The organism is Klebsiella sp. K5-204 (assembly GCF_030128585.1).
Classification (GTDB): Bacteria; Pseudomonadota; Gammaproteobacteria; order Enterobacterales; family Enterobacteriaceae; genus Klebsiella; species Klebsiella quasipneumoniae.
The window spans coordinates 56093-111493 of the sequence record NZ_JAKUZS010000010.1; the positions used below are offsets into that span (position 1 = coordinate 56093).

Sequence of the window (55401 nt, forward strand, 5' to 3'; positions counted from 1 at the left end):
TTTGTGCGGAATGAGGGGTGCTGAATGGTATTTCATAACACTATCCTTTCAGGGTTTATAATCGGTGAGTTGCTGGGTATCAGTTATAAATATTTGATAATAATGTCTTTAATTAATGATTATTGTTTATTTTGAATAAAAGTATCACAAAATGATCTGGTTTTTGCGTAGTTTTCCACTGTTTTTTGCACTTGTAAATGGTTAACTTGTCGGTATGTCGAAAGGGAGTAATTGCTATGAAAGTTGACTGGCTTTTCAAAAACGTCACGGTGATCGACGGGAGCGGCGGGCCGCAATACCGTGCCGATGTGGCGGTGAAGGGCGACCGAATAATGGCTATCGCTCCGGCGCTTGACGTCGCGGCGGAGCAGGAGATAGATGGTCAAGGGCGGGTGCTGGCGCCTGGCTTTATCGATGTTCACACCCATGACGATATCAACGTCATCCGCATGCCGGAGTATCTGCCTAAGCTCAGCCAGGGGGTGACAACCGTGATCGTCGGCAACTGTGGGATCAGCGCGGCAACCGCCACCATGCGCGGCGAGGTGCCAGACCCGATGAATCTTCTCGGCGAACGACAGCACTTCATCTATCCCACCGTCGAAGCCTACGCCCATGCGGTAGAGGCGGCGCGACCATCGCTTAACGTCGGGACGCTGATTGGGCACACCGCGCTGCGCAATAACCATATGGATGACCTGTTCCGCCCGGCGAGCGAGACGGAAATCGCCGGCATGCGCATACAGTTGCGCGATGCGCTGCGCCAGGGCGCTTTAGGACTGAGCACGGGCCTTGCCTACGCCAGCGCCTTCCAGTCGACCACCGAAGAAGTGATGGCGCTCGCTGAGGAGTTGACGGCAGAGGGGGGAATTTACACCACCCACCTGCGTTCGGAGTTCGAGCCGATTCTGGAGGCGCTCGACGAGGCGTTCCGCATTGGTCGCCACGGCAACGTGCCGGTGGTGGTCTCGCACCATAAGTGCGCCGGCGCGAAAAACTGGGGTCGCACGAAGGAGACGCTGGCTTTCTTCGATGAGATGCGCCAGCGCCAGGAGATCGCCTGTGACTGTTACCCCTATTCCGCCAGCTCGTCGACGCTGGATATGAAGCAGGTCACCGATGAGTTCGATATCGTCATCACCTGGTCGGAAGCACAGCCCGAGCAGGCCGGAAAAACGCTGCAGCAGATCGCCGATGAATGGCAGGTGAGCCTGCACGACGCCGCGGCGCGGCTGATGCCGGCAGGCGCTATTTATTACAACATGGACGAGCAGGACGTACGGCGGGTGCTGGGTTATCCGGTGACCATGATTGGCTCCGACGGGCTGCCGAACGACCCGATGCCGCATCCGCGGCTGTGGGGCGCGTTTCCGCGGGTCCTGGGCCACTACTGCCGCGATGAACGGCTGTTTCCGCTGACTACCGCGATCCACAAAATGACCGGGCTGTCGTCGGCGCGCTTCCAGCTGGCGGATCGTGGGCTGGTAAAAGTGGGCTATTACGCCGACCTGGTGCTGTTTGACCCGCTGACGGTGCGCGATGTCGCCAGTTTCTCCGACCCGAAACGTCCGGCGGACGGTATTGAGGCGGTGATGGTTAACGGCGTGATGAGCTACGGCAGCGACAAAAAGATTATCGGGCGCGCGGGGCGTTTCCTGCGCCGCCGAATGAACTGAGGAGTGAAAAATGAGTATTAAACGTTATGGCGTAGAGGGCGGTACCGGTACCGGCGGGCAGCACCTGCCGTTCGCGCGGGCGGTGGAAGCGGGAGGCTGGCTGTACGTCTCCGGCCAGACGCCGATGAAGGACGGGGAAGTGGTGGAAGGCGGGATTGTCGACCAGTCGCGTCTGGCGATTCAGAACTGCGTAGATATCATGACCGAAGCGGGCTACACCCTGGCCGACGTGGTGCATGTTAAAGTGATCCTCACCGATGCGCGCTATTTTCAGTCTTTCAATAAAGTCTTCCGCGAGTTCTTTGGCGACAACCCGCCTGCCCGCATCTGCTGCGTAGCGGACCTGGTGGTGGATTGTAAAGTCGAAGTGGATGTGACCTGTTATAACGCTTCTCGCGCATAAAAAGTTAGTAACCAGAAATATAAACAGTCATTTTGAGCGCTGAAATAATTCAGCGCTTCGTAGCCTTTTACCTTTACAAAATTAACTGGCAGGATGTGAATTATGAATAGTCATGTCTTTTTAGTCGGCTTTATTATTTACGCGTTGGCCATGATTTGGCTTGGCTGGTACGTGTCCCGTCATCAAAAAAGCGGTGAGGATTTTTTACTCGGCGGCCGTTCTTTGCCGCTGTTCCTGACGCTGGGGTCTACCGTGGCGACTATGGTGGGAACCGGTTCAAGCATGGGCGCTGTCGGCTTCGGCTACAGCAATGGATGGGCCGGGATGCTCTACGGCGTGGGCGGCGCCATCGGTATTTTACTGGTGGCCTGGCTGTTTGCGCCGGTGCGAAAGCTGCGCTTTATGACCATGAGCGAAGAGCTTTCTTATTACACTGGTGGCAGCCATTTAATTAAAAACCTCGTCGGGATAATGATATTTATTGCCTCAATTGGCTGGCTGGGGGCGCATATTCTTGGCGGGAGTATGTATTTAGCCTGGGCGACAGGAATTAATCTGACGGTGGCAAAAATTATTATTGCCATGGCGTTTGCGATTTACGTCATTATCGGCGGTTATTCTGCTGTGGTGTGGACAGACACCATTCAGGCATTAATTCTGTTTTTCGGTTTTATCCTGATGGCGATTCTGGCGGTGGTTCACGTCGGGGGATGGGATGCCATCGTTCAGGCAATGGATCCCAAGGCGATGAGCCTGTTTGCGGTCGATAAGTTGGGGACCATTCCGGCGCTATCGCTGGCGATGGTCATCGGCGTCGGCGTGCTGGCGACCCCTTCCTATCGCCAGCGTATTTACTCGGGAAAAGACGTCTCTTCGGTGCGGCGCTCGTTTGTCTATACCGGCGTGCTGTATCTGTTTTTCTCGGTGCTGCCGGCGATCATCGGCATGGCGGCCTGGACGATGAACCCCAATCTTGAGAACAGTAACTACGCCTTCCTGTTCGCCACCAGCTTCTTACCGGCGATCCTCGGGCTGGTGGTCCTGATTGCCGGACTTTCCGCCACCATGTCTTCGGCCAGCTCCGATGCGATAGCCGCCGTGGCCATCATGATGCGGGATGTCTATACCCTCGTTACCGGAAAAATGCCGCCGGCGCATAAGGCGATAACGCTCTCTCGCTGGATGCTGGCGTTCGTCATCGGCCTGGCGATGATCTTCGCCCTGACCTCGAACGATATCATCAGCTATATCACCAAAATGATCTCCATGCTGATGTCCGGGCTCTTCGTCTGTTCCATTCTCGGCCGCTTCTGGCTGCGCTTTAACTGGCAGGGTGCGCTCACCGCGCTGCTGAGCGGCATGCTGGTGTCTATTGTGGTTCTGGTTAAGGCCGACTGGCTGGCTTACTGGGGCAATCCGTGCATTCCGTCGGTCGTTGGCAGCTTTGTTTCCGCTATTTTTGTCACCGTCATGACGCCAGCCAGCAAAATCAGCCGTCAGCAGGCGCTGGAAATGATTACCCAGGAGCGGGAAGGGGAGGCGATCCCGGCGAAGACGGCGGTGCAGGTCTCAGGAGAAGCACAATGAAGGATTATATTGCCGTCGACTGGGGCTCTACCCAGCTGCGCGGCTGGCTGATTCGCAACGGCCAGTGCGTCGAAACGAAGCAGCTGCCGCTGGGTATTACCCGCCTGAACGGACGATCGCCTGCCGATGTATTCGCGGAGCATTTGGCCCCCTGGCGCGGCTCACAGGCGCTGCCGGTGCTGATGGCCGGGATGATCGGCAGCGACGCGGGCTGGCAGGCGGTGCCGTATCTGGACTGTCCGGCGGCGATCGACGCGCCCGGGCGGCAGCTATGCGCCGTTGCTGAAGGCGTGTGGATTATTCCCGGCCTCAAGATTGAACAGGACCGGGATTTCAACGTGATGCGCGGCGAAGAGACGCAGCTGCTGGGGGCCTGCCAGCTGGCGCCGGCGGAGTGTTACGTGCTGCCGGGCACCCACTGCAAATGGGTCCAGGTGGCGGGCGGCGCGGTGCGTTATTTTGCCACGGCGATGACCGGCGAACTGCATCATCTGCTGATGACGCAATCGCTGATCGGCAAAGGGCTGCCTGCCCAGCAGCCGGACGAGGCGGCGTTTGAACGGGGGCTGGAAAAAGGGCTGGCGCAGCCGTCGCTGATTAGCGAACTGTTTGTCGCCAGGGCCGCCCGGGTGCTGGGCGGTCTGGCGGCGAGCTCGGTCAGCGATTACCTCTCCGGGCTGCTGATTGGCGCGGAGGTGGCGACCCTGGGGCAGCGTTTCCGTGCTTCTGCCGTCACGCTGGTTGGCGACCCGGCGCTGAATGCCCGCTACGGTCGGGCGATGAAGGCGCGCGGAATGACGGTTAACAGCTGCAGTGGCGATGAGGCATTGCTGGCTGGCATGGCGAGGATAATGCATGAACAAGATTAAGCTGGTGGCGATTTTACGCGGCATTCAACCCGCTGAGGCGGCAGATCATATTGAGACGCTAATCAATGCAGGCTTTCGCTATATCGAAATCCCGCTCAATTCGCCAGACTGGCAGCAGAGTATTCCGCAGATGGTTGCGCGGTTTGGCGAGCAGGCGATGATAGGCGCGGGAACGGTACTGCGCGTGGAACAGGTCGATTTTCTCGCTGAGGCCGGGGCGAAGCTTATCGTGACGCCGAATACCCAGCCTGCGGTGATCCGTCAGGCAGTGGCGCACGGAATGCAGGTTTGTGCCGGATGCGCCACCGCGACTGAGGCGTTTAACGCGCTGGATGCCGGGGCGCAGTGGCTGAAGATATTTCCGTCTTCTGCTTTCGGTCCGGACTACATTCGGGCGCTGAAAGCGGTGCTGCCGTCGGAGGTGCCGGTGCTGGCGGTGGGCGGCGTGACGCCGGAGAATCTGGCAACCTGGATGCGGGCTGGGTGCGCCGGAGCCGGCCTGGGCAGCGATCTGTATCGCGCCGGACAGGCCGTGGAACGTACCCGCCTGCAGGCGGAGAGGTTTATCGCCGCTGCCGGTGGCTAGTCGCCAAGAGGCTGGCGATCGACGCCGCCGCGGTGGCTGTCGAGGGCCAGCTTAATACGACGTAATTTGCCTTTTGCCTGAGTTTTGTTGGCCATCGCCAGTTCGGTGGCCAGCACATCGACCATCGCCAGCATCGCATAACGCGAAGTGCTGGGCTTGAAGATATAGTCGTTTTCCCGCACCAGCAGCGGCAGCACCAGATCCGCCTGCTCAGCCAGCGGCGTCCCGGCGGGGGTAATCGCAATGACCTTCGCGCCGTACTGGCTGGCAATCGCCGCGCTCTCGATGATCTCCGGGGTATAGCCGCCCAGAGACAGCACAATCACCACATCCTGCGGCGTCACCGCCGAGCTCATCATGCGTACCAGCAGACCGTCGCTCTGACTGACGACCGGAAGACCAAGACGAAACAGGCGATATTGAATCTCCTGAGCGCAGATGGTTGACCCGCCGCCCATTCCAAGGGCGAGGATCTGCCGCGCTGCACTCAACCAGCTCACCGCACGCTTCAACGCCTCGATATCCAGCGCCCGGCGATTGGTCTCCAGCACGCTGATGATTGACTCATAGATCCCCTGTACGCCTTCGAGGTCCGGAACATCGAGGATAAACCGCTGGCCGACCGCAAGGGATTGCGCAAGCTTCATCTTCAGCTCACGGACGTCTTTACAGCCGAGCGCCCGGGCAAAACGGGTGACCGACGCCTGGCTGGTCTGAGTCAGACGCGCTATCTCGGCGATGGGTAGCTCCGCCGCCGCCGCGACATCATCGAGAATAAACTGCGCGATGCGCTTTTCGGTCGCCGTGAGTTCCACAAAGCGATCGGTAATGCAGGAAATGATATCGATTGACCAGGACATACGGGTATCAACGGGTAAGTTGTGAATGGTACTTTGTACCATATTCCGCCGCTGAAATCAGCGCCGGAGGCTACAGCGCTAAGCGCATGGCGCAGCGCGTTTCCGGCGGCAGGCCATGTTCCGTTTCCAGCTCCCTTTTCGCCGCCAGCCCGGCGGGCAGGGTCAGCTCATCGAGTATGGCGAATCCCAGGCGGGTATAAAACGGCGCATTCCACGGCACTTCGCGGAAGGTGGTGAGGGTCACCGCCGGGTAAGCCATTTGCCGGGCGCGCTCGATAACCTGCTCCAGCAGCATCCGCCCGATGCCCTGATGCTGCCAGGCCTGGTGGACGGCGATTTCGGCGATAAATAAGGCATCGTCGAGCGGTTCGGTAAGAATAAAACCAACCGGCTGCCCGGCGGCCACCGCCAGCAGACTATGTTCCGTTTCCAGATAATCATGATGGCGCGCAACGCTAATCACCTCGCTGTCCGCCAGCCAGGCGAGAGCGGGGATCTGACGAAATGCCTGAGCGGCGGAACGTTCAATGGCCGGCAGAAGGGCGATATCACTCTCCTCGGTCAGGCGTAATCCGGCGCCGGCAGTTATAGTGTTAGTTTTCATCACCTGAGCATAGCAGCCTTCGGGAGAAAAATATGGATCTGACCGCCGTTCCCGCCACGCAGTTCAGCAGCGTGCAGTTAACGGATATTCTTAACGCCTGTTTTGAAGCCTATCTGGTACCGGTGACCCAGTCGGTGGAGGGATTTGTTCAGCGCTTTAGCGCCGAGGGGATGAGCCTGATCGATTCCCGCGTCTGGCTGGCCGGAGATGAACCGGCGGCGATCGCGATCGTCGCGCGTCGGGGGAATATGGCTCGCCTGGCGGCCTTTGCCCTGCGCCCGGCCTGGCGGCCTTTGCCCTGCGCCCGGCCTGGCGCGGCAAAGGTCTTGGGCGGAAATTGATGCAGGAGCTGCTGACGTTTCTGCAGCAGCAGGAGATCGAGACGGTTTCCCTGGAGGTGATCCGCGATAACCACGCGGCCGTCGCGCTGTATCAGTCGTTAGGCTTTACGCGGCGCTATGGGCTCTGCGGCTACCTGAGCGCAGAGCCTCTGGCTGCGGCGCCTGGCGTGTTACAGCCTTATCCGATCCTGGCACTGCTTCGACGCGCCGTTGAGGAGAGTAACAGTCAGCTCCCCTGGCTGATGGATCCGCTTACCTTCGCCACCCTGCCATGCCGCGTCGTGACCCTGGAACAGCGCGCCTTCGCGGTACTGAGCACCTCGGGCTCACGGCCTGTACTGCAGTTTTTATGGGTGGAACCCGCCGCCCGTCGCCAGGGGCTGGCGCAGGCGCTGCTGATGGCGCTGGCGCAGCAGTTCCCGGGGATCGGCACGTCGGTGACGGTCCCGGAAACCTTTACGCCGCTGTTTGCCGCGGCGGGGTATGCGCCGCTATCGCTGCAGCAGTATGAAATGACGATGGAGTGTGCGGCAGCGAAGTCCGCTTAGGCGGGAGTGTGCGCTGGGCCGCAAAAAACAGCACGGGGCGTCGATAAGCCTCTCTTTTGCCGCATCATATCTCTTCGTAATGGCGACGAGGGGGATGTAATGCGTAAAACGGAACTGTTGGCTTTTTTGCAAAATCAGACCGATTTTTTCGATCCGGATAACCTGAGCGACGTTTTTACCGCCAGCTGGCTGGCTCAGCGTTTCGCGATGCAAAGAAATACCGCCAGCCACTATCTCAATCAGCTGGTCGCCCAGGACGTGCTGGTGAAGATCAACACCCGGCCGGTCTATTTTCTGCATAAAAAAGCCTTCTGCCAGCAGTTCTTCCCCCTTTCCCGCAGCGAGTACGCCAGCATGGCGGAGCTGCTCGCGGAGAGTGACCGCCAGCCGGAACAGGCGGACCATTTTTCGTTGCTGACCGGGCATGACGGCAGCCTGCGTAAACCGATTGAGCAGATGAAAACCGCGCTGTTTTATCCCAACGGCGGCCTGCCGTTACTGATCGTCGGCGACAGCGGAACCGGCAAAAGCTATATGGCGGAGCTGATGCACGAGTTCGCGATCGCCCAGGGCCTGCTGGCGCCCGATGCGCCCTTTGTCAGCTTCAACTGCGCGCAATATGCCAGTAACCCGGAGCTGCTGGCCGCCAACCTGTTTGGCTATGTCAAAGGCGCGTTTACCGGCGCGCAGAGCGATAAAGCCGGGGCGTTCGAGGCGGCAAACGGCGGGATGCTGTTTCTCGACGAGGTCCATCGACTGGATGCTCAGGGGCAGGAGAAGCTCTTCACCTGGCTGGACCGCAAGGAGATCTACCGGGTGGGAGAGACCGCCCATGGCCTGCCGATTTCCCTGCGGCTGGTGTTTGCCACTACCGAAGATATTCACAGCACGTTTCTGACCACCTTTCTTCGTCGTATTCCGATCCTGGTCAGCTTGCCCGATCTTCAACAGCGTAGCCGCGAGGAGAAGGAGGCGCTAACGCTGCAGTTTTTCTGGCAGGAGGCGCGGACGCTTGCCGCCAGGCTGCAGCTCACGCCGCGGCTTTTGCAGGTTCTGACGCAGTACGTTTATCGAGGCAACGTCGGCGAGCTGAAGAATGTGGTGAAGTACGCCGTTGCATCGGCCTGGGCCAGGTCTCCGGGCAGCGAGATGCTGACCGTGACGCTGCACGATCTGCCGGAAAATATCATGGCGGCGACGCCGGCGCTCAGTGAAGCCATGGGCCAGAAGGAGCCGCTGCTTATCGAGCCGCAGACCAGCCTGGTCTGGCTGCTGCGGGCGCGCGATCCGGTTCAGGGGCTGATCCATGACGTTCAGTGTCGGATTCTGGCGCTGTATGAAGCAGTGCTAAATAAAAAAACGGTCTGGGAAGAGGCGCAAAGAAGCATGGGGGAGGAGATTGAAACCCTCTTCGATCGGCTGATCTTTGATAACCAGGATGCCAGTAGCTCGCAGATGTTGCTGCTGATCGCCCATCAGGTGCGGGAGGAGTATTATCGCCTGGAAAAACGCTTCAATATCCAGTTTAACGGCAACTGTCTCTACGCCCTGAGCCACTACCTGATCCATCGCTCCCGTCAGGCGGCGTCCACGATGAGCAATGAGAAAATCCGTCTGCTGGCGGATTTTCTGGCAAACAAATTCCCGCTGCTGTATCGCTTTTGCGAAGCGATCCTCGACGCGCTGGCGCTGAAGCTGGATATTGAGCCCCGGCGTATTGACCTGCTGTTGCTGGTGCTGTGGTTCCAGAAAAACGGCGCTATCAGCCAGCAGCAGGTGACCCGCGCGATTATTCTCGCTCACGGTTACGCCACCGCCAGCAGCATCGCCAGCGTGGCGAACCGCTTGCTGAAAAGCCCGCTGTTTGAGTCATTCGACATGCCGCTCGACGTGACGCCGGAGGCTATCGCTAATCAGGTGATGGCGTATATTGAGCGCCACGCGCTGGCGTCAGGGCTGATCATTCTGGTCGATATGGGATCGCTGAACGCTATTCACAGCCATTTTAATCGTCGCCTGAATACGCCGGTGGCGATTATTAACAATGTCTCCACCGGCATGGCGATGTACGTCGGGGAGCGGATTTTACACGGCGATATGCTGGAAGATATCGTCCGCGAGATCGGCGACGATCTGGCGGTTGAGCACCAGCTCTATTACCCGCAGACCGATAAACCGCGGGCGATTTTGACCACCTGCGCCACCGGTCTGGGCGCTGCGGCGAACCTGTCGGCGCTGTTAAAAGCCAGCATCCCTGAAGCGCTCGGCGTTGATATTGTAGCCTGCGATATGGAGACCCTGGCCGACCCCGCGCGGCGGGAGCCGATGCTCAGCCGCTACGACGTGCTGGCGATCGTCGGCACCCTCGATCCGCATCTTGCCGATCTCCCGTGGATCTCGCTGGATTCGCTGATCTCGGGGGAGGGAAGTCGCCCGCTAATGCGTATCTTCGGCGAACTGGCGACAGCGGAGCAGGTCAGCGAGATCAACAACCTGATCCTGAAAAACTTCTCGCTGCGGCGGGTGATCGAGTCGGTGACGATCCTCGATACCGCGAAGGTGATCAACCAGGTTGAGCAGTTTTTGCTGCGCTATGAGCATTTGGCCGGGTACGAGGTGCCCAACGAACGTAAGGTGGCGCTGTATGTGCATATCAGCTGTCTGATAGAGCGGTTAATTCGCCACGCTTCCCCAACCCATTATGCGGGAAGGCAGTGTCCGGAGCGCGAGCTGGCGACGCTGCGCGAGGCCTTTAGTGTCATAGAGAGCGGATATAGTGTCAAAATCCCCGCCGTAGAACTGTACTACATTCACGATATTCTGACGCGCGAAACGGAATTTATTCAGGAAGATCAAGAGTTTTAACGCTTCTCTCCCTTTTGTCCTTACGTTAGCCGACGCGCCACTGTTTCTGGCACGTCGGTTGCAATTAAGAAAGCAGTGGAATGCGCTTTCGAGGTAAGGATGAAACGACACTATATTTTTGCCAGCCACGGCACCTTTGCTAACGGTTTGTTGAACTCTGTGGAGCTGATCCTCGGTAAACAGCCGGATATTCATACTCTGTGCGCCTATGTAGAAGAGGAGGTCGATCTGACGCAGCAGGTGGAGGCGCTGCTGGCGCGTTTCCCGGCGCAGGATGAGCTGATAGTGATTACGGATATTTTCGCCGGTAGCGTGAATAATGAGTTTGTGCGTTTTTTATCGCGCCCGCACTTCCATTTATTGTCCGGGTTAAATCTACCATTAATTATTGATCTGCTTATTTCTGCAGCGGAAGATAATACCGAAAAATTAATTTCTGAAGCATTAATCAACGCCAAAGAGAGCATTCAGTACTGCAATCAGACTATTGCCGGGGCGATGACTATGGATAAAGACTTCTGAAATGAGGATGCATGATGATTACGTTATTAAGGGTTGACCATCGATTACTTCACGGCCAGGTAGCCTTTTCCTGGACCCAATATGTCGGCGCCGATTGTATTTTAATCGCCAACGACAGTGTCCCTGAGGATGAACTGCGGAAAACCACCATTAAGCTAGCTAAACCACCCTCGGTGAAGCTGGTGATTAAAAATATAAATGATTCTATTGAGGCGATAAAAAGCGGGGTTACCGATAAATATAATTTATTTATTGTTGTGGAATCGGTCAATGACGCCTGGCGTATTGCCAGCGCTGTTGAGGACATAAAAAGTATTAATCTCGGCGGGATTAAAGCCAAAGAGGGCAGTAAAAATATCTCTAAGGCGATTAATTTATTGCCGGAGGAAATAGAGCAGTTGCAACAACTGGTGGGCAAAGGCGTCGAGGTGGAGATTCGCCAGGTCCCGAACGATCGCAAACAGCTTTTTACGGAATGCGTGTGATTCCGGAGGACAGATTATGGTAGAGGCTCTCTTACTGGGTCTGGTGGCGTTTATCGCGCAATCGGAATATGCCTTAGGGACGTCGCTGATTTCCCGGCCTATCGTCACCGGGCTACTGACCGGTCTGGTGCTGGGGGATGTGCAGACCGGCGTCATTATGGGCGCGACGCTGGAGCTGGCGTTTATCGGTTCGTTCTCCGTTGGCGCCTCGATCCCGCCCGACGTGGTGACCGGCGGTATTCTCGGCGTGGCGTTCGCCATCACCTCCGGCGCGGGCACGGAAACGGCGCTGTTACTCGGCCTGCCTATCGCCACCCTGACCCTGATCCTGAAAAACGTTTATCTGGGGATGTTTATACCGCTGCTCAGCCAGAAAGCGGACGGCTATGCGGAACGGGCGGATACGCGCGGCATTGAGCGGATGCATCTGATTGCCGGATTCGGCCTGTCGCTGATGCTTGCCACGGTGGTGACCGTCTCATTCCTGGTGGGCAGCAACGCGGTGAAATCCCTGCTCGATACGATCCCGGAATTTATTAAACACGGACTCAGCGTGGCCACCGGGATCATTCCGGCTCTCGGCTTCGCGATGCTCGCCAGGTTGCTGATTAACAAGAAGGTGGCGCCGTACTTTTTCCTCGGCTTTGTACTGATGGCCTATTTGAAAATCCCGGTGACCGGTATCGCCATTCTCGGCGCCATCGTGGCGGTGGTGATGGTTAATGTCACCGCATTGAGCGCACCTCGTACCACGACAGAACAAGGAGTCAGCGATGACGACGAAGATGATTTCTGAAGAGACCCTGCAGCCGCAGGAGCAGGAAGAAGCGCGAATTACGCCGCGTGATTTACGCCGGGTGTTCTGGCGCTCCTTCCAGATGGAGTTCTCGTGGAACTATGAGCGACAGATGAATCTCGCCTTTGTTTACGCGCTGATCCCGGTGCTGAAGAAGCTCTATCCGCGCAAAGAGGAGCTGGCCGGGGCGCTGAAACGCCATCTGGTGTTCTTCAATACCACGCCGCATATCGTCACCCTGCTGCTGGGGATCACGACGGCGATGGAGGAGAAAAACAGCCAGCAGAAAAATATGGATGCCAACGCGATTGATAACGTCAAAGCCTCGCTGATGGGTCCGCTGGCCGGGCTGGGAGACTCCTTCTTCTGGGGAACGCTGCGCCTGATCGCCACCGGCATCGGCACCAGTCTGGCGCTAAAGGGCAATATTCTCGGGCCGATCCTGTTTCTGCTGGTGTTTAACGTGCCGCACATTCTGGTGCGCTGGTGCTTTACCCGCTGGGGCTACGTGCTGGGCACTGGGGTGCTGCAGCGGATCCAGAAGAGCGGAATGATGGAGAGCCTGACCTACGGGGCGTCGATTATCGGCCTGATGGTGGTCGGGGCGATGACCGCCTCAATGATCGATATCACCATCCCTGTCTCCTTCGGGGCCGGGGAGGCCAAAACTCAGGTGCAGGACATCATCAACGACATTCTGCCCTGCATGCTGCCGCTGGTGAGTTTCGGCATCGTCTACTGGCTGCTGGGGCGGAAGGTTAAACCGCTCTCTATTATCGGCGGAATGGCGCTGGTGGGCATTCTGGGTTCGTGGATCGGATTGTTTTAACGGGAGTGAGCTATGCGACCAACAATGATGACCTATATCAGCGAAGAGCCGGCCTGTCTGGCGCAGATCCTACGCGACTACCGGCACAAGCTGGCGGCGATTGAGACCTTCGCCCGCCAGCAGCCGGTGCGGCGTATTTTGCTGCTGGCGACCGGATCGTCGCTGAATGCCGCGCTTTGCGCGCGCTATTTCTTTGAACAACGCTTTGGCGTGCTGGTGGACATTAAAGAGCCGTACAACTTTACCCATTACGAAACTATCGACCCGCATACCGATCTGGTGGTGGCGATTTCACAGAGCGGAAAAAGCGCGTCGACGCTGGAGGCGATGCGTAAGGTACAGGCCTCAGGACTGCCGGTATTTGCCCTGACCTCCGATCCGCAAAGCCCGACCGGGCGGGCCTGCGATGGCGTTCTGGATATCAATACCGGGATCGAGAGCGTAGGGTTTGTCACCCGCGGCTTTAGCGCGACAGTGCTCAATCTGCTGCTGATAGCGCTGATGATTGCTCGCAGCCAGGGGAAGGCCAGTGAAGCCGAGGAGCAGCACTATCTTGCCGAATTCCAGCGACTGGCGGCGGCGATCCCGGAGGTCATCGCCCGCACTTCGCGCTTTATCGACCGGCATAGCGAAACGCTGCGGCGCGGCGAGCGCTTTGTCGCCACCGGCTATGGCGCGCTGGTTGGCGTGGCGAAAGAGTTCGAAACCAAATTTACCGAGACGGTGCGGGTACCTTCCAGCGGCTTTGAGCTGGAAGCCTATATGCACGGCCCCTATCTGGAAGCCAATGCCCGCCATGTGATGCTGTTTATGGAAGACTCGCCGGACGCGCGAACCCGGGCGCTGCGCGACTATATGGCGCCGTCCATTGCCCGCGCCTTTACCCTGACGCTGGGGGACGAAGAGGATGAACAAACGCTGGCGCTTAACTGCCCGTGCGAGCATCACCTGGCGCCGCTGCTGCTGATTGTCCCAGTGCAGATGCTCGCCTGGCATACCGCCGGGCTAAAAGGCATCGATCTGGCGATACGTATTTTCGACGATTTTGACCGCGTATTAAAAAGTAAAATCTGATTATTCAGGAGAAAACTATGTTGGGTTTTAATCAGGACGAGTACCTGACCAGTGCTCGCGAGATCATCGCTGCGCGTAAACAGGCTGAAACCGTGGCCGACGCTATTTATGACAGCGGCTGCAGCGCGTTATTTTTCGCCTCGGTAGGCGGTTCTTTAGCTCCGATGATGGCAGTTAATGAGTTTGCCAAAGAATTAACCAGCGTGCCGGTTTATCTTGAGCAGGCGGCGGAATTAATTCATCGCGGGCATAAAAAATTAAATAAAGATGCAGTGGTGGTGACGTTATCCAAATCCGGCGATACCAAAGAGTCGGTGGCCATTGCCGAATGGTGCAAGGCGCAGGGGATACGCGTGGTAGCCATTACCCGTCATGCCGATTCGCCATTGGCTGCCGCCGCCAGCTGGCATATTCCGATGTGCCACAAAAATGGCGTGGAATATGAATATATGCTGCTGTACTGGTTATTCTTTCGGGTCATTTATCGTCACGGCGAGTTTGCGGATTATGCGCGTTTTGCCAGCCAGCTCGAGTTGCTGCCGGAAAATCTTCTGCAGGCCAAACGCCAGTTCGATCCCCAGGCGGACAGCATTGCCGCGCAATACCATGACAGCGACTATATGATGTGGATTGGCGGCGCGGAAATGTGGGGTGAGGTCTACCTGTTCTCGATGTGTATTCTCGAAGAGATGCAGTGGAAGCGGACCAAGTCGGTAAGCTCGGCTGAATTTTTCCACGGTACTCTGGAGCTGCTGGAAAAAGAGGTCCCGCTGTTTCTGGTGAAGGGCGAGGGGAAATGCCGGACGCTGGACGAGCGCGTCGAACGCTTTGCCGAAAAGATAACTGACCATCTGGTGGTGATCGACCCGCGCGACTATCCGCTGAACGGCATTGATGATGCGTTCCGCTGGATTATGGCGCCGTGCGTGGTGTCTACTCTGTTGGTGGACCGGCTGGCGGCCCACTTTGAGCACCATACCGGCCACGACCTGAATATCCGCCGTTATTACCGGCAGTTTGATTACTAAATCTTGCCTATGGCGGCCAGTCAGACTGGCCGCTCCGCTATTCTCCGAGGCGCTTCCCAGAAAATCATCGTTAAAACCAACCGGTTAAAAACCGGTGGTAGAGTCCGGCTTTCCTTCTCTTTCAGGCAAGCGGATGGCCATGAAAAAACGAATAACCGCCACGCCGCATGATGCGGTGTTTAAACGATTTCTTCGCCACCCGGAGACGGCGAATGATTTTCTCATGCTCTATCTTCCCGAAGCGATCCGCCAGCGGTGCGATTTCGCTACTCTGAGGCTGCAATCGGCGAGCTTTATCGATGAGGATCTACGCGCCTGGTATTCGGACGTGCTGTGGTCGGTGCAAACCACCTGCGGGGCAGGATATATTTACGTGGTGATAGAGCATCAGAGCTCGCCGGATAATCATATGGCTTTTCGTCTAATGCGCTATGCGATTGCCGCGATGCAGCGACACCTCGACGCCGGGCACAAAACGCTGCCGCTGGTGGTGCCGATGCTTTTTTATCATGGCGCAACCAGTCCGTATCCTTTTTCCCTCAACTGGCTAGATGAATTTGCCGACCCGCAGCTGGCGAAGAGGCTGTACGGCAGTCAGTTTCCATTGATCGACGTCACGGTCATGCCGGACGATGAAATCGTACAGCATCGGCGGGTCGCCCTGCTGGAGCTGATGCAAAAGCATATTCGCCAGCGCGATCTCAGCGGCATAACGGAGTCGTTGGCGGCCGTGGTGATGCTGGGATACACTAATCCCCGGCAGTTGAGAATGCTGTTTCACTATATGCTGCAGTACGGTAACACGGCCGAGCCGGGCGTGTTTCTCCGCCGGCTGGCCCGCCGTCTGCCACAGTATGAGGAGACATTGATGTCTATCGCGCAAAAGCTTAAGCAGGAAGGTCGGCATGAGGGCCGACAGGAGGGGCGCCTGGAAGGGCGCCTTGAGGGCTTACAGGAAGGGAGCCGGCGTGAGGCGCTGCGCATTGCCGGCAGCATGTTACAGAATGGCCTCGACAAAGAGACGGTACAGAAAATTACCGGACTGTCGGCTGACGACCTCAAGCCGCTGTTTTGTTAACACCCTGCCACGGAAACCGTTGCCCGGCGCCAATATCCGCCGGGCAAGGTGGCTTTAACCTTCGCTTTTCACCACTTTGATCTCCACCATACCGATCCCCAGCTGACGCGGGGAGTGGCCGAGGATATTGCCCTCGTTGGTGGACTGCGGGTCCGGCGGAGTGATGGTCAGCGTATTGCTGCGCGTTGGGTTGTCGAAATGCAGCGTCGTGGTGGTCACATCATTGACCAGTGTAAGTATTTGCTCACTTTGACCAACCCGCACCGGGATCGGCTTATTGGCATTGGGACCGTAGGCTTTGGCGGTGATCACCAGATCAAATTTCTCCGGCAGCGGCTCTTTATATTCAATCTTCACGTCGCTGCCCAACTGGGCATTGGACCACCGACCCCAGGACTCGGGGCGCGAAATGCCGCTAAACTGTTTCACCTCTTCCGGCGCGCCGGCAACGTTAAACACGAAGCTGTCGGCCTTATAGCGAATATCGTTGTCGACAACTTTCAGCGTATCGACGTTGCCCTTATAGCGCTCCATATCGATAAGGGTGTCCCTGAAGGCGGTCTTACCTTGCCACTGTGGCTTATCAACGTGCTGGACCTTCTGCTCACCCCCCAGCTGTCCCTGCGAGACGCACCAGTCGGTGGAGAGCGCCAGCTCAGGAGACCACAGCTGGCCCATTTTATAGCAGCGATCGACCCACACGAAATTATCCCGCGGCGCGAAATCGGCCAGCTGGAAGCGCAGCGGCGCCGAGTATTCGCTCTCCGGCAGCGGTTCAACGCGCTGGTTCGACACCCGGAGCAGCAGCGGCAGACGGAAATGGCTGCCGGAAAAGGCGATCATGTTCTTCTGCGAGTCGATGGTGAAGTTTTTCATCTCTTTCGGGAAGTTCCACAGGCGGATCACGTCGGGTTTCCAGGCCAGGACCTTCTCTTTCATATTCATGAAAATACCGGAGAGCGACTGGCCAGAGAGACTGCTGCGCCCGAGGCCGATATAGTTATCGCCACCGAGAATATCCAGCACCGTCGCGCCGTTATCCATGGTGTTGCGTTTCACCGCCAGGGTCTCCTGCTGCGGCCGATCGCCGCGCAGGACAAAGAACAAATTGCTGCGATCGTGCTTGTTGAGGTAATCCCAGGCGCTGTTCTTCATGGCCAGGTGATCGGAAGAGACCACGATGACCGTGTTTTTGAAATAGGGAGAGGCTTTGATCTTCTCGATCAGCGCGGCGATATGTTCCTGGCTGCAGCTAACGGCGCTGAAGGAGAGGTTTTTCTTGCCGTCCACGTCATAGCGTTTACGCTCGCAGGTACGCGAGATAAAACCGTCGGGATGGTGAGTGTCCACCGTCAGGGCGAACAGTGAAAAGCGTTTTCCGGACTGCGACAGTTCTTCGAATTTTTTCCACGTCTCGTCGAGTACCGTGTCGTCATAGAAGCCCCAGTCGTTGCGGTAGGTTGGATCGGCTACCGTGGTTTTGAGCTCTTCCGCCCCGAACAGGTGATCGAAGCCGTGGGATTTGAGAAACACGTCTTTGCCGGCAAAGCGCAGGTTAGCTCCCTGCACAAAATAGTTTTCGTAACCGGAGTTTTTCAGGATATCGCCAAGGCAGATATTCTGCGGAAAGAAACTGGAGACCGAGGCCGAAGCGTTGCCTTCAAACGGGGCAAACAGCGGAATGCCACACTGTGATGCGACCATGCCGGCGATGGTGTAATCGGTCCCCGGCAGCTGCATAGTATTGCTGAAATCAATGCCCTCATCTTTTATTCTGCCAAGCTCAGGGGTGAGGTTGGGGAAAGCATCGTTATCAAAATAGGTGCGCTCAAGGCTTTCGCCATAGATATAGACCAGATTCAGCTGCGGATTGTCGATACGCTTCGACGGTTCTTTGTAGTACGCCGCAAAGTCCGGATCTCCTTCCCGCGACTGCGATTTCACCAGCTCGCTGATTTGATGGAAGGCCGGGCTGGCGTCGACCGAAGCCAGCGCCAGCAGCAGCGCCGCCAGGCTGTAGCCGACGTGATGAGGATGATGCCGACGGCGGCGCAGCACCCATCCCAGGGCGCCAAAGACGGCAACCAGCGCGACGGCCACGCCGACGCCCGGCAGAATGTATTTGCCGATCCCGGCGCCGGTCAGGCTGTTGGTCAGAGTGTAGAGTACCGCGTCGTTGATGCCGTCGCCGGTAAAGTAGTCGCTGGCGTAGAGGGTGATATTCAGCACCACGAACAGACCTAACACCGTGAGCGTGGCGGCAAACCACCAGGTGTTACGACCCGCTTTCCAGGCATAAAGCACCACCGAAGCTAAAAATAAGGCGATGGATAACAACTCTGACACAGCTCATCCTCATTAACGCCAGTTATCGGCTGGCAGAACAGATTACTTTTCAAGCCACACTGTAATTGCAGCGCCATCTTGCTGCAATTCTAGCGTCATGAAAGTGTGCAGTTATTCAGAATTGGTTTAGAAGTTGCCTTTTTTGATCGGCGTCGCAACGGGCGGGGCGGGGAAGCGCAAGGAGAAAAAGGCGAAAAAAGCCGTTTCAGGCCGCGCTGCCGTCGCGAAGGCGACAAACGCGGCATTGGCCCTCTGCGTCAGGAGAGAAAGTTAACGCCCTGTTTTAAGACCAGATCGCAGGCTTTGGTTTTCACCTGTTTCGCCAGCGAACTGTTGCCGAGGGTATTCAGGTCAAGCTGCTGGCCATTATTGCTGTTGAGCAGCCCCTGTAGGCCATCAAGATAGCTGGTGTCCTGTTTTTGTTTTTCCGGCGTGCTGAGCCCCAGCTTATCCAGCACCTGGTTTTTGACGTTATCAGCGCTGGTCGCCGAGGCGAGCTTCTGTTTGGCGCAATATGACATGATCCCGGCGGCGTTATTCATGCTGCTGGCGGTCAGCGACTGGCTGCTGCCGTTGAGCAGGCTGGTCAGAGAGGAGATGGACATTCCGCCGCCGCTGGCCTGGGTGCTGCCGCCGCTGAGCTGGCTGGCGGCGCTGTTGAGAGAATCCTGCCAGGAGGCGGCGTGGGCGCCGGAGAGGGTAAATGCGCTGAGGGTAAGCGCGGCAAGCAAGCCATTTTTTAACGATTTCATAGACGGACTCATAAGCGTGACTGAAGAATCGCTTTAGTATAACGCCGTCGTCGTCCGGAAATCTCTTAATACTCCTTGCCGGTGACGCGGTGCCGGTAACTTTCCCAGTTGAAGATAACCCACAGGCTGTTGCCCAGGCGCATACGGTCCATCACCCGTTCGCCGAGCAGCTTATTCATCTCTTCCATATTACTGTTGGTCAGCATACCGGTGGGCCGTTTGGATGAAGATCGGCGGTCAACGATCTGATTGATAATGACCTTTTCATAGCGAGACTCTGTCTGCATACCAATTTCATCAATGACCAGAAGATCGACCTTGCTGAGGTCGCTCAGTAACTGCTCTTCGCTCGTCTCCCGGTTGCCGAAAGTATCTTTCATCGCCGACATAATATCGGCCACGGTGATGATTAAGACCGACTTCCCGCGCAGCAGCAGTTCGTTGCAGATAGCCGCCGCGAGGTGGTTTTTGCCGGTGCCCGGTTTGCCGGAGAAGATAAAGCTGGCGATATTGCCATCGAACTCCTCCACGTACTGACGCGCGCGGGCGAGGGCGTTCATCTGCCCCTCGCACTCGACGCGATAGTTATCAAAGGAGCAGTTCTGATGAAGGGGGCGGATCCCCGAGCGGTTAAAGGTGCGCTGCATTTTCATCGCGCGGTTCTCCCGCTCCAGCGCTTCGGAACGCAGCTTGCCTTGCTCTTTTTGCCAGGCCAGCAGCTCTTCGCCGGTTTTAAACGCCGGTTCGATATGAGCCGGCATCATTTTCTGCAGGCGCTTCATCAGATCGCCAACGTTTTTCATGCTCATCCTCGGAAACCTCGCGGAATATGACTGTCGGGTTCGCTAACGCTGTTCACATCGCGCTTCGGCTGCCCGCCGTTGCTGGCGCGGCTGATTTGCACGCTGCGAGCCAGTTTCTGCTGCCACTGCACGTGGTGAAACACTTTACCTTCCGCCTGCCAGTAAGCGACGAAAGCGGCCAGCTCTTCCGGGGTGACCGGCTGGCTCAGCGCGATGCCCCACAGCGCGGCCAGACGCTGAAAGTCGGCGTCCGGCTGCCAGGCCGCATACATGGCAAATTTGCCCATCGGCACTGCAACCGGCGCCGCGGCGGGCTCGTCGAAAAACTGCGGGTCAAGCGCGATGTCGCTGCCGGGGCGCGCCAGCCTGGCTTCCAGCTCCAGCAGCTGCGCCAGCCGGGCTGGGGTCAGCGCATAGAACGCCGGGGCGTTGTTGGCAAAAACGGCGACGGTGCCGTCAGTCGATTTCGCCAGCAGCGCCGCGTGCTGCTGGAGGAACTCTTCCAGGCCGCTAAAATGGGAGGTTAAAATTCGCGAAGACATAACTCTATCTCAACTCTGAACTGCAAAGAGTGGGGTGATCTGCACATAGTAGCACAGAGCCCGTCGCGGAAGGAGCGTCGCGGCTCTACCGCGACGCCGGGGTTAGACGCGAGGGCGCTTACGATACAGCCACAGACCGGGTATCGACAGGCCAATGGAGAGGGCGCCCACGATCGAAGAGGCCTTTAAAAAATTGCTCAGCAGCAAAATCATCATCTCTTCAGAATAGCCAAAATGGCTGATTTTTACCGCGGAGATCATCGCGGTGTAAGCGGAAATACCGGGAAACATCGGGATCACGGCGGCGACGGTAAAAATCTTCGGATGCGCCAGATACCAGCGCGACCACTGGATGCCGATGCAGCCCACCAGCAGGGCGGCGAGAAACGTGGCCCATTCAATGTTAAAACCAGCGCTCATCATGACCATGCGCGAACCATGGCCGATGGCCCCCAGCAGCGCGCACCAGCGCAGGGCGCGCTGCGGGACATTAAAGACCATCGCAAACCCGACGGCAGGGATTGCCGCCAGCAGCATGTCTTCCGCCAGCGCGAAAATAAACGAAATTATGCCCATCCCCGCAGCCCCCATACGGTCATTGCCATCACTACGCCAATGCAGGTGGCAAGGGTTAACAGGCTGGCGATCGCCCAGCGGGCGAGGCCAGTATTTATATGCCCTTTAAACATATCGGCGACGGCATTGATCAGCGGAAAGCCCGGGACCAGCAGCAGGACGCTGGCGGCCATGGCAATGGTCGGGGTGCAGGCAAAGGTCGGGAGGCGCAGCAGCAGCCCGGAGATCGTGGTGGCCACAAAGGCGGTGATGCAGAAGTTGATCTGCGGATGCATAGAACGGTGGGTCAGCACCTGGCGAATGTACATGGCCACCGTGCTGGCGCAGAAGCTGACCAGCGCTCCATCCCAGCCGCCGTTATTCAGTTTACAGAAACAAGCGCAGGAGAGGCCCACCATGATCACCAGCAACCAGCGGGGATAGCGCAGGGGCCTAATCTGCGCGAAGCGCTTCTCGACGTCGCGATAGTCCAGCAGCTTATGCTCGGCGAGGATCACGATATGCTGCACTTCCGTCACCACATGCATATTAATGCCGCGGTCGACATTCTTACGCGTTGAGGTAAGACATTCGCCATCCTTAATGGTGGTCAGGACGATAGCGTTGGAGGAGATGGCGCTTTCGACGCTGTCCATCCCCAGCGCCAGCCCGAGACGCGTTGAAAGCTCTTCCACCAGCGCGCTTTCGGCGCCGTGCTGTAACAAAAAAAGACCACACTGGATGCATAATCGTGTGATTGCCCGCTGCTGTGCCCGATCAACCTGCATATTTCCTCTGCTGTCCGCGACGCCTGGTATCTGCCGATACTTTAACCTGAAGCGCCGGGGCGGCTGAGGGGGGTGGGATCAAATAATGTGCAAAAATCTCCCGTCCGCCGGGGTGGCGGAATTTGAAGCGTCCCACACTTTTGCCAGTTTGGTGAAAAGTGCAATTTTTGTCGCCATTCATCCCTTCTTTTTCCCGTCTGACTTATCAAAAATGCAGGAAAGCACTTTTATTAAACAAAAATTATACAAATAATTAACCCTGCAAAAGTGAGACAATCCTATGAAAACACAGGTCGCGATTATTGGCGCTGGCCCTTCCGGGCTGCTGCTGGGGCAGCTACTGCACAACGCCGGGATCCACACGGTCATTCTTGAGCGTCAAACGCCGCAGTATGTGCTGGGGCGCATACGTGCGGGAATTCTGGAAAGCGGTACCGTCGATCTGCTCCGTGAAGCGGGCGTGGCGCAGCGGATGGATGTCGAAGGCCTGGTGCATCATGGGGTGGAGTTTCTCTTTGACGGCCAGCGGGTGCCCGTCTCACTGAGCGAGCTGACCGACGGCAAGAGCGTGATGGTTTACGGCCAGACTGAAGTGACCCGCGATCTGATGGCTGCCCGGGCCGCCAGCGACGCGCCGATCGTGTACGGCGTCAGCGAAGTGACTATCCATGACGCAAAAAGTGACCGGCCGACGATCACCTATCTTAGCGAAGGTGAATTCTGCCGCCTGGAGTGTGACTTTATCGCCGGTTGCGACGGGTTCCATGGCGTGTCGCGGCAAAGTATTCCCGCTGACATCCTCAAGACTTACGAGAGCGTCTGGCCGTTCGGCTGGTTAGGCCTGCTGGCGGATACGCCGCCGGTCAATCCGGAGCTGATCTATGCGCATCATCAGCGGGGATTTGTTTTATGTAGTCAGCGCTCACTTACTCGCAGCCGCTACTATCTGCAGGTTCCGCTGAGCGATAAGGTGGAGGACTGGTCGGACGAACGCTTCTGGCAGGAGTTGAAATGCCGATTGCCGGAGGATCTGTCATCAAAGTTAGTGACTGGTCACTCACTTGAGAAAAGCATCGCTCCCTTGCGCAGCTTCGTCGTGGAGCCAATGCAATATGGGCGATTGTTCCTGGTGGGGGATGCCGCGCATATCGTACCGCCGACCGGCGCTAAAGGGTTGAACCTGGCGGCATCGGACGTGAACTATCTGTGGCGGATCCTGCGTGAATACTACCATCACGGCCGGAGCGATCTGCTGGCGACCTATTCGCGACTGGCGCTGGATCGGGTCTGGAAAGGGGAACGCTTTAGCTGGTTCATGACCCGCCTGCTGCACGATTTTCCGCAGCAGAGCGAGTTCGACGCCAAAATGCAGGCGGCCGATCGCCGCTACTATCTGGGCTCGCGCGCCGGGCTGACCACTATCGCGGAAAACTACGTGGGCCTGCCCATGGAGCGTGTCGTCTGACTGAACAGGAGTTACTATGCCGCCCGTCCAAACTGTTCCGGTATTTAAGCTGTATGGCGAGGAGCGCGGCTGGCCGACGCCGGATCTGCTGCACTGCGAGTCGATTTTGCAGCGCAGCAGCTTGTATCAGTGGCATATTCGCGTCCACCAGCACGCCGAAATGGTCCAGCTCCTCTATTTGCATAAAGGTCGGGCGGAGATCGAAATTGAAGGCACCACCTCGGTGATGACGGAGTCCTGCATCCAGGTGGTGCCCGCCCTCTGCATTCATGGCTTTCATTTCTCACCCGGAACGCACGGATTTGTGCTCTCCCTGGCGCTACCGCTGCTGAGCCGCTTTGAAAATCAGTTCGGCCGACCGCTGGATGTGCTTAGCGTTGCGCAGTGTCTGCCGGTGGGGCGTTCCCGGGGGCGTATGCATACGCTGTTTTCAGCGCTTCGCGAGGAGTACAGTGCCGATCATGATGCCCGGGAAATGATGCTTTATTCGCTGCTGGGGACGCTGCTGGCCTGGTTGAACCGGCAGTGCCGCCCCGCACCGCCCGCGGAAGATAAAGCGGAGCGAAAGCGCAGTATGATGCGTCATTTTTCCCGGCTTATTGAGAGCCACTACCGACAGCACCTCCCGCTGGCGGAGTATGCGAAGTTGATTGGGCTGTCGGTCACGCATTTAAACTATTTATGTCGCGAGTTCTATGGCTGTAGCGCCCTTGGGGTATTGCATCAGCGACTGATGCTTGAGGCGCGGCGTAATCTGCAATACACCCGCATGACGATAACGCAACTCTCTGATTATTTGGGCTTTAGCGACGCCGCCTATTTTTCTCGCTTTTTCCGCCGCTATAGCGGTATGTCGCCTAAAGCATTTAGAGAAGCAATTAAAGAGAATGCTTCATAATGTTCATGCCTGAAATTATTTTTGCTAAATAATGGTTTTATCTTTTCTAATTTATTAGCGCAGGGCGTCTGTGCTAATATTCATCGCAAGTATACACAGGAATAATATTTACTTGATATGACCACGGTTCGGTCATGCAGTATATCGTGTACGCGGGCCATGAATATGCTTTTAATATTCATCCAGTAAATGGTATGGCGATCGAGTCACTCGCCGATCGTTTGCGGGCAAGCGAAGAAACTTCGACAGGAAGCGGAGGTGTTATGTTACCAGGACAAGGTAAGTTTGGCGTCGTTATTAGTAAAATCCCCGTCATGCAGTCAGGGTTAAAGGTGATCTTCAATGAGAACCTCCCGGATTACGAACTCAGTTTTTGTCGCACTCATGATGAGCTCACCCTTTTACAACTGCGGCGAGCGGTGCTGGTCGTTGCGGATATCTCCGGCGAGATTGCGCAGCCCCGGGCCGTCTGCGAGCGTTATTACTCCCTCATGACCCAGTATCGAGATATTCACTGGGTTTTTATGGTCGGCGACAGCCTCTATCCATTAGCCGTTGAGCTTTTAATTCGTCCCGAAAGCTCGCTGATCTCCGAGAACGAGCCGGTTGACCGGCTGATTGAGGTGATTTGCGCCGGTAGCCGTGCGGCTGAGCAGATTAGCCGTACGTTGTTTACCGGGGATGTGGACAGCGATTTCGCTAGCTACCACTCAGCGGCGATGCTGACCCTGTCAGAGCGGAAAGTTCTGCGCCTTCTGGCGAAGGGATGGGGAATTAACCAGATCGCCGCGCTGTTGAAAAAGAGTAATAAGACGATTAGCGCGCAGAAAAATAGCGCAATGCGTCGTTTATCGCTACGCAGCAACGCTGAAATGTATGCCTGGATCAACAGTGCGCAGGGAATGCAAGAGCTGAATATCAATTCAGCTTACGGGGAACAAATGGAATGGAAAAAAATAGCACAACCCGTCATGTCGCCATCGTAGAAAAATGTGTGATGACGGAAATGGCCTGGCGCTATACCTTTAGCCGTGAAGAGAGCAGCCAATACCGCATTCATTTTTTTAAAAATATCAATTTGCTCAGGGCGGTGGAAACGTCGTTCCCATGGTCAGCAATCATCTTTTCACTTTCGGGGAGTCGTTCGTCCAGAGCCGAGAGCCTGCTTTTTCTTCACGAAATGGCGAGGATCCGACCGGAAGTACAAACGATTATTCTGGCTAATAATGAAAGCGAAATGCGTCTGATCGGCCATTTAATGCCGGCCTGCCTGCAGGGTATATTAAATAAATCCGCGCCGCGACGCGGATTGCAGGAGCATTTGTTACAGCTGCTGGATAATCATTCCCTCGCCGGCAAAGAGCACTTTTGCGGCAGAGAGGCATGCAACGATCCGCTAAGCCCGACGGAGCACGCCATTCTTCGGTATATGTCGTGGGGATATTCGCTTGCGGAAATTGCGGTGCAGCTGAACCGGAACATTAAAACCATCCGCGCGCATAAATTCAACGCCATGACCAAGCTCGGGGTTCGCTCTGACATTGGTTTATTAAACGCGGCGGATATTTTGCTGCATTTACCGATAAGCGGCCCGACCAGCGCCGTTAAACAGGTGGCATAACGCGGCTATATGCATACGTCTACCCATGTTGCATCGGTGAGCTGCGCCATTCGTTCTGGTTCAATGCGAACGGCGCTGTGAATAGCTCCCGCTGCGGGTAGCACTTCCTGATAGTGCCTGAGCGAGACGTCACAGAAGACGGCCAGCGGATTTTCCAGACCAAACGGGCACACGCCGCCAACCGGATGGCCGGTCCAGGTTACCACCTCGTCGCTGCTCAACATACGCGCTTTTGCGCCAAAGGTCTCTTTCAGCTTTTTATTATCCAGCCGCGCATCGCCCCTGGCGACGATCAGTACAATCTTATCTTTGATCTTGAGCGACAGCGTTTTGGCTATTTGTCCCGGCTCAACGTTGTGCGCGGCAGCGGCAAGCGCCACAGTGGCGGTACTCTGGTTTAACTCAATAATTTCGATATCGGGGGCGTGTTCGGCAAAAAACTGCCGTACAGACTGCAGACTCATTGGATTCTCCTGATTTAAGGCTGGTTAAATCTGTCACAAGCCTGGCGGAGTGTAAATATCAGCGCGGACAATCCAGATTCTTTCTATTTTGTCGATCTCCTTCACATTCACCGTAACCGGTTACAGTAACCGGTTGCGGTTATCTGCATTGAGATGAATACTGGAACAGTCACTTCTCCTTTTATTTATAACAAAAGAGCCGTGTATGAATCGTTGTGTTATGGGCAGTATAGCCGGTAATCCACCCGCGGCCTGCTGCATCAATAAGCGGTCATCGTAACGGCAGGGTAATCGTTGTTGGGCCAGTATCAATAGCCTGTCAGGAGGGCTACTATGTCTGCTAACCATGCTGCGTTTAATTTGATATTTCGCTTTGTAGAAAATTACATAAGCCCCATAGCAGGGCGGATCTCATCGCAGCGTCACGTCATGGCTATCCGTGACGGTTTTATCTCCGCGATGCCGTTTATGATCGTCGGATCGTTCCTGCTGGTGTTTGCTTATCCTCCTTTCTCCCCGGACACCACCTGGGGTTTTGCCCGCGCCTGGCTGGATCTGGCAAAAGAGTTTGAGGGGCGCATTCTGACCCCCTTTGATATGACGATGGGGATCATGTCGATCTACATCTGCGCGGCAATCTCTTACAACCTCGGTAAGCACTACGAGAAATCCAATCAGCTCGATCCCTTTATGTGCGCGATGCTGTCGATCATGGCCTTTTTACTGATTGCCGCGCCGAAGACGAATGGCACGCTGCCGGTGGACAGCCTTGGCGGAACAGGGATCTTTACCGCCATTCTGGTGGCGATCTACTGTGTGGAGATGATGCGTTTTCTCAAGGCGCATAATATCGGTATCCGTCTACCGGATCAGGTCCCACCGATGATCAAAAATTCCTTTGATCTGTTGATCCCGGTGCTGGTGGTTGTGCTGACGCTCTATCCGCTGAGCCTGTTTATTCAGCACCATTTTGACATGCTGATCCCGCAGGCCATTATGGCAATTTTCAAACCGCTGGTTTCGGCAGCCGATTCCCTGCCGGCGATCCTGCTGGCGGTCCTCATCGGCCACCTGCTGTGGTTTGCCGGGATCCACGGTGCGGCGATTGTTTCCGGGATGCTGCAGATGTTCTGGCTGACCAACCTCGGTATGAACCAGCAGGCGCTGGCCCAGGGCGCGCCTCTGCCGCATATTTTTATGGAGGCGTTCTGGACCTTTTTTATCGTGGTCGGAGGTTCCGGTGCCACCATGGGGCTGGTGTTCTGCTATCTGCGCAGCCGCTCAGCGCATTTGCGCTCCATTGGGCGTTTAAGCGTGGTGCCAAGCCTGTTTAACATTAACGAGCCGGTCATCTTTGGGACGCCTATCGTCATGAACCCGGTGTTCTTTATTCCGTTCCTGCTGGCGCCGATGGTGAATGCGGTGTTGGCCTGGGCGGCAATGAAGCTGGATCTGATTGGCCGCGTCATCTCCGTGGTACCGTGGACGGCGCCGGCGCCGATTGGCGGTGCCTGGGCGCTGGGCTGGGATTTCCGGGCGGCGATTCTGGTCATCGTTCTGGCCTGCGTGTCGGCGATTATCTACTTCCCGTTCTTTAAGGTGTATGAGAAGCAGCTGCTTGCTCAGGAAGCGGAAGAGGCTGAACGGGCGGAGCAGGAGAGTCAGCAGACCGCATAAATAGTGACCGGGCGGCCACAGGCCGCCCGTTGCTTATTGTAGACAGGGCGTTATTTTAACGTGCAGTCGCCGCACTGTTGGACGTCCGGCAGGCGATAGCGCTGGCAGCAGGTGCGTCGGACTAACTGTCCTTCACGCAGCACAACCGTTCGCCATAGTGGGTTATCCTGACCATCGGCGAGTTGTTTTTCGAAGAAACAGTGCTGGCGCAGGGCGGCAAGCTGCTCATCCCCCAACAGCGCGCGCATTTCCCCAAGATACCAGTTAATCAGATAGCCAGTATTGCTCCAGATAAGTTTGCCATTGATCTCGCCCGTGGCTTCCAGCGCCTCAATAACCGGCTGCAGGGTGCGCGTCACCAGGGCATCCATTCGCGACAGCGGTGACAGTCTCTCAATACCGGCATCGCTATGGACATCAATCCAGAAACAGGCCGCCCTGCCGCTTTCGTGAAATTCGACGTGGAAATGTTCCGGCGCCAGGCTGAGACCCTGTGGTTCATTGAGCAATGCCAGCATCAGCGGCGGCACCAGCAGACCGATGTACCATTGCGCCCAGAGCGAGAGCAGAGGTTTCGCTTCCCGTGTCAGCGTTGGCTGATGACGATAGATATGATCGGAATAAGTGGCCAGCAGAGAGCGTAAGGCGGTGGGTCGCGACCACTCGGCAAGCGTCAAAGCGTGCCCTGGAGCGGATTCATCCAGGCGCAGGAAATCGAGCAGATGGGGGCGAAGGGTGGCGATTTTTTCCCGAATACTCTCCGCCAGGGCGCGCTCAGCCGTCGGCAAAGGGGCCCGCCAGATAAGTTCATCGCTGAGAGGAAGGGAACGCCAGGCCATTCGATTTCCAGATACAAATCTAAATGATAATGATTCCTGATATTAGTTGTTTGCAGGCGGCATGGCAAGAATTTTGTCGGCGCCACGATGCCGCGGCGCGCGCAGGTTAACTGGCCAGAATAATGTTGCGGCCTTTATTCTTAGCGTCATAGAGTGCGCCGTCGGCGCGCGCCAGCGCTTGCTCAATATTGTCATCAATGAGCGGCGTCAGGCCAATACTGATGGTCACGTTGGTGGCGACGCTTTCATTAAACATATGCGGGATTTTCAGGTCATAGACCCGCTGCCGAATACGTTCGGCAGCCTGCCATGCCGTTTCTTCGCTGCTGTTGGTCAGCAGCACCATAAACTCCTCTCCGCCAAAGCGGGCGACAATATCGCGCGAGCGTACGGCGTTGCGAATGGCAGCAGAGACGCGAATGAGCGCCTGGTCGCCCATCATATGACCATAGTGATCGTTATAGGCTTTGAAATGATCGATATCGAGGAGCAGCACGAAGTGGTTGTCGCCGTCCAGCGCCAGCAGGGTATCGAGGCGATTCTGCAGTCCGCGGCGGTTATACAAACCGGTCAGAGGATCCAGCATACTGAGATCGTTGAGGGTGTTGCGTTCCTGCATGAGTTTATCCATTAATCCTTGTGTGAAGGCATCGCTGCGCTTCTGGATAATATTTTGCAGGGTAATACCGGCAATAGGCAGCATAAAACAGTAAGTCATGCGCAACCATTGTTCCCCCTCCGCCATTATCAGGCAGGCAAGGAAAGTCGGTAAAGAGTGGAGGGTAAAGGCAGTGATATTATTGGAAAAAGCGATGGTGCCGATAAACAGAATGCTTAATAGGGCGATCACCAGATAGTTAAAATGCGGCGGTGTCAATAGCATCGCCTTTGTCACTACGTGCCATGCCCATAGCATGCCAAATAACAACGAGATAGCGGGAATATTTATTTTCGATTGCGGCCATTTCCAGTGCCAGAGCAGCAGCAACCCGCTGCAGGCCACGATCAGGGCGCAAGGCAGCGTAAAACGAACTACCGTAAATAGGGGGGTGACCAGCGACAGAGAGGATGAAATGAAATTAAGCAGTAAAAAAAGCCGTAAGGAATATTGATATTTTTGTGCGTAGTGTGCTCGCCAGGTTTGTGCAGTCATATCGGAAGAATCATTATTAGTCGTTAAATTTCAAAATGATGAAAGCCAAAAATGAAGAGTCTGATAACAATGTGCAAAAAAAGGTTATTTGCAAAATAAGAAAAATATTTAATATATATCGATAATCCGCTTAATTTATCACCTTCATGAATGTATGTCATTACCGCGAACGTAAAGAATAAGGCGCAGAGCACATCGCAAATGACAAATGATAAAAGTTATCATATGATATTGGTTATCATTATCGTTGTGAGAGGTGAAACCATGCTGCAGCGAGCATTAGGAAGCGGTTGGGGAGTCATCGTTCCCGGCGCGCTGATTGTCGCTCTCGGGTATGCCGGGGTGTCGGCTGACGTATGGCGGACGCTGGTCGCGGTGGGCATGCTGATGTCCGCGGCGATGATATGGCATCGTCAACTGCGCCATTTTATTCTGCTGCCATCGTGCGTTGCACTGGTTGGTGGAATAATGCTGATGCTTGTGGATATCAAACTGAGGGGATAATGCCGGGAGAGGGAAGAATATTGGTGCGAGGGGGGGGACTTGAACCCCCACGTCCGTAAGGACACTAACACCTGAAGCTAGCGCGTCTACCAATTCCGCCACCTTCGCACAGTATTCTTTCTTTAGATATTGCCTCGTTGGTGCGAGGGGGGGGACTTGAACCCCCACGTCCGTAAGGACACTAACACCTGAAGCTAGCGCGTCTACCAATTCCGCCACCTTCGCCCAGTGCGAGCAATATCTTCGTGGATTATGGTGCGAGGGGGGGGACTTGAACCCCCACGTCCGTAAGGACACTAACACCTGAAGCTAGCGCGTCTACCAATTCCGCCACCTTCGCATACCATCGACACTATGAAAGTATCGTTACCACGGAGGCGCATTCTAGTGGTTTTCGGCGACACGTCAATAGTTAATTATGCAGGTTGTATCGATTGCTGCAAAAATGGGCGGATTTGCCCGCAGGAAGCGCCAGCGGTACCAGAAACGGGCCGCCGGCGTGAGAAGGCGACTATTTTTTCGCCTGACGGGTCATGATGGTGCGATAGACCTTAAAACGTCCGGTCTGGGCGATCACCTCATGGAAGCCGAACGTCTCATCCAGCACCTGCGGATACGGCAGGAAGGCGTTGGCGACAATGCGCAGCTCGCCGCCGCTGTTCAGATGGCGAACCGCGCCGCGGATCAGCGCCTGGGCGGCTTCGAGGCTGGTCTGCAGCCCGTCATGGAATGGCGGGTTGGAGATGATCATGTCGAAGCGACCATTGACCTCGGAGAAGACGTTGCTGGCAAACACATCGCCAGCCAGGCCGTTGGCGGCAAGCGTCGCGCGGCTGGCTTCGACCGCAGGGGCGCTGACGTCGCACAGGGTCAGGCGCACTTTCGGCGAATGGCTGGCCAGCGCGGCGGCCAGCACGCCTGCGCCGCAGCCGACGTCCAGCACTTTCCCTTTGGTATGCGGCTCGAGGGTGGAGAGCAGCAGCTGGCTGCCGACGTCCAGCCCGTCGCGGCTAAAGACGCCTGGCAGGGTTTTAATCGTCAGATTATCCAGTGTGTATTCGCCCCAGAAGGCATCGGCGTCGAAGGCGGGCTGCTTTTCCAGTCGGCCATGATAGAGGCCACAGCGGCGGGCGCTATCCACTTTGTTTAATGGCGCGTATTCAGCCAGCATCTGCTCCGCGCTGCGGACGCCGCTGCGGTTTTCACCGACGACGAAAATGTCGCTTCCCACCGGCAGCAGAGAGAGCAGGTTCATCAGCTGGAACTGTGCCTCTGGTTTATTCTTTGGCCAGTAGTAGATCAGGGTGTCGCATTCGGCGACGTCAGCGGCCTCAGCCACTAAGCTAAAACGGACGGTGTCTCCCATCTGGCGGTTGAGGACCTGCCAGTGGTGGAACTGTTGGGTGTGGGCGCGGCTGGCCGCGGTATCCAGACGCGCAGGCAGGTCATCCTGCAGGTCACCGGCAAACAGAACGCGGGCGGACTCGAAATCATCACTGTGGCGCAGCAAGACTTCACTTGCCGGGGTAAAAGCGGACATGAAACACTCCTTCATTAAGACTGGCGCCGATTATAGTAGTTTGTTGGCGCAGATACGACGGATTTGCTATATTGCGCGCTTGTTTAACAGGAGTGTTTCGCTATGACATCCCGACGAGACTGGCAACTACAGCAGCTGGGCATTACCCAGTGGTCGCTGCGCCGACCGGGGGCGTTGCAGGGCGAAATCGCTATCTCGCTTCCTGAACATATTCGTCTGGTGATGGTGGCGGAAACCCCGCCGTCGCTGACAGAGCCGCTGATTGGCGACGTATTGCGCGCGCTGGCCGTGACGCCAGATCAGGTCCTGCAGCTGACCCCGGAGCGGGTGGCGATGCTGCCGCAGGACAGCCGCTGCAACAGCTGGCGGTTGGGCACAGAGGCGTCGCTGCCGCTGGCGGGCGCCCAGGTGTCCACCCCCGCTTTTGATGAACTCCAGACCAGCGCGCCGGCTCGCAGGGCGCTCTGGCAACAAATCTGCGCACATGAACACGATTTCTATCCTCAGCACAGCTGATTTAACCCGAGCCTGGCAAATCGAAACCCGCGCCCACGCTTTCCCGTGGAGCGAACAGACCCTGGCCAGTAACCAGGGGGAACGCTATCGCAACTATCAGCTGTCGGTGGATGGCGAAATGGCGGCGTTCGCCATTACGCAAGTGGTGCTGGATGAGGCGACGTTGTTCAATATCGCGGTCGATCCCGCTTACCAGCGCCGTGGCCTGGGGCGAGCGCTGCTGGAACACGTCATTGATGAAGTCGAAAGGCTCGGCGTCGTCACGCTATGGCTGGAGGTGCGCGCCTCCAACGTTGCCGCTATCGCGCTGTATGAAAGCTTAGGCTTCAATGAGGCGACGATTCGCCGCAACTACTACCCGACGGCCGACGGGCGCGAAGACGCCATTATTATGGCTCTGCCAATCAGTATGTAAGACAAGGTGATACGATGAAATGGGACTGGATTTTCTTTGATGCCGATGAAACGCTGTTTACGTTTGATTCTTTCAGCGGCTTGCAGCGGATGTTTCTCGACTACAGCGTGACCTTTACCGCCGAAGATTTTCAGGACTATCAGGCCGTGAATAAGCCGCTATGGGTGGATTACCAGAACGGCGCCATCACCTCGCTGCAGCTGCAGCACCAGCGCTTTGACAGCTGGGCGGAACGTTTGAATGTGCCGCCGGGGGAGCTCAACGACGCGTTTATGAATGCGATGGCGGAAATCTGTGCGCCGCTGCCGGGCGCGGTCTCTCTGCTCAACGCGCTGCAGGGCAAGGTCAAGATGGGCATCATCACCAACGGCTTTACCTCGCTGCAGCAGACTCGTCTTGAGCGGACCGGTTTACGCGATCACTTTGATTTGCTGATTATTTCTGAAGAAGTGGGCGTCGCCAAACCGGACGTGCGCATTTTCGATTACGCGCTGGCGCAGGCGGGTAACCCACCGCGCTCGCGGGTGCTAATGGTCGGCGATACCGCCGAGTCGGATATTCGTGGCGGCGTGAATGCCGGACTGGCGACCTGCTGGCTCAATGCGCATCAGCGCGAGCTGCCGGCGGACCTCGAGCCGGACTGGACGGTGACCTCGTTAAGCGAACTGGAGCAGCTCCTGTGTAAACACTGATTGCCTCCCCCCCGTTGATGGGTAAAATAGCCGCAATTTTTCGTATTCCACATGCGTGGCTCATGGCCGCGTTTACTTAGAAGATTAATTATGACGTTGTCTCCTTATCTGCAAGAGGTGGCCAAACGCCGCACTTTTGCCATTATTTCTCACCCGGATGCCGGTAAGACCACCATCACCGAAAAGGTGCTGCTGTTCGGACAGGCGATTCAGACCGCCGGTACCGTAAAAGGTCGTGGCTCCAGCCAGCACGCGAAATCCGACTGGATGGAAATGGAAAAGCAGCGTGGTATCTCGATCACCACCTCGGTGATGCAGTTCCCCTATCATGACTGTCTGGTGAACCTGCTGGATACCCCGGGGCACGAAGACTTCTCGGAAGATACCTACCGTACCCTGACGGCGGTGGACTGCTGCCTGATGGTGATTGACGCGGCAAAAGGCGTCGAAGATCGGACCCGTAAGCTGATGGAAGTCACCCGTCTGCGCGATACGCCGATCCTCACCTTTATGAACAAACTCGACCGTGATATCCGCGATCCGATGGAGCTGCTGGATGAAGTGGAGAACGAGCTGAAAATCGGCTGCGCGCCGATTACCTGGCCTATCGGCTGCGGTAAGCTGTTCAAGGGCGTCTATCATCTCTACAAAGATGAAACCTACCTGTATCAGACCGGTAAAGGCCATACCATCCAGGAAGTGCGCATCGTGAAGGGGCTCAACAACCCGGATCTCGACGCGGCGGTGGGGGAAGATCTGGCGCAGCAGCTGCGCGACGAGCTGGAGCTGGTGCAGGGCGCGTCGAACGAGTTCGATAAAGATCTGTTCCTGGCCGGGGAAATCACCCCGGTGTTCTTCGGGACCGCGTTAGGTAACTTCGGCGTTGACCATATGCTGGATGGCCTGGTGGAGTGGGCGCCGGCGCCGATGCCGCGTAACACCGACACCCGTGAAGTCACCGCGACGGAAGAGAAGTTCACCGGCTTCGTGTTTAAAATTCAGGCCAATATGGACCCGAAACACCGCGACCGCGTGGCTTTCATGCGCGTGGTGTCAGGTAAATATGAGAAAGGCATGAAGCTGCGTCAGGTGCGCATCGGTAAAGACGTGGTGATCTCCGACGCGCTGACCTTTATGGCCGGCGACCGTTCGCACGTTGAAGAAGCCTATCCTGGGGATATCATCGGCCTGCATAACCACGGCACCATTCAGATTGGCGATACCTTCACCCAGGGCGAGATGATGAAGTTCACCGGTATTCCGAACTTCGCACCGGAACTGTTCCGTCGTATTCGCCTGAAGGATCCGCTGAAGCAGAAACAGCTGCTGAAAGGGCTGGTTCAGCTCTCTGAAGAGGGCGCGGTGCAGGTCTTCCGTCCGATCGCCAATAACGATCTGATCGTCGGCGCCGTGGGTGTGCTGCAGTTTGACGTCGTCGTGGCGCGCCTGAAAAGCGAATACAACGTGGAAGCGATTTACGAATCGGTCAACGTGGCCACCGCGCGCTGGGTTGAATCCACTGACGTGAAGAAATTCGAAGAGTTCAAACGTAAAAACGAAGTTCAGCTGGCGCTGGATGGCGGCGATAACCTGACCTACATCGCCCCGACGATGGTCAACCTGAACCTGACGCAGGAGCGTTATCCTGACGTGGTGTTCCGCAAAACGCGCGAGCACTAATCCCTGACGAAGCGCGGCGCAGGCCGCGCTTTTTTCTTCTTCCGCCCGCGCTTCCCTCCTTCTGGAAAGTTCTTAAAACGCCGCTAATTCGTCTGTTTTTTATCCATATCCTCCGCAACCCCTTCGCCTGTCTACTATATTTAATTCGTGTTTTTAAAAATGCTGGCGTAATTCACTGCGATAAGACGCCAGCGCTGGTGAAAAAACGAGGACATCACGATGACCAGACTAAAGAATGCCAATATGTTGCTGGCGCTCTTCTTAGGCTTAGCCGCGTTGAACGCCTCGGCAGAGACGGAAAAAACAACGGTAGACAGTGCGAAGTCAGCTGCCAGCAATGCGGGAGAGGCGGTAGACAATTCGATTAATAAAGTCGGCGATTTTATGGACGACAGCACTATTACCGCACGGGTAAAGGCGGCGCTGATCGACCATAAAGATATTAACTCCGGCGATATTTCGGTGAAAACGGAAAACAAAGTGGTCACCCTCAGCGGCGACGTCACCAGTGCTGAACAGAAAAGTCAGGCGCTGAGCGTGGCAAAAGCGGTCGAAGGCGTCTCTCAGGTCAACGACAAGCTGACGGTGCAGCACAAATCGTCGAGTGAGACGGCGACGCTGAAAGGCTATGCCGGGGACACCGCTATTACCAGCGAAGTGAAGGCTAAGCTGCTGGCGGATGACATTGTCCCTTCGCGCAATGTGAAAGTCGAAACTAACGCCGGCGCAGTGCATCTGACCGGTACGGTGGCTTCCGCGGCGCAGGCTGAGCGCGCCGCAGAGATTGCGAAAGCGGTTTCCGGTGTGAAAAGCGTCCGCAACGATCTTAGCGTGAAGTAAATCGAGTTATTAACAAAAGTGTTGTCTGGCCAAGGTTGCCGAACGAATAGCAGCACCCACTGAGCGATGAGCTTTCCAGAAAGGGTGCGCAAACCGCTGTTCACCGTCCATTATGGTAAGGAGAAAAGTATGTTTCGATGGGGAATTATTTTTCTGGTCATTGCATTAATTGCTGCGGCCCTGGGCTTTGGTGGTCTGGCGGGTACTGCCGCTGGCGCCGCGAAAATCGTCTTTGTCGTCGGGATTATCCTGTTCCTGGTGAGCCTGTTTACAGGACGCAGACGTCCGTAGAGGGACAACAATCCGGGCGATGCTGAAGCCTGAGCGTTTTTACTGACACGTCGTCTTACACAAAGCCAGTCCTGCGGACTGGCTTTCGCGGTTTAAGCGATGGGCAAATTGCGTTACCTTGTCAGGAGAAGACTAATCGAACAGGAAAGCAGGGTGGGGCAACGCATTCCCGTTACGCTGGGCAATATCGCCCCGCTGGCGGTTAAACCCTTCCGACCAGGCAAGCTGGCGCTGGTGTGTGAAGGCGGGGGACAGCGAGGGATTTTCACCGCCGGGGTTCTGGACGAATTCATGCGCGCCGGATTTAACCCCTTTGACCTGATGCTGGGGACCTCCGCGGGGGCGCAAAACCTCTCCGCTTACATGTGTAATCAGCAAGGCTATGCCCGCAAAGTCATCACACGCTACACCACCTCACGCCAGTTTTTCGATCCGATGCGCTTTGTGCGCGGCGGCAACCTTATCGATCTCGACTGGCTGGTGGAGGCCACCTCGCAGCAGATGCCGCTGGCCATGAACTATGCCGAAACGCAGTTCGCGTTGGGCAAAGAGCTGTGGATGTGCGCCTGTCGCGGCGACGATTACTCCGCCAGCTATTTTTCACCGACGCCGCAAACCTGGCTGGATCTGATCCGCGCCTCCAGCGCCATCCCCGGGTTTTACCGCAGCGGCGTGTTGCTTGACGGCGTTAGCTACCTTGACGGCGGCGTCAGCGATGCGATCCCGGTACAGGAGGCGGCCCGCCGCGGCGCTCAGACCATCGTGGTGATCCGCACTGTCCCTTCGCAGATGTTTTACACCCCGGAGTGGTTTAAGCGGATGGAGCGCTGGCTGGGGGAGAGCAGCCTGCAGCCGCTGGTCAATCTGGTGCATCATCACGAAACCACCTATCGCGCCATCCAGCAGTTCATCGAAAAACCGCCCGGCAAACTGCGGATCTTCGAAATCTATCCCCAGCGGCCGCTGCGCAGCATGGCGCTTGGCAGCCGACTGCCGGCGCTGCTGGAGGACTACAAAACCGGACGCCAGTGCGGCCGTTATTTCCTGGCCACCGTGGGTAAACTGCTGGCCGACCGGCCGCCGCTGTTGCGCCACGCGCCGCGTATCGCCCGGCCTGCGCCGGTGGTGGTGCCGCCGGTGCCGGTGGCCAATGAAGCGCCGCAGGCGACCATCATCGCTGCGCCGCAGGCCAATGACGCAAGCTTTAATCATGAGGATCTGGCGTGACGCACCGTTTTATCGATACCCACTGCCACTTCGATTTTCCCCCCTTCGCGGAAGATGAGGTCGCCAGCCTGGCGCGTGCGGCGCAGGCCGGCGTCGGGCGAATTATCGTTCCGGCCATCTCCGCTGAGCGTTTTAGCCGCGTGCTGGCGCTGGCGGCGCAGCACGAGGCGCTGTATGCCGCGCTGGGCCTGCATCCGATTGTCATCGAGCAGCACACCGATGAGGGGCTGGCGCAACTGGAGGCGTCGCTGGCGCAGCGCCCGCCAAAACTGGTGGCGGTGGGGGAGATTGGTCTCGATCTCTATCGCGACGAGCCGCAGTTCGATCGTCAGCAGGCGCTGCTGGAAGCGCAGCTGCGTCTGGCGAAGCGTTACGATCTGCCGGTGATCCTCCACTCCCGACGCACCCACGATAAGCTGGCGATGCTGCTGAAAAAACATGCCCTACCGCGTACCGGGGTGGTACATGGCTTCGCCGGCAGCCTGCAGCAGGCCGAGCGTTTCGTGCAGCTTGGCTATAAGATCGGCGTTGGCGGCACCATTACCTATCCCCGCGCCAGCAAAACCCGCGAGGTGATGGCGCGTCTGCCGCTTTCAGCCCTGCTGCTGGAGACCGATGCCCCGGATATGCCGCTCAATGGCTTCCAGGGACAGCCCAATCGCCCGGAGCAAGCTGCGCGGGTATTTGACGCCCTGTGCGAACTGCGGTCGGAGCCGCCGGCAGCCATAGCCGAAGGGATAATGCGCAACACGCTCGCCTTGTTTTCCCTGCCCTCAGCCACTGTATGGTGATCGAATTCTCATAATTGTTCATCCATATCATTGATTTGCTTAAAATGTGTGAAGCCTGGCAGGCAGGATAGTTTCATGCCGATATAATCACGCCGTTAGTGCTGGACTATCAAAACACAGGGAATCTGTATGCAAATCCTCATGGGACTTATCGGCATGGTGGCGCTGTTGGCCATTGCTGTGCTGCTCTCCAATAATCGAAAAGCCATTAACCTGCGTACTGTGCTCGGCGCCTGGATAATCCAGGTGGGTATCGGCGCGTTGATATTGTATGTACCGGCCGGGCGCTCGGCGCTGTTAGCGATGTCGAACGGCGTCGCCCGCGTAATTGCCTATGGCAATGAAGGGATCGGTTTCATCTTCGGCGGGCTGGTCTCCGATAAAATGTTCGAGGTGTTTGGCGGCGGCGGCTTTGTCTTTGCCCTGCGCGTGCTGCCGGTGATCGTCTTCTTCTCGTCGCTGATTGCCGTGCTTTATTACCTGGGCATTATGCAGCTGGTCATTCGCATTCTCGGCGGCGCGCTGCGGGCGGTACTGAAGACCTCGCGTACCGAATCGCTGTCGGCCACGGCGAACATCTTCGTTGGTCAGACCGAAGCGCCGCTGGTGGTGCGTCCTTATATCGCCACTATGACCCGCTCGGAGCTGTTTGCGGTCATGTGCGGCGGCCTGGCCTCGGTGGCAGGTTCCGTGCTGGCGGGCTATGCGCAGATGGGCGTTCCGCTGGAGTACCTGATTGCCGCGTCGTTTATGGCGGCGCCGGGTGGATTGCTGTTTGCCAAAATTATCGTACCGGAAACGGAAACGCCGGACGATAACCCGGCTCATGACCGCCAGAGCGCTGACGCGGATAAACCGGCCAACGTGCTGGACGCCGCCGCCTCCGGCGCCGCGTCTGGTATGCAGCTGGCGCTCAATGTCGGCGCGATGCTGCTGGCGTTTATCGCGCTGATCGCCCTGCTGAACGGCATTCTGTCCGGCGTCGGCGGCTGGTTTAACCATCCGGAGCTGTCGCTGCAGATGATCCTCGGCTGGGTCTTCTCACCGCTGGCGTGGGTGATCGGCGTGCCGTGGCACGAAGCGACGGTCGCGGGATCGTTTATCGGCCAGAAGCTGATCATTAACGAGTTCGTGGCCTATATGAACTTTGGCGAGTATCTGAAGGCGGACGCCGAGGTGGCGGCGGCCGGGCTGCAGGTTATTTCAGATCACACTAAAGCCATTATCTCTTTCGCGCTGTGCGGATTCGCTAACCTGTCATCGATCGCCATCCTGATTGGCGGCCTCGGGGGGATGGCGCCCAACCGGCGTCAGGATATCGCCCAGCTTGGGCTGCGTGCGGTGGCGGCGGGGACGCTGTCTAACCTGATGAGCGCCACCATCGCCGGGGTTTTCCTCGCCCTCTAAGCCAGTTCCCTCAACCAGCGGCCGCCGCGTCGCTGGTTTTATTGAATTTGTGAAAATTCCATCATTTCTGACTTTCAGAAAAATAGCTTATATTTCAAAATATAATAATTGTATCACCGGCTGGGTGGGCAAAATGTGCGCCACGGTGTCGAGAGTCTCTGTCATTGTGTGTTAGAATTATCACATCCTCATTGGGTGCGGAGTTTCGATTATGCTTAAGAGGGGCGTGAGGATAATTACCGCGGTATGCGTTGATATTTTGTGATTAAAGTCACATTACAGTAATGCAAATTAGTAAGTAGTTTTCATTAACTGTGATGAATGTCGAAGTGTAGCGGCGAGTGAATGTTACAATAGTAACAGACTCGCAAGGTGAACAAACTATTGAACCGGCACTGCGCCGGCGGAGTATGAAATGACTGATTTAAAAGCAAGCAGCCTGCGCGCGTTAAAACTGATGGACCTGACCACCCTGAACGACGACGACACCAATGAGAAGGTGATTGCCCTGTGTCATCAGGCGAAAACCCCGGTGGGTAACACCGCGGCGGTCTGCATCTATCCGCGCTTCATCCCGATTGCCCGTAAAACGCTGAACGAGCAGGGAACGCCGGAGATCCGCATCGCTACGGTCACCAACTTCCCGCACGGTAATGACGATATCGACATTGCGCTGGCGGAAACCCGCGCGGCGATCGCTTACGGCGCCGATGAAGTGGACGTGGTGTTCCCGTACCGCGCGCTGATTGCCGGTAACGAACAGGTCGGCTTCGAGCTGGTGAAAGCCTGTAAAGAGGCCTGCGCGGCGGCCAACGTGCTGCTGAAAGTGATCATCGAAACCGGTGAGCTGAAAGAAGAAGCGCTGATCCGTAAAGCGTCTGAAATCTCTATCAAAGCCGGGGCCGATTTCATCAAAACCTCGACCGGTAAAGTGCCGGTGAATGCTACGCCGGAAAGCGCGCGCATCATGATGGAAGTCATCCGCGATATGGGCGTTGAGAAAACCGTTGGCTTCAAACCGGCGGGCGGCGTGCGCAGCGCGGAAGATGCGCAGCAGTTCCTGGCGATCGCCGATGAGCTGTTTGGCGCCGACTGGGCCGATGCCCGTCACTACCGCTTTGGTGCCTCCAGCCTGCTGGCCAGCCTGTTGAAAGCCCTGGGTCACGGCGACGGCAAGAGCGCCAGCAGCTACTGATTGTCAGACATTGCCGGATGACGCTTCGCTTATCCGGCCTACAGGATCGTAGGGCGGGTAAGCGTAGCGCCACCCGCCACCATTCACCCGATTCCTCATGGGGGTTACCGTGTTTCTCGCACAAGAAATTATTCGTAAAAAACGTGATGGTCAGGCATTAAGCGATGAAGAGATCCGCTTTTTCATCAACGGCATCCGCGACAATACTATCTCAGAAGGGCAGATCGCCGCGCTGGCGATGACCATCTTCTTCCACGATATGTCTATGCCGGAGCGCGTTTCGCTGACCATGGCGATGCGGGATTCCGGTACCGTTCTGGACTGGAAAAGCCTCAACCTTAACGGCCCGATCGTCGATAAACACTCCACCGGCGGCGTCGGGGATGTCACTTCGCTGATGCTGGGACCGATGGTGGCCGCCTGCGGCGGGTATGTGCCGATGATTTCCGGCCGCGGACTCGGCCATACCGGCGGTACCCTGGATAAACTGGAAGCGATCCCGGGCTTCGATATCTTCCCGGACGACAACCGCTTCCGCGAGATTATTAAAGATGTCGGCGTGGCGATTATCGGGCAGACCAGCTCCCTCGCTCCGGCGGACAAACGTTTCTATGCCACCCGCGATATTACCGCGACGGTGGACTCCATCCCGCTGATCACCGCCTCGATCCTTGCCAAGAAGCTGGCGGAAGGGCTGGATGCGCTGGTGATGGACGTCAAAGTCGGCAGCGGCGCGTTTATGCCGACTTATGAACTTTCCGCCGCGCTGGCGGAAGCGATCGTCGGGGTCGCCAACGGCGCCGGCGTGCGCACCACCGCGCTGCTGACCGATATGAACCAGGTGCTGGCCTCCAGCGCCGGGAACGCCGTTGAAGTTCGCGAAGCGGTCCAGTTCCTGACCGGCGAATACCGCAACCCGCGTCTGTTCGACGTGACGATGGCGCTGTGTGTAGAGATGCTGATTTCCGGCAAGCTGGCGGCGGACGATGCCGACGCGCGCGCGAAGCTGCAGGCGGTACTGGATAACGGTAAAGCGGCGGAAGTCTTTGGCCGTATGGTCGCGGCGCAGAAAGGACCGAGCGACTTTGTCGAGAATTATGATCATTATCTGCCGACGGCGATGCTGAGCAAAGCAGTCTATGCTGATACCGAAGGTTTTGTCAGCGCGATGGATACACGCGCGCTGGGTATGGCAGTGGTTTCTATGGGCGGCGGCCGCCGTCAGGCATCAGACACCATTGACTATAGCGTTGGCTTTACCGAGATGGCGCGTCTGGGTGACCGCGTGGACGGACAGCGTCCGCTGGCGGTGATCCATGCCAAAGACGAGAACAGCTGGCAGGAGGCCGCGAAAGCGGTCAAAGCGGCCATTAAACTGGACGATAAAGCTCCGGAAATTACACCGACAGTCTATCGCCGTATCACCGAATAGCGATATACTGATCTGATCGCTTTTTTGCAGCGCAAGATGTATGGAGAACAAGATGAAACGTGCATTTATCATGGTGCTGGACTCCTTTGGGATTGGCGCAACGGAAGACGCAGACCGCTTTGGCGACGTCGGCGCCGATACCCTGGGCCACATTGCGGAAGCCTGCGCCAAAGGCGAGGCTGACCACGGCCGCAAAGGCCCGCTGAATTTACCGAACCTGACCCGTCTGGGGTTGGTGAAAGCGCATGAAGGCTCTACCGGTAAAATTGCCGCCGGAATGGATGGCAATGCCGAAGTGATTGGCGCCTGGGCCTGGGCGCATGAACTCTCTTCTGGTAAAGATACGCCGTCCGGCCACTGGGAAATCGCCGGCGTGCCGGTGCTGTTTGACTGGGGCTACTTCAGCGATCATGAAAACAGCTTCCCGCAGGAGCTGCTGGATAAGCTGGTGAAACGCGCCAACCTGCCGGGCTACCTCGGCAACTGCCACTCTTCCGGGACGGTGATCCTCGATCAGCTCGGCGAAGAGCATATGAAAACCGGGAAACCGATTTTCTATACCTCCGCTGACTCCGTGTTCCAGATCGCCTGTCACGAAGAGACCTTTGGCCTCGACAAGTTGTATGAGCTGTGCGAAATCGCCCGTGAAGAGCTGACCGAAGGCGGCTACAACATTGGCCGCGTCATCGCTCGTCCGTTTATCGGCGATAAAGCCGGTAACTTCCAGCGTACCGGCAACCGTCACGATCTGGCGGTCGAACCGCCGGCGCCGACCGTGCTGCAGAAGCTGGTTGACGAGAAGAACGGCCACGTGGTGTCTGTCGGTAAGATAGCGGACATCTACGCAAACTGCGGCATCACCAAAAAAGTGAAAGCCACCGGTCTGGACGCGCTGTTCGACGCGACCATCAAAGAGATGAAGGAAGCCGGCGACGAGACTATCGTCTTCACCAACTTCGTCGACTTTGACTCCTCCTGGGGCCACCGTCGCGATGTCGCCGGCTACGCGGCGGGTCTGGAACTGTTCGACCGCCGTCTGCCGGAGCTGATGGAGCTGGTAGGGGAAGACGACATCCTGATCCTCACCGCCGACCACGGCTGCGACCCGACCTGGACCGGTACCGACCACACCCGCGAGCATATTCCGGTGCTGGTGTACGGCCCGAAAGTGAAACCAGGATCGTTAGGCCACCGCGAAACTTTCGCGGACATCGGCCAGACGCTGGCGACATACTTTGGTACCTCGCCAATGGCGTACGGTAAAAACATGCTGTGATGCAATTGCCCGGTGGCGCTCAGCGATCCGGGCCTACGGTTTTGTCGGCCGGGTCAGGCGTAGCCGCCGCCCGGCAAAAACAACAATGTAAAAGGAACTGAAGATGGCAACTCCTCACATTAACGCAGAAATGGGCGATTTCGCTGACGTAGTCTTGATGCCGGGCGACCCGCTGCGCGCCAAGCACATTGCAGAAACCTTTCTCGAAGACGTGCGTGAAGTGAACAACGTGCGCGGCATGCTGGGCTTCACCGGCACCTATAAAGGCCGCAAAATCTCCGTCATGGGCCACGGGATGGGTATTCCGTCCTGCTCTATCTACACCAAAGAGCTGATCACCGATTTCGGCGTCAAGAAAATCATCCGCGTCGGCTCCTGCGGCGCGGTGCGCGAAGACGTCAAACTGCGCGACGTGGTGATCGGTATGGGCGCCTGCACCGACTCCAAAGTGAACCGTCTGCGTTTTAAAGACCACGACTTCGCGGCGATTGCCGATTTCGGCATGGTGCGTAACGCGGTAGACGCGGCGAAAGCGCTGGGCGTTGACGCGCGCGTCGGCAACATCTTCTCTGCAGACCTGTTCTATACCCCGGACCCGTCCATGTTCGACGTGATGGAAAAATACGGCATCCTGGGCGTGGAAATGGAAGCGGCGGGTATCTACGGCGTGGCGGCGGAATTCGGGGCGAAAGCGCTGACCATCTGCACCGTGTCTGACCATATTCGTACCCACGAGCAGACCACTGCCGCGGAGCGTCAGACCACGTTCAACGACATGATTAAAATCGCGCTGGAATCCGTGCTGCTGGGCGATAAAGAGTAAAAGCTGTTGTGCCGGGCGGCGGCTTCGCCTGACCCGGCCTGCGGTTTTCCAGGCCCGCTAAGCGCTACGCCAGCGGGCTTTTTTTAACGTACCGCGCCGGCAATCCACACCGACAGCGCTTTGAGTTCCGCTTCCTGCTCCGGGAAGTCCTCCATCAGCGCCTCACACTGCTGCTGCAAAACCTCAGCCCGATACTGACAGCCGATTAAGCGTTCCGCCAGCGCCTCCAGCGGCGCCGGATTCAGGCTATCGGTAAAGGCCTGCGCGCGGGTGATATGGCCCTTCTCAACGTCAAAATGCAGCTCGACGCCGCCCCAGGGGAAACGCTCGTCCAGCAGGTGGGAAAAGGCAGGCGCCTGGCCGAAGTTCCACTCCCAGCTGCTCTGGCGTGCGAAAGTGCCGGCAAAGTTCGGCAGGTCCGGCGTGTTGTCCGGGGAGATCACCTCGGCGTCTACCCGTTCGCCGTAATGGCTGAAGAACGCCTCCTGGATCGCCTCGCAAACTTGCTGATGGGTAATGCCCGGCAGCAGCTCAACCAGGTTCGCCACCCGCCCGCGCACCGAGGTAATGCCTTTAGCCTGCAGCTTTTTCTGGTCCGGGTTGAGGTAGTTGGCGAGACGGCTTAGATCGGCGTTGAGCAGCAGGGTGCCGTGGTGAAAACCGCGGTCCATGGTTTCACGATAGGCGGAGCCGGAGACTTTGCGGTCGCCGCTGTCGGTTTTGACCACCAGATCGTTGCGCCCGGAGGCGTCGGCGGTTACGCCCAGTGAATTGAGCGCCGCCAGCACAATAGCGGTGGAGACGGTTTTGTCGTACTCCGGTTTGCCTGCCATAAAGGTAAAGCAGGTATTGCCGAGGTCGTGGAACACCGCGCCGCCGCCGCTGCTGCGACGGGCCAGCCGCACATGATCTTCCTCCATGCGGCGGGTATTACACTCCTTCCACGGGTTCTGCGCGCGGCCGATGACCACGGTATCGGCATTGCGCCACAGGAACAGCACCCGCTGGGTGGCGGGCATCTGGCGGAAAATGCACTCCTCGACCGCCAGGTTGAACCACGGGTCGTAAGAGTCAGAAAGCAGGAGGCGCAGTGTGGACATTATAGATTTCCTTTCTTTTCATCGTCTTCATCCTCAACCGGCTTGTTGGCGGTGAGCAGGAAGGGCGATTGCTGCCAGCGGGTGCGTTTGCCCTGCAGCAGCGTGCGGGTCAGTACCACGCCGATGGCCAGGGACAGCAACAGCATCAGGCGTAAGATATTGGTGGTATTATCCACCTGCTTCGCCTCGGTCGCCAGCGTATGGGTATCGAGGGTCAGACGCAGGTAGCCCAACGGACCGTTTTTTCCCGGCACCGGCTCGACAATCTGCTGGTTAAAGTAGCCGCCGGCTTTCTTACCATCCAGCGCCAGCCGGTCGCGAACCTCGACGCTTTCGCCAGAGCGCGCCACCAGGTCGCCCTGGTCGTCATATACCCCGGCGTCCAGTACGCGGCTGTTGTGGGTGAGCTGCGTCAACAGCTGATTGATGCGCTTTTCGTCCGGCGTCTCGCTGCGCATCAGCGGCGCGAGATTCAGCACCACCTGCTGCGCCAGCGTGCGGGCCAGCTCTTCCAGCTGCGGATTGCGTTGTTTCTGACTGTTCTGACTGAACCACGAGGCGCCCTGCATCAGCGCGACGAGCAGGGCGAGACAGATAAGGACAATGACCGCACGATGCAGCCGGAATTTCAGTTTTGCGCGAACCATATTCCACCTTTGAAAATTTGCAGCTTAATGTTGCCAGAAGCGCTGGTTACAAGGTAGCCTCATGCGTTATTTTCCTCGCCTGAATGAAGAGATGTGGAGCCGTAATGCCTAACAGTTTGACCTGGTGCGACCTGCCTGAAGACGTTTCCCTGTGGCCTGGGTTGCCGCTTTCCCTGAGCGGTGACGAGGTCATGCCGCTGGATTATCACGCCGGGCGCAGCGGCTGGCTGCTGTACGGGCGTGGGCTGGATAAACGCCGTCTGACGGACTGGCAGCGTGAGCTGGGCGCCGCGTTAGTGATCGTCGCCTCCTGGGTGGTCGAGGATTACCAGGTGATCCGCCTGGCCGGTTCGCTGACCCCCCGTGCGACGCGACTGGCGCATGAGGCGGGGCTGGACGTCGCGCCATTGGGTAAAATCCCTCATCTGCGCACCCCGGGACTGCTGGTGATGGATATGGACTCCACGGCGATCCAGATCGAATGCATCGATGAGATCGCGAAACTGGCCGGCACCGGCGAGCTGGTGTCGGAAGTGACCGAGCGGGCGATGCGCGGGGAGCTGGACTTTACCGCCAGCCTGCGCCAGCGCGTGGCGACGCTGAAAGACGCCGATGCCAGCATTCTGCTGCAGGTTCGCGACGCGCTGCCGCTGATGCCGGGCCTGGCGCAGCTGGTGCTCAAGCTGGAAACGCTGGGCTGGAAGGTGGCGATCGCCTCCGGCGGCTTCACCTTCTTCGCCGAGTATCTGCGCGATAAGCTGCATCTCGACGCGGTGTTCGCCAACGAACTGGAGATCCGCGACGGCAAGCTCACCGGCAACGTGCTCGGCGATATCGTCGATGCCAAATACAAAGCCAATACGCTGCGCAAGCTGGCGGAAAAGTATGCGATCCCAACGGCGCAGACCGTGGCCATCGGTGATGGCGCCAACGACCTGCCGATGATTAAGGCTGCCGGGCTTGGCATCGCATATCATGCTAAGCCTAAAGTGAATGAACAGGCGGAAGTGACTATCCGCCACGCTGACCTGATGGGGGTATTCTGTATTCTCTCGGGCAGCATGAACCAAAAGTAAGAGGTAAACGTGGCGAAAGCTCCAAAACGCGCATTTGTCTGTAATGAATGTGGTGCGGATTACCCGCGCTGGCAGGGGCAGTGCAGCGCCTGCCATGCCTGGAATACCATCACCGAGATGCGCATCGCCGCGTCGCCGCAGGTGGCGAGAAACGAGCGTTTGTCAGGCTACGCCGGTCACGCCGGCGTCTCGAAGGTGCAGAAGCTGTCAGACATCAGCCTGGAAGCGCTGCCGCGTTTCTCCACCGGTTTTAAAGAGTTCGACCGCGTACTCGGCGGCGGCGTGGTACCGGGCAGCGCGATCCTGATTGGCGGTAACCCCGGCGCGGGGAAATCGACGCTGCTGCTGCAGACGTTGTGCAAGCTGGCGGAAGGGATGAAAACGCTGTACGTCACCGGGGAGGAGTCCCTTCAGCAGGTGGCGATGCGCGCCCATCGCCTTGGGCTGCCGACGGCGAACCTGAACATGCTGTCGGAAACCAGCATTGAGCAGATTTGTCAGATTGCCGAGGAAGAAAAACCGCAGCTGATGGTGATCGACTCTATCCAGGTGATGCATATGGCCGACGTGCAGTCGTCGCCGGGCAGCGTCGCCCAGGTACGTGAAACGGCGGCCTATCTGACGCGCTTTGCCAAAACACGCGGCGTGGCGATCGTCATGGTCGGCCACGTCACCAAAGACGGTTCGCTGGCCGGCCCGAAGGTGCTGGAGCACTGTATTGACTGCTCGGTGCTGCTGGACGGCGATGCCGACTCCCGCTTCCGCACTCTGCGCAGCCACAAAAACCGCTTTGGCGCGGTGAACGAGCTGGGCGTCTTCGCCATGACCGAGCAGGGGCTGCGCGAAGTGAGCAACCCATCCGCTATCTTCCTCAGCCGGGGCGATGAAATCACCTCCGGCAGCTCGGTGATGGTGGTCTGGGAAGGGACCCGCCCGCTGCTGGTGGAGATCCAGGCGCTGGTGGATCACTCGATGATGTCCAACCCGCGCCGCGTGGCGGTGGGGCTGGAACAGAACCGTCTGGCGATCCTGCTGGCGGTGCTGCATCGCCACGGCGGCCTGCAGATGGCCGATCAGGACGTTTTCGTCAACGTGGTCGGTGGGGTGAAGGTCACGGAAACCAGCGCCGATCTGGCGCTGCTGCTGGCGATGGTCTCCAGCTTGCGCGATCGCCCGCTGCCGCAGGACCTGGTGGTCTTTGGCGAAGTGGGGTTGGCTGGCGAAATTCGCCCGGTGCCGAGCGGACAGGAGCGTATCTCCGAAGCGGCGAAGCATGGCTTCCGCCGCGCCATCGTCCCGGCGGCCAATGTGCCGAAAAAAGTGCCGGAAGGCATGCAAATCTTTGGTGTGAAAAAGCTTTCAGACGCGCTAAGCGTTTTTGACGACTTATAATAAGTTAAAAGGAGATTAGCGATGTCGTCATTTGACTATTTAAAAAGCGCCATAAAGCAGAAAGGCTGTACCCTGCAGCAGGTGGCGGAAGCCAGCGGGATGACCAAAGGGTATCTCAGCCAACTGTTGAATGCCAAAATCAAAAGCCCGAGCGCGCAGAAGCTAGAAGCGCTGCATCGTTTCCTCGGGCTGGAGTTTCCCCGCCGACAGAAAAGCGTCGGCGTGGTGTTTGGTAAATTTTACCCGCTGCATACCGGGCACATCTATTTGATTCAACGCGCCTGTAGCCAGGTCGATGAGCTGCATATCATCATGGGCTATGACGACACTCGCGACCGCGAGCTGTTTGAAGAGAGCGCCATGTCGCAGCAGCCGACGGTGCCTGACCGCCTGCGCTGGCTGCTACAAACTTTTAAATATCAGAAGAATATTCGCATCCACGCCTTCAATGAAGAGGGGATGGAACCCTATCCGCACGGCTGGGATGTGTGGAGTCATGGTATCCGCGCTTTTATGAGCGAAAAAGGGATCGAGCCGAACCGGATCTATACCTCGGAAGAGGCCGATGCGCCGCAGTACCTTGAGCATCTGGGGATCGAGACGGTGCTTATCGATCCTAAGCGGACCTTTATGAATATTAGCGGCGGCCAGATCCGCGAGAACCCGTTCCGTTACTGGGAATATATTCCGACGGAAGTGAAACCGTTCTTTGTGCGGACGGTGGCGATCCTAGGCGGCGAGTCGAGCGGGAAATCAACGCTGGTTAATAAGCTCGCCAATATCTTCAATACCACCAGCGCCTGGGAATATGGCCGGGATTATGTCTTTTCGCATCTCGGCGGCGATGAGATGGCGCTCCAGTATTCGGATTACGATAAAATAGCCCTCGGGCACGCCCAGTATATTGATTTCGCAGTGAAATATGCCAACAAGGTGGCGTTTATCGATACCGACTTCGTCAGCACTCAGGCGTTCTGCCTGAAGTACGAAGGGCGAGAGCACCCGTTCGTGCAGGCGCTGATTGATGAATACCGCTTCGACCTGGTGATCCTGCTGGAGAACAATACCCCGTGGGTGGCCGATGGGTTACGCAGCCTTGGGAGTTCGGTGGATCGTAAAGAGTTTCAGTCGCTGCTGGTGTCGCTGCTGAAAGAGAATGAGATCGAGTTCGTCCATGTTAAGGAGTCGGACTACGATACGCGCTTCCTGCGCTGCGTCGAGCTGGTGAAGCAGCTGATGGGGGAGCAGGGGTAGATCCTCTGCGGGCTGATGCCCTCACCCCGGCCCTCTCCCGGTGGGAGAGGGAGCAAACATTAAAAAAGGCAACTTGCGTTGCCTTTTTGCATTTTATTTTGAGATACGTTTGTACTTGATTCGCTTCGGCTCCAGCGCGTCGGCGCCGAGGGTGCGTTTCTTGTACTCTTCGTACTCGGTAAAGTTACCTTCAAAGAACTCCACCTTACCTTCATCCTGGTAATCCAGAATGTGGGTGGCGATACGGTCAAGGAACCAACGGTCGTGCGAGATAACCATCGCGCAGCCCGGGAACTCCAGCAGGGCGTTTTCCAGCGCGCGCAGGGTTTCGATATCCAGGTCGTTGGTCGGTTCATCGAGCAGCAGTACGTTACCGCCAACCTGCAGCAGCTTCGCCAGGTGCAGACGACCGCGTTCACCGCCGGACAGTTCGCCAACGCGTTTGCCCTGGTCTACGCCTTTGAAGTTAAAGCGGCCCACGTAGGCGCGGCTCGGCATCTCGGTGTTGCCGATCTTCATGATATCCAGACCACCGGAGACCTCTTCCCACACGGTCTTGCTGTTGTCCATCGCGTCGCGGAACTGATCGACGGAGGCCAGCTTAACGGTTTCGCCCAGGGTGATGGTGCCGGAATCTGGCTGTTCCTGGCCGGACATCATGCGGAACAGCGTTGATTTACCCGCGCCGTTCGGGCCGATGATGCCGACGATAGCGCCCTTCGGTACCGAGAAGCTCAGATCGTCGATCAGCACGCGGTCGCCGTAGGATTTACGCAAGTTGCTGACTTCCAGAACTTTATCGCCCAGACGCGCGCCTGGCGGAATGAACAGTTCGTTGGTCTCGTTACGTTTCTGGTATTCAACGTTGTTGAGCTCTTCAAAGCGCGCCAGACGGGCTTTGCCCTTGGACTGACGGCCTTTCGCGCCCTGGCGAACCCACTCGAGCTCTTTCTCGATGGATTTGCGACGCGCGGCTTCCTGAGAGGCTTCCTGCGCCAGACGCTGATCTTTCTGCTCCAGCCAGGAGGAGTAGTTGCCTTCCCACGGAATACCTTCGCCGCGGTCAAGTTCGAGGATCCAACCGGCGACGTTATCGAGGAAGTAACGGTCGTGGGTAATTGCCACCACGGTGCCTTCGAAGTCGTGCAGGAAGCGTTCCAGCCAGGCGACGGACTCGGCGTCCAGGTGGTTGGTCGGTTCGTCGAGCAGCAGCATGTCTGGTTTTTCCAGCAGCAGGCGGCACAGCGCGACGCGGCGGCGTTCACCACCGGAAAGATTGGCGATTTTCGCATCCCAGTCCGGCAGGCGCAGGGCGTCGGCCGCGCGCTCCAGCTGCACGTTCAGATTGTGGCCGTCGTGCGCCTGGATAATTTCTTCGAACTTGCCTTGCTGTGCGGCAAGCTTATCGAAGTCTGCATCCGGCTCGGCGTATTTGGCATAGACTTCGTCCAGGCCCTTCAGCGCGTTAACCACTTCGGCGACCGCTTCTTCAACGGACTCGCGCACGGTGTGCTCCGGGTTGAGCTGCGGCTCCTGCGGCAGGTAGCCGATTTTAATGCCAGGCTGCGGACGCGCTTCACCTTCGATCTCGGTGTCGATACCGGCCATGATGCGCAGCAGGGTAGATTTACCGGCGCCGTTCAGACCGAGCACACCGATTTTTGCGCCAGGGAAAAAGCTGAGGGAGATATTTTTCAAAATATGACGTTTCGGCGGAACCACTTTGCCGACACGATGCATGGTATAAACGAATTGAGCCACGTTGGACTTCGCCTCTTTCTATTTTGATAGATAGTTCAAAGCCGAAGTGTAGCCTTTTTCGCGCGCTAATCCCAGCGAGGCGACAGGATTCACAGAAGCGTAAAAAAATGTTCAGGACATGGCGCGTTTAGCGTTGTCTGATTAGCATAAGTAAAGCCGCCTGCCGAACCGGCAGGGGCTTTTAAGCGGCACGATGCTGCGAAAATGCACCTGAAAGAGGAAGAGCTTGTGGAAAAAGCCAAAAAAATGGCGTGGCATCTTTTGGCTGCCAGCGTTGGTCTGTTGGCGTTGAGTCAGCTGGCGCATGCGGATTCACTGGATGAACAGCGCAGCCGCTACGCACAAATTAAGCAGGCGTGGGATAACCGGCAGATGGATGTGGTTGACCAGCTGATGCCCACGTTAAGCACCTATCCCCTGTATCCCTATTTGCAGTACCGGCAGATTACCGACGATCTGATGAACCAGCCGGCGCTGGTGGTGAAAAACTTTATTGACGCCAACCCGACGCTGCCCCCCGCGCGTTCATTACGTTCGCGCTTCGTGAATGAACTGGCCCGGCGCAGCGACTGGCGCGGCTTGCTGGCGTTTAGTCCCGATAAGCCGACCAGCACCGAGGCGCAGTGCAACTACTACTACGCCAAACTGAGCGTGGGGCAGTCGCAGGAGGCCTGGAGCGGAGCGAAAGACCTCTGGCTGACGGGCAAGAACCAGCCCGGCGCCTGTGAACCGCTGTTCAGCGCCTGGCGCGACTCCGGCCAGCAGGATCCGCTGGCTTATCTCGAACGGATCCGCCTGGCGATGAAGGCCGGCAATATCGGGCTGGTGAAATCGCTGGCCCAGCAGATGCCCGCCAATTACCAGAGCATCGCCAGCGCCGTGGTCGCTCTGGCTAACGATCCTAACAGCGTCCTGACCTTTGCCCGCACCACCGGGGCGACGGACTTTACCCGCCAGATGGCCGCCGTCGCCTTCGCCAGCGTCGCCCGTCAGGATGTGGAAAATGCCCGTTTGATGATCCCTTCGCTGGTGCAGGCCCAGCAGCTCAATGAGGATCAGACCCAGGAGCTACGCGATATTGTCGCCTGGCGCCTGATGGGGAACGATGTGACCGAAGAGCAGGCCATCTGGCGCGACGATGCGATTATGCGATCGCAGTCCACGCCGCTGGTGGAGCGGCGGGTGCGGATGGCGCTGGGGACGGGCGATCGCCATGGCCTGAATACCTGGCTGGCGCGCCTGCCGATGGAGGCGAAAGAGAAAGACGAATGGCGCTACTGGCAGGCGGATCTGTTGCTGGAGCGCGGCAGGGACGAGGAGGCGCAGGCGATCCTCCGGTCGTTGATGCAGCAGCGCGGTTTCTACCCGATGGTCGCCGCACAGCGTCTCGGCGAGGAGTATACCTTCCGCATCGATAAAGCGACTGGCACGCTCGATCCGGCGCTGGCTTCCGGTCCGGAGATGGCCCGGGTACGCGAGCTGATGTACTGGAATATGGATAACACCGCGCGCACCGAATGGGCGAATCTGGTCACCAGCCGCACGAAATCTCAGCAGGCGCAGCTGGCGCGCTATGCCTTCGATCAGCACTGGTGGGATCTGAGCGTGCAGGCGACGATCGCCGGCAAGCTGTGGGATCAGCTGGAGGAGCGCTTCCCGCTGGCCTATAACGATCTGTTTGCCCGCTATATCAGCGGTAAAGATATTCCGCAGAGCTACGCGATGGCCATTGCCCGCCAGGAGAGCGCCTGGAACCCGAAAGTGCGCTCGCCGGTCGGCGCCAGCGGGCTGATGCAGATTATGCCGGGCACCGCGACGCATACCGTCAGCATGTTCCGCATTCCCGGCTACAGCGGCCCGTCGCAGCTATTGGATCCGGAAACCAACATCAACATCGGCACCAGCTATCTGCAGTACGTTTACCAGCAGTTCGGCAATAACCGCATCTACGCCTCGGCGGCCTATAACGCCGGGCCGGGTCGGGTACGCACCTGGCAGGGGAACAGCGCCGGACGGATCGACGCCGTGGCGTTTGTCGAGAGTATTCCGTTCTCGGAAACCCGCGGCTACGTGAAGAATGTCCTCTCCTATGACGCCTACTACCGCTACTTTATGGGACAGCAGGATAAGCTCTTCAGCGATGCGGAGTGGCGGCAGCGTTACTGATCGCCGGGAAGTATGTTATGCTTTGTACTCGTTGAAGAGTACATTCGACGGGCAGCGTAAGCTGCCCGTCTCAATATGGTGGCGCGATATGACCCAACAATCTCCCTATTCCGCGGCCGTTGCCGAACAACGTCATCAGGAGTGGCTGCGCTTTGTGGCGCTGCTACAGCAGGCCTATGCGCAGGATCTGCATTTGCCGCTGCTGCAGCTAATGCTAACCCCTGATGAGCGCGAAGCGCTGGGAACCCGGGTGCGCATTATCGAAGAGCTGCTGCGCGGCGAGATGAGCCAGCGCGAGCTGAAAAATGAGCTCGGCGCCGGCATTGCGACCATTACCCGCGGGTCGAACAGCCTGAAGTCGGCGCCGGTTGAGCTGCGCCAGTGGCTGGAGCAGACGCTGCTGGCTAGCGATAAATAGCGTTGTGGAACGGGCTTAACGCCAGCACGACCGCCTGATGGTAAACGCTGCTGCGGGTTAATTTGCCGCCGGTGAAAACCCCAATCGCCCCCTCTTTACGACCGATCTGATCGATGCCGGTATACTGCGACATGACCGGCCCGAGGGCTTCGCCAGCGCGAACCTGCTCAAGAATAACGTCAGGCAACGGCAGCGTGGCTGAGCGCGCTTCTCCGCGCTGGCTGGCGCTTTCGATGACCACCCAGCTAAAGGTACTGCCATCGTCAATTCCGGCTTCGATGGCGACCCAGAAATCGGCATGGGGCTGGGCGAGGCGCGCATTAGCGACGCGATTTCGTGCGCCAGCGCGCGTTTCCTCGCTGCCGAAGGGCTGTTCCGGCACGCCGCTCTCGACGGATACGGACTCAATGTGGCAGGATCCTTCGCCGAAAATCTCGTCAAAAGCCTGCAGAATTGCCTGAATTTTGGCGGGATTAGTGGTCGCTGAGACAACATGGTGCATAATCAAAACAACTCAGAATAAACTAACGTCATCGCAGTATACTCTAAATCACCCCCAGGGCAGGCGGTAATGCCCGAAAGCGGTCGATAACGAGTTCAGAACGGAAAAAAAGCATGTTACAGGTATACCTTGTTCGCCACGGTGAAACGCAGTGGAACGCCGAGCGACGTATTCAGGGTCAGTCCGACAGCCCGCTGACCGCACACGGTGAGCGCCAGGCCTGGCAGGTTGGCGAGCGCGCCAGAACGCTGGGGATCACCCATATCATTACCAGCGATCTGGGACGAACCCGCCGCACAGCAGAGATTATCGCCGAAGCCTGCGGCTGCAGCGTGATCGCCGATGCGCGCCTGCGCGAGCTGGATATGGGGGTGCTGGAGAAGCGCCATATCGACTCGCTCA

57 protein-coding genes, 3 tRNA genes and 1 pseudogene (2 of these 61 only partly in view) are annotated in these 55401 nt (G+C 57.4%); 39 read left to right on the forward strand and 22 right to left on the reverse strand.

The genetic code is table 11. The features are described from left to right. A protein-coding gene (locus MKR05_RS23155; RefSeq protein ID WP_044525290.1) for an amino acid deaminase crosses the window boundary here: on the reverse strand, positions 1-36 show its 5' portion. 1185 nt of this gene lie to the left of the window's left edge; the window shows 36 of its 1221 coding nt (coding positions 1-36); it begins with the start codon at positions 34-36; its stop codon lies off the left edge, out of view. 76 nt (positions 37-112) lie between these two features. After that, the gene (locus MKR05_RS23160; protein ID WP_044525291.1) at positions 113-259 is read right to left on the reverse strand and encodes a hypothetical protein; all 147 of its coding nucleotides are present in this window, start codon (positions 257-259) and stop codon (positions 113-115) included. Here MKR05_RS23160 and MKR05_RS23165 point away from each other — a divergent pair. The 5 genes from MKR05_RS23165 to MKR05_RS23185 all read left to right on the forward strand — a co-directional run bounded on the left by MKR05_RS23165 (position 237) and on the right by MKR05_RS23185 (position 5121). Next, positions 237-1676, forward strand: coding sequence for an amidohydrolase family protein (locus tag MKR05_RS23165; RefSeq protein ID WP_023291858.1), 1440 nt, complete (start codon positions 237-239; stop codon positions 1674-1676). The two genes, MKR05_RS23160 and MKR05_RS23165, sit on opposite strands and share 23 nt — an antisense overlap. Before the next feature lie 10 nt (positions 1677-1686). Next, a complete protein-coding gene (locus MKR05_RS23170; RefSeq protein ID WP_004204205.1) occupies positions 1687-2079 on the forward strand; it encodes a RidA family protein in 393 nt (130 codons plus the stop codon). A 102-nt stretch (positions 2080-2181) separates the two neighbouring features. Beyond that, positions 2182-3666: a sodium:solute symporter family protein gene (locus MKR05_RS23175; protein ID WP_004886423.1), complete on the forward strand. Its 1485-nt coding sequence runs from the start codon at positions 2182-2184 to the stop codon at positions 3664-3666. Further along, on the forward strand, positions 3663-4535 hold the full coding sequence (locus MKR05_RS23180; protein ID WP_087824310.1) for a 2-dehydro-3-deoxygalactonokinase: 873 nt from the start codon (positions 3663-3665) through the stop codon (positions 4533-4535). The genes MKR05_RS23175 and MKR05_RS23180 overlap by 4 nt, the downstream gene beginning before the upstream one ends. Further along, complete coding sequence (locus MKR05_RS23185; RefSeq protein WP_023291861.1) at positions 4522-5121, forward strand: 2-dehydro-3-deoxy-6-phosphogalactonate aldolase; 600 nt, start codon at positions 4522-4524, stop codon at positions 5119-5121. Before MKR05_RS23180 ends, MKR05_RS23185 begins: the two co-directional genes overlap by 14 nt. On the opposite strand, the gene MKR05_RS23190 is transcribed toward MKR05_RS23185, so the two are convergent. Both MKR05_RS23190 and MKR05_RS23195 read right to left on the reverse strand, forming a co-directional pair. Further along, on the reverse strand, positions 5118-5981 hold the full coding sequence (locus MKR05_RS23190; protein ID WP_032429092.1) for a MurR/RpiR family transcriptional regulator: 864 nt from the start codon (positions 5979-5981) through the stop codon (positions 5118-5120). The two genes, MKR05_RS23185 and MKR05_RS23190, sit on opposite strands and share 4 nt — an antisense overlap. A 70-nt stretch (positions 5982-6051) precedes the next feature. Further along, positions 6052-6585 carry a GNAT family N-acetyltransferase gene (locus MKR05_RS23195; RefSeq protein WP_023291863.1) on the reverse strand — a complete coding sequence of 178 codons (534 nt, stop codon included), beginning with the start codon at positions 6583-6585 and terminating at the stop codon, positions 6052-6054. A 32-nt stretch (positions 6586-6617) separates the two neighbouring features. On the opposite strand from MKR05_RS23195, the pseudogene MKR05_RS23200 reads away from it, so the two are divergent. The 9 genes and pseudogenes from MKR05_RS23200 (at position 6618) to MKR05_RS23240 (ending at position 16151) form a co-directional block, all read left to right on the forward strand. Then, a pseudogene (locus MKR05_RS23200) lies at positions 6618-7474 on the forward strand (GNAT family N-acetyltransferase). Between the two features lie 99 nt (positions 7475-7573). Beyond that, the gene (locus tag MKR05_RS23205; RefSeq protein ID WP_080820753.1) at positions 7574-10339 is read left to right on the forward strand and encodes a sigma 54-interacting transcriptional regulator; all 2766 of its coding nucleotides are present in this window, start codon (positions 7574-7576) and stop codon (positions 10337-10339) included. A 99-nt stretch (positions 10340-10438) separates the two neighbouring features. Next, positions 10439-10861 carry a PTS sugar transporter subunit IIA gene (locus tag MKR05_RS23210; protein WP_023291866.1) on the forward strand — a complete coding sequence of 141 codons (423 nt, stop codon included), beginning with the start codon at positions 10439-10441 and terminating at the stop codon, positions 10859-10861. A gap of 14 nt (positions 10862-10875) precedes the next feature. Continuing rightward, positions 10876-11346 (forward strand): PTS sugar transporter subunit IIB, encoded by a 471-nt coding sequence (locus MKR05_RS23215; RefSeq protein WP_023291867.1) that lies wholly within the window; start codon positions 10876-10878, stop codon positions 11344-11346. Between the two features lie 16 nt (positions 11347-11362). Then, a complete protein-coding gene (locus MKR05_RS23220; protein WP_023291868.1) occupies positions 11363-12142 on the forward strand; it encodes a PTS mannose/fructose/sorbose/N-acetylgalactosamine transporter subunit IIC in 780 nt (259 codons plus the stop codon). After that, positions 12120-12971, forward strand: a complete 852-nt coding sequence (locus tag MKR05_RS23225; RefSeq protein WP_023291869.1) for a PTS system mannose/fructose/sorbose family transporter subunit IID — start codon at positions 12120-12122, stop codon at positions 12969-12971. The genes MKR05_RS23220 and MKR05_RS23225 overlap by 23 nt, the downstream gene beginning before the upstream one ends. Before the next feature lie 12 nt (positions 12972-12983). Next, entirely contained in the window at positions 12984-14045 is a 1062-nt protein-coding gene (locus MKR05_RS23230) for an SIS domain-containing protein (RefSeq protein ID WP_101978431.1), read from the forward strand. A 17-nt stretch (positions 14046-14062) separates the two neighbouring features. Then, complete coding sequence (locus tag MKR05_RS23235; protein ID WP_171005080.1) at positions 14063-15073, forward strand: SIS domain-containing protein; 1011 nt, start codon at positions 14063-14065, stop codon at positions 15071-15073. 133 nt (positions 15074-15206) lie between these two features. Then, complete coding sequence (locus MKR05_RS23240) at positions 15207-16151, forward strand: Rpn family recombination-promoting nuclease/putative transposase (RefSeq protein ID WP_072422418.1); 945 nt, start codon at positions 15207-15209, stop codon at positions 16149-16151. A gap of 54 nt (positions 16152-16205) precedes the next feature. Here the strand turns inward: MKR05_RS23240 and opgB are convergent, their stop codons facing one another. The 6 genes from opgB to MKR05_RS23270 form a co-directional block, all read right to left on the reverse strand. Further along, positions 16206-18497, reverse strand: a complete 2292-nt coding sequence (gene opgB, locus MKR05_RS23245) for a phosphatidylglycerol--membrane-oligosaccharide glycerophosphotransferase (RefSeq protein WP_087824307.1) — start codon at positions 18495-18497, stop codon at positions 16206-16208. 257 nt (positions 18498-18754) lie between these two features. Beyond that, complete coding sequence (locus MKR05_RS23250; RefSeq protein WP_050534037.1) at positions 18755-19249, reverse strand: DUF2501 domain-containing protein; 495 nt, start codon at positions 19247-19249, stop codon at positions 18755-18757. A gap of 65 nt (positions 19250-19314) precedes the next feature. Continuing rightward, complete coding sequence (dnaC, locus tag MKR05_RS23255; RefSeq protein WP_025999144.1) at positions 19315-20052, reverse strand: DNA replication protein DnaC; 738 nt, start codon at positions 20050-20052, stop codon at positions 19315-19317. Positions 20053-20054: 2 nt separating this feature from the next. After that, a complete protein-coding gene (gene dnaT / locus MKR05_RS23260; protein ID WP_032454787.1) occupies positions 20055-20594 on the reverse strand; it encodes a primosomal protein DnaT in 540 nt (179 codons plus the stop codon). Positions 20595-20696: 102 nt separating this feature from the next. Then, a complete protein-coding gene (locus MKR05_RS23265) occupies positions 20697-21170 on the reverse strand; it encodes a threonine/serine exporter (protein WP_004886472.1) in 474 nt (157 codons plus the stop codon). After that, on the reverse strand, positions 21161-21937 hold the full coding sequence (locus MKR05_RS23270; protein ID WP_101989871.1) for a threonine/serine exporter ThrE family protein: 777 nt from the start codon (positions 21935-21937) through the stop codon (positions 21161-21163). The genes MKR05_RS23265 and MKR05_RS23270 overlap by 10 nt, the downstream gene beginning before the upstream one ends. Positions 21938-22217: 280 nt before the next feature. Between MKR05_RS23270 and pobA the strand changes: the two genes are divergently transcribed. The 4 genes from pobA (at position 22218) to bglJ (ending at position 25921) form a co-directional block, all read left to right on the forward strand. Beyond that, positions 22218-23402, forward strand: a complete 1185-nt coding sequence (pobA, locus tag MKR05_RS23275) for a 4-hydroxybenzoate 3-monooxygenase (protein ID WP_023291877.1) — start codon at positions 22218-22220, stop codon at positions 23400-23402. 16 nt (positions 23403-23418) lie between these two features. Further along, a complete protein-coding gene (locus MKR05_RS23280; RefSeq protein WP_023291878.1) occupies positions 23419-24300 on the forward strand; it encodes a helix-turn-helix domain-containing protein in 882 nt (293 codons plus the stop codon). 263 nt (positions 24301-24563) lie between these two features. Further along, positions 24564-25286 (forward strand): LuxR C-terminal-related transcriptional regulator, encoded by a 723-nt coding sequence (locus MKR05_RS23285; RefSeq protein WP_072421172.1) that lies wholly within the window; start codon positions 24564-24566, stop codon positions 25284-25286. Further along, positions 25247-25921, forward strand: coding sequence for a DNA-binding transcriptional activator BglJ (gene bglJ, locus MKR05_RS23290; protein ID WP_032454790.1), 675 nt, complete (start codon positions 25247-25249; stop codon positions 25919-25921). Before MKR05_RS23285 ends, bglJ begins: the two co-directional genes overlap by 40 nt. Positions 25922-25926: 5 nt before the next feature. On the opposite strand, the gene MKR05_RS23295 is transcribed toward bglJ, so the two are convergent. After that, the gene (locus MKR05_RS23295; RefSeq protein WP_023291881.1) at positions 25927-26385 is read right to left on the reverse strand and encodes a YbaK/EbsC family protein; all 459 of its coding nucleotides are present in this window, start codon (positions 26383-26385) and stop codon (positions 25927-25929) included. Positions 26386-26718: 333 nt separating this feature from the next. Here MKR05_RS23295 and MKR05_RS23300 point away from each other — a divergent pair, with 333 nt between their 5' ends. Beyond that, complete coding sequence (locus MKR05_RS23300; RefSeq protein WP_002887650.1) at positions 26719-28062, forward strand: PTS cellobiose transporter subunit IIC; 1344 nt, start codon at positions 26719-26721, stop codon at positions 28060-28062. A gap of 50 nt (positions 28063-28112) precedes the next feature. Here MKR05_RS23300 and fhuF read toward each other — a convergent pair whose 3' ends face one another. The 3 genes from fhuF to MKR05_RS23315 all read right to left on the reverse strand — a co-directional run bounded on the left by fhuF (position 28113) and on the right by MKR05_RS23315 (position 30248). Beyond that, the gene (fhuF, locus tag MKR05_RS23305; protein ID WP_023291882.1) at positions 28113-28901 is read right to left on the reverse strand and encodes a siderophore-iron reductase FhuF; all 789 of its coding nucleotides are present in this window, start codon (positions 28899-28901) and stop codon (positions 28113-28115) included. A gap of 106 nt (positions 28902-29007) precedes the next feature. After that, entirely contained in the window at positions 29008-30054 is a 1047-nt protein-coding gene (locus tag MKR05_RS23310) for a GGDEF domain-containing protein (protein ID WP_044525300.1), read from the reverse strand. Between the two features lie 23 nt (positions 30055-30077). Then, positions 30078-30248 carry a hypothetical protein gene (locus MKR05_RS23315; RefSeq protein ID WP_072096669.1) on the reverse strand — a complete coding sequence of 57 codons (171 nt, stop codon included), beginning with the start codon at positions 30246-30248 and terminating at the stop codon, positions 30078-30080. A 70-nt stretch (positions 30249-30318) separates the two neighbouring features. Here MKR05_RS23315 and MKR05_RS23320 point away from each other — a divergent pair, with 70 nt between their 5' ends. Beyond that, positions 30319-30558, forward strand: a complete 240-nt coding sequence (locus tag MKR05_RS23320; RefSeq protein WP_023291884.1) for a DUF1435 domain-containing protein — start codon at positions 30319-30321, stop codon at positions 30556-30558. Between the two features lie 21 nt (positions 30559-30579). On the opposite strand, the gene MKR05_RS23325 is transcribed toward MKR05_RS23320, so the two are convergent. The 4 genes from MKR05_RS23325 to rsmC form a co-directional block, all read right to left on the reverse strand. Next, positions 30580-30666, reverse strand: a tRNA-Leu gene (locus MKR05_RS23325). A gap of 30 nt (positions 30667-30696) precedes the next feature. After that, positions 30697-30783 (reverse strand) — tRNA-Leu (locus tag MKR05_RS23330). Between the two features lie 28 nt (positions 30784-30811). After that, positions 30812-30898 (reverse strand) — tRNA-Leu (locus tag MKR05_RS23335). A gap of 171 nt (positions 30899-31069) precedes the next feature. Further along, the gene (rsmC, locus tag MKR05_RS23340) at positions 31070-32098 is read right to left on the reverse strand and encodes a 16S rRNA (guanine(1207)-N(2))-methyltransferase RsmC (RefSeq protein ID WP_023291885.1); all 1029 of its coding nucleotides are present in this window, start codon (positions 32096-32098) and stop codon (positions 31070-31072) included. 102 nt (positions 32099-32200) lie between these two features. On the opposite strand from rsmC, the gene MKR05_RS23345 reads away from it, so the two are divergent. The 13 genes from MKR05_RS23345 to deoD all read left to right on the forward strand — a co-directional run bounded on the left by MKR05_RS23345 (position 32201) and on the right by deoD (position 44683). Then, entirely contained in the window at positions 32201-32614 is a 414-nt protein-coding gene (locus MKR05_RS23345; protein ID WP_044525301.1) for a DNA polymerase III subunit psi, read from the forward strand. Continuing rightward, on the forward strand, positions 32583-33029 hold the full coding sequence (gene rimI, locus MKR05_RS23350) for a ribosomal protein S18-alanine N-acetyltransferase (protein ID WP_044525302.1): 447 nt from the start codon (positions 32583-32585) through the stop codon (positions 33027-33029). Before MKR05_RS23345 ends, rimI begins: the two co-directional genes overlap by 32 nt. A 14-nt stretch (positions 33030-33043) precedes the next feature. Beyond that, on the forward strand, positions 33044-33721 hold the full coding sequence (yjjG, locus tag MKR05_RS23355) for a pyrimidine 5'-nucleotidase (RefSeq protein WP_044525303.1): 678 nt from the start codon (positions 33044-33046) through the stop codon (positions 33719-33721). 90 nt (positions 33722-33811) lie between these two features. Then, complete coding sequence (gene prfC, locus MKR05_RS23360) at positions 33812-35401, forward strand: peptide chain release factor 3 (RefSeq protein WP_002887711.1); 1590 nt, start codon at positions 33812-33814, stop codon at positions 35399-35401. 219 nt (positions 35402-35620) lie between these two features. After that, the gene (gene osmY, locus MKR05_RS23365; RefSeq protein ID WP_017901234.1) at positions 35621-36241 is read left to right on the forward strand and encodes a molecular chaperone OsmY; all 621 of its coding nucleotides are present in this window, start codon (positions 35621-35623) and stop codon (positions 36239-36241) included. A 129-nt stretch (positions 36242-36370) separates the two neighbouring features. Next, positions 36371-36532, forward strand: coding sequence for a DUF1328 domain-containing protein (locus MKR05_RS23370; RefSeq protein WP_002887716.1), 162 nt, complete (start codon positions 36371-36373; stop codon positions 36530-36532). 153 nt (positions 36533-36685) lie between these two features. Continuing rightward, a complete protein-coding gene (locus tag MKR05_RS23375; protein ID WP_023291890.1) occupies positions 36686-37759 on the forward strand; it encodes a patatin family protein in 1074 nt (357 codons plus the stop codon). Then, positions 37756-38550, forward strand: a complete 795-nt coding sequence (locus MKR05_RS23380) for a metal-dependent hydrolase (RefSeq protein ID WP_032452382.1) — start codon at positions 37756-37758, stop codon at positions 38548-38550. The genes MKR05_RS23375 and MKR05_RS23380 overlap by 4 nt, the downstream gene beginning before the upstream one ends. Before the next feature lie 129 nt (positions 38551-38679). Continuing rightward, a complete protein-coding gene (locus MKR05_RS23385; protein ID WP_023291892.1) occupies positions 38680-39957 on the forward strand; it encodes a NupC/NupG family nucleoside CNT transporter in 1278 nt (425 codons plus the stop codon). Between the two features lie 415 nt (positions 39958-40372). Next, positions 40373-41152 (forward strand): deoxyribose-phosphate aldolase, encoded by a 780-nt coding sequence (gene deoC, locus MKR05_RS23390; protein ID WP_032452384.1) that lies wholly within the window; start codon positions 40373-40375, stop codon positions 41150-41152. Positions 41153-41261: 109 nt separating this feature from the next. Next, positions 41262-42584: a thymidine phosphorylase gene (gene deoA, locus MKR05_RS23395; protein ID WP_032429093.1), complete on the forward strand. Its 1323-nt coding sequence runs from the start codon at positions 41262-41264 to the stop codon at positions 42582-42584. A gap of 52 nt (positions 42585-42636) precedes the next feature. Further along, positions 42637-43860, forward strand: a complete 1224-nt coding sequence (deoB, locus tag MKR05_RS23400) for a phosphopentomutase (protein WP_023291895.1) — start codon at positions 42637-42639, stop codon at positions 43858-43860. Positions 43861-43963: 103 nt separating this feature from the next. After that, positions 43964-44683: a purine-nucleoside phosphorylase gene (gene deoD, locus MKR05_RS23405; RefSeq protein WP_002887789.1), complete on the forward strand. Its 720-nt coding sequence runs from the start codon at positions 43964-43966 to the stop codon at positions 44681-44683. An 83-nt stretch (positions 44684-44766) separates the two neighbouring features. Here the strand turns inward: deoD and lplA are convergent, their stop codons facing one another. Together lplA and MKR05_RS23415 are read right to left on the reverse strand one after the other, a co-directional pair. Then, positions 44767-45783: a lipoate--protein ligase LplA gene (gene lplA, locus MKR05_RS23410; RefSeq protein WP_023291896.1), complete on the reverse strand. Its 1017-nt coding sequence runs from the start codon at positions 45781-45783 to the stop codon at positions 44767-44769. Then, on the reverse strand, positions 45783-46430 hold the full coding sequence (locus tag MKR05_RS23415) for a YtjB family periplasmic protein (protein WP_023291897.1): 648 nt from the start codon (positions 46428-46430) through the stop codon (positions 45783-45785). Before MKR05_RS23415 ends, lplA begins: the two co-directional genes overlap by 1 nt. A 104-nt stretch (positions 46431-46534) precedes the next feature. Here MKR05_RS23415 and serB point away from each other — a divergent pair, with 104 nt between their 5' ends. Genes serB through nadR form a run of 3 tightly spaced genes read left to right on the forward strand, consistent with a single transcriptional unit; the run spans position 46535 to position 50152 of the window. Next, positions 46535-47506: a phosphoserine phosphatase gene (serB, locus tag MKR05_RS23420; protein WP_023291898.1), complete on the forward strand. Its 972-nt coding sequence runs from the start codon at positions 46535-46537 to the stop codon at positions 47504-47506. A 9-nt stretch (positions 47507-47515) separates the two neighbouring features. Further along, entirely contained in the window at positions 47516-48898 is a 1383-nt protein-coding gene (gene radA, locus MKR05_RS23425) for a DNA repair protein RadA (protein ID WP_023291899.1), read from the forward strand. Between the two features lie 21 nt (positions 48899-48919). Further along, a complete protein-coding gene (nadR, locus tag MKR05_RS23430; RefSeq protein WP_004886547.1) occupies positions 48920-50152 on the forward strand; it encodes a multifunctional transcriptional regulator/nicotinamide-nucleotide adenylyltransferase/ribosylnicotinamide kinase NadR in 1233 nt (410 codons plus the stop codon). A 93-nt stretch (positions 50153-50245) separates the two neighbouring features. Here nadR and ettA read toward each other — a convergent pair whose 3' ends face one another. Beyond that, positions 50246-51913: an energy-dependent translational throttle protein EttA gene (gene ettA, locus MKR05_RS23435; RefSeq protein WP_023291900.1), complete on the reverse strand. Its 1668-nt coding sequence runs from the start codon at positions 51911-51913 to the stop codon at positions 50246-50248. 228 nt (positions 51914-52141) lie between these two features. Here ettA and sltY point away from each other — a divergent pair, with 228 nt between their 5' ends. Continuing rightward, positions 52142-54079, forward strand: a complete 1938-nt coding sequence (gene sltY / locus MKR05_RS23440; protein WP_044525328.1) for a murein transglycosylase — start codon at positions 52142-52144, stop codon at positions 54077-54079. A gap of 88 nt (positions 54080-54167) precedes the next feature. Beyond that, on the forward strand, positions 54168-54497 hold the full coding sequence (trpR, locus tag MKR05_RS23445) for a trp operon repressor (protein WP_004204213.1): 330 nt from the start codon (positions 54168-54170) through the stop codon (positions 54495-54497). On the opposite strand, the gene yjjX is transcribed toward trpR, so the two are convergent. After that, positions 54484-54999 (reverse strand): inosine/xanthosine triphosphatase, encoded by a 516-nt coding sequence (yjjX, locus tag MKR05_RS23450; protein ID WP_032452387.1) that lies wholly within the window; start codon positions 54997-54999, stop codon positions 54484-54486. The two genes, trpR and yjjX, sit on opposite strands and share 14 nt — an antisense overlap. Before the next feature lie 113 nt (positions 55000-55112). On the opposite strand from yjjX, the gene gpmB reads away from it, so the two are divergent. Continuing rightward, positions 55113-55401 carry the 5' end (the start) of a 2,3-diphosphoglycerate-dependent phosphoglycerate mutase GpmB gene (gene gpmB / locus MKR05_RS23455; protein ID WP_004204216.1) on the forward strand. Its footprint extends 359 nt past the window's final position, so 289 of the gene's 648 nt are visible here — the first part of the coding sequence; the start codon lies at positions 55113-55115; its stop codon lies beyond the right edge, outside the window.

Excerpts from the sequence above, each read along its gene's own strand:
- MKR05_RS23310 (WP_044525300.1), bottom strand. The coding sequence starts at position 30,054 with ATGACTGCACAAACCTGGCGAGCACACTACGCACAAAAATATCAATAT.
- MKR05_RS23225 (WP_023291869.1), top strand. The coding sequence starts at position 12,120 with ATGACGACGAAGATGATTTCTGAAGAGACCCTGCAGCCGCAGGAGCAG.
- MKR05_RS23220 (WP_023291868.1), top strand. The coding sequence starts at position 11,363 with ATGGTAGAGGCTCTCTTACTGGGTCTGGTGGCGTTTATCGCGCAATCG.
- MKR05_RS23300 (WP_002887650.1), top strand. The coding sequence starts at position 26,719 with ATGTCTGCTAACCATGCTGCGTTTAATTTGATATTTCGCTTTGTAGAA.
- osmY (WP_017901234.1), top strand. The coding sequence starts at position 35,621 with ATGACCAGACTAAAGAATGCCAATATGTTGCTGGCGCTCTTCTTAGGC.
- prfC (WP_002887711.1), top strand. The coding sequence starts at position 33,812 with ATGACGTTGTCTCCTTATCTGCAAGAGGTGGCCAAACGCCGCACTTTT.
- MKR05_RS23370 (WP_002887716.1), top strand. The coding sequence starts at position 36,371 with ATGTTTCGATGGGGAATTATTTTTCTGGTCATTGCATTAATTGCTGCG.
- MKR05_RS23415 (WP_023291897.1), bottom strand. The coding sequence starts at position 46,430 with ATGGTTCGCGCAAAACTGAAATTCCGGCTGCATCGTGCGGTCATTGTC.
- bglJ (WP_032454790.1), top strand. The coding sequence starts at position 25,247 with ATGGAAAAAAATAGCACAACCCGTCATGTCGCCATCGTAGAAAAATGT.
- MKR05_RS23210 (WP_023291866.1), top strand. The coding sequence starts at position 10,439 with ATGAAACGACACTATATTTTTGCCAGCCACGGCACCTTTGCTAACGGT.
- MKR05_RS23180 (WP_087824310.1), top strand. The coding sequence starts at position 3,663 with ATGAAGGATTATATTGCCGTCGACTGGGGCTCTACCCAGCTGCGCGGC.
- MKR05_RS23270 (WP_101989871.1), bottom strand. The coding sequence starts at position 21,937 with ATGCAGGTTGATCGGGCACAGCAGCGGGCAATCACACGATTATGCATC.
- MKR05_RS23265 (WP_004886472.1), bottom strand. The coding sequence starts at position 21,170 with ATGGGCATAATTTCGTTTATTTTCGCGCTGGCGGAAGACATGCTGCTG.
- pobA (WP_023291877.1), top strand. The coding sequence starts at position 22,218 with ATGAAAACACAGGTCGCGATTATTGGCGCTGGCCCTTCCGGGCTGCTG.
- MKR05_RS23235 (WP_171005080.1), top strand. The coding sequence starts at position 14,063 with ATGTTGGGTTTTAATCAGGACGAGTACCTGACCAGTGCTCGCGAGATC.
- dnaC (WP_025999144.1), bottom strand. The coding sequence starts at position 20,052 with ATGAAAAACGTTGGCGATCTGATGAAGCGCCTGCAGAAAATGATGCCG.
- MKR05_RS23195 (WP_023291863.1), bottom strand. The coding sequence starts at position 6,585 with ATGAAAACTAACACTATAACTGCCGGCGCCGGATTACGCCTGACCGAG.
- MKR05_RS23205 (WP_080820753.1), top strand. The coding sequence starts at position 7,574 with ATGCGTAAAACGGAACTGTTGGCTTTTTTGCAAAATCAGACCGATTTT.
- serB (WP_023291898.1), top strand. The coding sequence starts at position 46,535 with ATGCCTAACAGTTTGACCTGGTGCGACCTGCCTGAAGACGTTTCCCTG.
- MKR05_RS23165 (WP_023291858.1), top strand. The coding sequence starts at position 237 with ATGAAAGTTGACTGGCTTTTCAAAAACGTCACGGTGATCGACGGGAGC.
- trpR (WP_004204213.1), top strand. The coding sequence starts at position 54,168 with ATGACCCAACAATCTCCCTATTCCGCGGCCGTTGCCGAACAACGTCAT.
- MKR05_RS23250 (WP_050534037.1), bottom strand. The coding sequence starts at position 19,249 with ATGAAATCGTTAAAAAATGGCTTGCTTGCCGCGCTTACCCTCAGCGCA.
- MKR05_RS23320 (WP_023291884.1), top strand. The coding sequence starts at position 30,319 with ATGCTGCAGCGAGCATTAGGAAGCGGTTGGGGAGTCATCGTTCCCGGC.
- fhuF (WP_023291882.1), bottom strand. The coding sequence starts at position 28,901 with ATGGCCTGGCGTTCCCTTCCTCTCAGCGATGAACTTATCTGGCGGGCC.
- MKR05_RS23190 (WP_032429092.1), bottom strand. The coding sequence starts at position 5,981 with ATGTCCTGGTCAATCGATATCATTTCCTGCATTACCGATCGCTTTGTG.
- rimI (WP_044525302.1), top strand. The coding sequence starts at position 32,583 with ATGAACACGATTTCTATCCTCAGCACAGCTGATTTAACCCGAGCCTGG.
- MKR05_RS23240 (WP_072422418.1), top strand. The coding sequence starts at position 15,207 with ATGGCCATGAAAAAACGAATAACCGCCACGCCGCATGATGCGGTGTTT.
- MKR05_RS23215 (WP_023291867.1), top strand. The coding sequence starts at position 10,876 with ATGATTACGTTATTAAGGGTTGACCATCGATTACTTCACGGCCAGGTA.
- MKR05_RS23295 (WP_023291881.1), bottom strand. The coding sequence starts at position 26,385 with ATGAGTCTGCAGTCTGTACGGCAGTTTTTTGCCGAACACGCCCCCGAT.
- deoC (WP_032452384.1), top strand. The coding sequence starts at position 40,373 with ATGACTGATTTAAAAGCAAGCAGCCTGCGCGCGTTAAAACTGATGGAC.
- nadR (WP_004886547.1), top strand. The coding sequence starts at position 48,920 with ATGTCGTCATTTGACTATTTAAAAAGCGCCATAAAGCAGAAAGGCTGT.
- lplA (WP_023291896.1), bottom strand. The coding sequence starts at position 45,783 with ATGTCCACACTGCGCCTCCTGCTTTCTGACTCTTACGACCCGTGGTTC.
- rsmC (WP_023291885.1), bottom strand. The coding sequence starts at position 32,098 with ATGTCCGCTTTTACCCCGGCAAGTGAAGTCTTGCTGCGCCACAGTGAT.
- deoB (WP_023291895.1), top strand. The coding sequence starts at position 42,637 with ATGAAACGTGCATTTATCATGGTGCTGGACTCCTTTGGGATTGGCGCA.
- MKR05_RS23170 (WP_004204205.1), top strand. The coding sequence starts at position 1,687 with ATGAGTATTAAACGTTATGGCGTAGAGGGCGGTACCGGTACCGGCGGG.
- MKR05_RS23345 (WP_044525301.1), top strand. The coding sequence starts at position 32,201 with ATGACATCCCGACGAGACTGGCAACTACAGCAGCTGGGCATTACCCAG.
- dnaT (WP_032454787.1), bottom strand. The coding sequence starts at position 20,594 with ATGTCTTCGCGAATTTTAACCTCCCATTTTAGCGGCCTGGAAGAGTTC.
- MKR05_RS23280 (WP_023291878.1), top strand. The coding sequence starts at position 23,419 with ATGCCGCCCGTCCAAACTGTTCCGGTATTTAAGCTGTATGGCGAGGAG.
- deoD (WP_002887789.1), top strand. The coding sequence starts at position 43,964 with ATGGCAACTCCTCACATTAACGCAGAAATGGGCGATTTCGCTGACGTA.
- yjjG (WP_044525303.1), top strand. The coding sequence starts at position 33,044 with ATGAAATGGGACTGGATTTTCTTTGATGCCGATGAAACGCTGTTTACG.
- yjjX (WP_032452387.1), bottom strand. The coding sequence starts at position 54,999 with ATGCACCATGTTGTCTCAGCGACCACTAATCCCGCCAAAATTCAGGCA.
- MKR05_RS23285 (WP_072421172.1), top strand. The coding sequence starts at position 24,564 with ATGTTACCAGGACAAGGTAAGTTTGGCGTCGTTATTAGTAAAATCCCC.
- MKR05_RS23385 (WP_023291892.1), top strand. The coding sequence starts at position 38,680 with ATGCAAATCCTCATGGGACTTATCGGCATGGTGGCGCTGTTGGCCATT.
- MKR05_RS23185 (WP_023291861.1), top strand. The coding sequence starts at position 4,522 with ATGAACAAGATTAAGCTGGTGGCGATTTTACGCGGCATTCAACCCGCT.
- MKR05_RS23175 (WP_004886423.1), top strand. The coding sequence starts at position 2,182 with ATGAATAGTCATGTCTTTTTAGTCGGCTTTATTATTTACGCGTTGGCC.
- MKR05_RS23230 (WP_101978431.1), top strand. The coding sequence starts at position 12,984 with ATGCGACCAACAATGATGACCTATATCAGCGAAGAGCCGGCCTGTCTG.